Here is a 57,332-nt window from a genome sequence, read left to right as displayed (position 1 = left end):
AGCCCGGATACGCGGCCTTCTGCGCGCTCCAGATCCGTTCCCGTTCGTCCCCGGCGGCAACTCTGGCGACCAGCTCGACCTTGTCCGTACCGATCTCCGCTTGGACCTTCGGGTTGGCCAGCAGGTTGTAGTACCAGTCCGGATTGCTGGGCGCGCCGCCCTTGGAGGCGAACACGGCATAGCCGCCGTCCACCGTCTGGTACATCATCGGGCTCAGGCGAGGCTGGCCGCTCTTGGCACCGACCGTGTGCAACAGCAGCAGCGGAGCGCCTGCGAACTGACCCCCGACCTGCCCACCGTTGGCACGAAACTCAGCGATGATCTTGTCGTTCCAGTCACTCATGAATTCTCCCCGCGTCCGCGCACCGGCTCCGTCGACACATTCTGACAGTCCCGACGGTGAACGGCAGCGAACGCTTCCGGCGTTGGCGTCGTCGTCGGGCGACCGTTTCTACGTCAAGGACATGCCGGATAGCCTTCCACCGTGCGATACCTCAGCCGGTCGCTTCTCCTTGGCGCGTTGGGTGATGTCGGCAAGGGCGACAGTCGCCTCGGCGGGATGGCCGTGGCCGGTGGGTTGTGAGGTATGCAGGTGCCCGACGATCAGCAGGGTGCCGCCGGGCGGCCGTGCGCGGTGCTCGCGGTCCTACCCGGCTACCCGCCGCCACGTGAAGGGCTCGGTGGAGACGCTCACCGGTACGTTGGCCCGGGACGTCGGCGACGTGGACCCGCAGGGGCTCGGCTGCCCGCCGCGCTTCCCTGTTCAGTTCGCGGGAGTGGCGTGGTCGTACTCGGCGCGATTGGTGGCGACCTCGTCGATGTGCAGTTCGGCCCAGATCTTGAGGCCGCGCATCATCTGGTGCAGGGAGAGGCCCAGCTCGGTCAGCTCGTAGCTGACAGTGACGGGCACGGTCGGTGTCACGGTGCGGCTGACGAGACCGTCGCGTTCCAGGGAGCGCAGGGTCTGGGTAAGCATTTTCTGGCTGACGCCGGCCAGTAGACGCGACAGCTCCGAGTAGCGCATGGGGGTGGGCTCACCGGTGCAGTCGGGGCCGCTGCCGAGTGCGGAGAGGATCAGCGTGACCCATTTGCCGGAGATGCGTTCCAACATCTTGTGGCTCGGGCAAGCGGCTAGGAAGGCGTTGTAATTGCTCTTGTTTTGGTTCCGCTGCTGGGCCGCTGTCGGCGTTGCCATCATGCCCTCCTCGAACCTCGGGGCATGTTACGTCCCCTTGTAGTGCCTGCTCTCTCCCGGGAAGTTGCGCTCTCATGGTGGACCAGGCGTCGGTCAGGTGCCAGTGGGGTTGGTCACAGGACTACTCCGCCTCGCAGCTGTGTGCGGATGAGCGGGCCCCGCCGATGCGGTGCGCCACTCATCCGCACAGTCAGTGTTCAGGAGTGGGCTGCCGCCCATTGGTTGATGAGGTCGGTGGTCTGCGCGGCATTGCCATGCATTGCCAGGTTGTGTGCCGCGCTCTTGATGAGTACGGCGTCGACGCGGGGGGCGTGGATGGTCGCCGAGGACAGCCCGTCGACGCCGACGGCCAGGCGCACGCTCATGGAGCTGTGGCGCGGGTCGCCCGCGTGGGCCGCGGCAGGCGAGGGAGCTGAGGCGTTTATCCCGGCGGCGAGGGCGATTGCGGTCGCGACGGTGGTTAGCCAGAGACGCATCTTCTTCATCGGCTAATCCGATCCAGTTCGACGAGGTCCTCGGCGGACAGGGAAAGGCCCGCGCCCGCGACGTTGTCCCGCAGGTGGGCGACCTTCGAGGTGCCCGCGATCAGGAGAATGTTGGGCGATCTCTGCAGCAGCCAGGCAAGCGCGACGGACATGGGCGTGCTCTGCAGCCGCGCCGCCACCGCTGAGAGCGCCTCGGACTGCAGCGGTGAAAAGCCGCCCAGCGGAAAGAAGGGCACGTACGCGATGTTCTCGGCCGCGAGCCGGTCGATGAGCTTGTCATCGTAGCGGTGAGTGAGGTTGTACATGTTCTGCACGCCCACGATCGGCGCGATGGCCTGCGCCTCGGCGACCTGTTCGGCGGTGACGTTGCTGACGCCCAGGTGACGGATCAGGCCTTCCTGCTGCAGTTCGACGAGGGTGCCGAACGCCTCGGCCAGCGATCCGGGCTGGGGACCTTCGGCATTACCCATACGCATGTTCACCAGGTCGAGGGTCTCGACACCGAGGACCTCGAGGTCCTCGTGGACCTGCTTACGGAGGTCTTCGGGCCGCCGGGCGACGGGCCAACCGCCCTGAGTATCGCGGACAGCTCCGACCTTGGTGGCGATGAACAGCCCCTCCGGGTAGGGCTGCAGCGCCTCTCGGATCAGCTCGTTGGTCACTCGCGGTCCGTAGGCGCCGCTGGTGTCGATGTGGGTGATGCCGAGCTCGACCACCTCGCGCAGTACAGCCACAGCGCCGGCATGGTCGGCGGGGGGTCCCATGACCCAGGGGCCGGCCAGTTGCATGGCGCCGTAACCGAACCGGGTCACCGTCGAGTCCCCCAGCTTCCATCTACCTCCAGGCAGAGAAGCATTCGACATGTCATAGCTCCGTTCTCGTAAAGCCAGGTGATCCTGCTACCTGACCGGGTGCTTCTCCACGATGACAGGGTTGCTCTCTATCAGGAAGTAGGCACCTCAAGGTGCGTAAGTAACCTGCCCTAGCACTGATCGCGGCAGGCCAGGGTCGTGGATTGGTTCGAAAGCCAGTTGCACCTCTGGCCCCGCTGCCGGAGCGCCGAGACGCCGAGCGCGGTCTCGGTCACCCGACACCGGTGAGCGACGACATGGCGGACGCCCTCCTGCGCCGCCTGGCCCGCAATGACGGCATGGAGTTGTGGGTCGCCGGGGCTGGCGGACGGATCGTCAGTGCGGGGCGGTTGGAGCCGGTGCACGGGACCGACTTCGCCGGCATCTGGGGCGGCGCGACCCGTGAGGAGTGGCGTGGCCGTGGGATCTACCGCGCGTTGACCGCAGCGCGGGCCCGCTCAGCCCTCGACATGGGCAAGACACTCATGAACAGCGACTCGACCGAGTACTCATGCCCGATCCTCGAACGCTCCGGTCTGGTCAAGGTGTCGACGACGACGCCCTACAACTGGCAGCGGTGAGCGCCCTTCTCGCGGCCCCATCCGCACCCAAGCACAAAGCTACCGCCCCTCGTCGGAGTGCATTCTCCGCGAGGAGGCCGGGTCGGGCTTGCTGCAAGGTCAACGGCTTGGTGGCTCGGTTCGGCTGGCGCCGTTGCTGTATTTGGCTGCTGTGTTGCTGGCACGGCTTGGTCGGCCTCCCTGGTCCTTCCGAGGAACCGGCGGTGCAGCACGCAGGCCGGTGTCCAGGGCATGCCCTCGATAGCCTGAACGAGGTAGGACCCCAGGTAGAGAGCCAGCGACACGGGAGCATCCGCATACTCCGCTCGCATCTCGCTCTTCCGGGTCAGGCAGGGCCAGGGCAGGCCGCAGCCACCGCAGTTCCAGATAGGCATGACCGGGCCGTGGACGGTCATGCCTATCTGCCAGCAGACGGTGATCGCCCGTGCCTGCCTGCTGGTCGCGTATTCGACCTGCCAGATCGCGTTCTGGCCGCTGCCGGTGCCGTACCCGCTGGCGGCCCGGACAGCGCGGCAAGCACTAACCGCCTCTGACCAGGCATTCTTGACATATGGACCGTCCGTTGAACGTACCCCTGGAGGTATCAACATGTTCACCACAAAGTTCTGGAAGGCCACCGCCGAGCGGGCGGTGAAGAGCGCCGCGCAGGGTCTGCTGCTCTACTGGGGCGCTGACGTCGTGTTCAACGCCTGGCAGGCGGACTGGGCAGCGGCCGGCGGGATCGCGTCCGGTGCGGCGGTGCTGTCGGTGCTCACCTCACTGGTGAGTGCGAAGGTGTCGGGAGAGGGCGACTCGCCCAGCCTCGTCGGCGCCGAGCAGTAGCCTCATCCGGCTGCCAACGGTGCGTCCCCGCTGGCTTCGGTCGGCGGGGGCGTCTCACTCTCTGAGGTGGTCACCCGGACCAACCGTCAGGCGTCGAAGCGGAAGACAGCACGGTCGACTCGCACAGCAGGGTCGGCAGGTCGCCAAGGCTGGCGAACGCACGTCCGCCCCAGCTCGGGTCGGTGTCGTTGTGCTCAGTCGTACGAAGCACGGTCATGCCGACCGCTGCCGCGCCGGCCAGTTCGCCGTCCGCGCCGTCACCGACGAAGACGCACTCAGCCGGCGCGACGCCCAGGCGCTCAGCGGCGATGCGGTAGATCGCCGGGTCGGGCTTGGCAAGCCCGACTTCGCACGAGAAGACCGCGACGTCGAAGCGGCGGGCGAGCGGGCTCTGCGGCCATGCCTCGGCGGTCTCGGAGGTGGCGTTGCTGATGAGGGCCAGTGGATGCCCGCCGTCGCGCAGCACGTCGAGCACGTCCAGGGTGGCGGTCGAGACAGCGCCCAACACCCGGCGCGCGAGGGCACGGCGATGTTCACCGGCCCGTTCCACCTGTTCGTCGGTTGGCGTGCCGCCGAGGCGTCCGGCAAGAATGCGGACGGTCTCCTCCACGTCCCACCGGACCAGCCGGTCACGCCAGGTGGCGTGATAGGCGGCGACCAGCGCGGCCGGCGCCACCCCGACCACGAGCGCCATCTCGCCAACGACCCGGTCACGCTCGTCATCGGCACCGTGCACCAGGGTATGGAAGAGGTCGAAGATCACCGGCCGAGACATTTCAGCATCCTACTGAGGCCGTCACCGCCGTCGACCGCCTGCGATCCCGGGTTACGGCCTCTGAATCATGGAACTGAGGGGGTTGGTGCTGGTATCGGACCAGCAACCTCCCGATGTACGAGACATCGACCACCTGGTGCGGACGGCTACCGACCAGCGCGCAGCTCAGCAATAACCTGTACGGCCTCGGCGCGAACCTGCGCCGGGCAGCCCCAGTAGTCGTAGATGCCACCGCGCTCGCTGTTGTGACCACAGATGACGAACACGCCCGTGCCCAGCCGGCGCCAGCCAACGCAGTCGCCCTCGACACATCGCCGCCGACCAGCCCAATGGCTCACCTGATCTGCGAACTGGCACTGCTGCGGCCCTCAGGTTCTAGAGGCTCGGCGGTCGAGCTGCGACCAGTTCGATGTCCGGGTCGTGATCAACCGGCGAAGGGCCCGCGACGATCAGGGTGGCTCGGAGCCACGGCTGTTCTCGCAGCATGAAGGGCAGTTCCTCCCGCAGCCAACTCGCCACGTGTTCTCGCTGTTCGGAAGAGTCGCCGTCGCGATCGACCAACAGGCGCTCCTGTTCATCAAGATCGCCTTGTAGGTATATCGAGGCGTCCAGCCACGGGGCCACTTCCTCCCGGATGATGCCGGTGCCCTCGACCCAGACGAAGTCGACGTCGACGTCGACGGTGATCGATCCGGCTCGATCGTGACTGATCCAGGCGTCGGGACGGAAGTCCACCGGTTCCCCCCGGTGCAGGGGTCGCAGGATGTTCTCGGTGAGTACCGCGCCCCAGTCGAAATAGGCGTGGTTCCAGGCCACGTCGTCGGTGTGCACGGTGGCCGAGTTGGGTTCCGCCTGACGCAGCCTCCCAGCCAGGGTCGTCTTGCCTGCACCACCCCGGCCGTCGATGGCGATCACGCGCGGACGCCCGCTGACGTCTGGTGATGCGTCGCGTAACTGCCGGACGGCGTCGAACACGGTCACGACCTGCCAGCCAACGGCTTCGACCTCACCAGGATGTAGGCGCATCGACAACACGTACCCCCAACGCCTGCCGGTGATGCGACTCGCCCCGGCCATCCCGATGCTCCTATTGAGGTCAAGTGCCGCCCGCTCCCGTCCGCCGCCGATCCTGCTCGTCGCGATAGCCGGTAGCACGACGACTCTGGTGGCATCGCTCGTGGTGTTGGTTGTCGTAGCGCGGGAGCCCCGCCCCACATCGTCTGACGTCCACGGACGTCCACCACGGTTGCGACGCTTGTCATTCAGTCAGTCATTGAGACGTCGCTCCCGCGACCACCGTTCGGGGTGGGCCTGGTGGTTCCGTCCAGAAGCTCGATCAGTCTGCGGCGGGTGTCGGTGGTGTCGGGATGGTCGGGGCCCAGCACCCGTTCGCGAACCGGCAGCAGCGCGGCGAATTGCGCACGGGCGCCCTCGGCGTCGCCCGCTTTCCCCGTCCAAGAGGCAAGTTCGTGCTGGCTGCCCAGAGTGTCCGGGTGTTCCGGACCTTGAACGTGTTCGCGGACGGGGACGAGCGCGGCGAACATATCTCTTGCGGCGGCGGCGTCGCCGGCGGCACCGATCCAGAGGGCGAGACCATGGCGGGTGGCCAGGGTGTTGGGATGTTCCGGGCCCAGGACGTGCTCGCGGATGGGCAGCAGCGCGGCAAATTGATCGCGAGCAGCGGCGGCATCGCCCGCGTATCCGATCCAGCGCGCCAGGTGATGTTGGGCGTGCAGGCAATCCGGGTGCTCCGCACCGAGTGTCCGGCGGAAACTGTCGGCGACGCCGATGAGCAGGTCGCGGGCCGCCTTGGCGTCGCCCGACCAGCCGGTCCACTGGGCCAGCCGATGCCGGGTGGCCAGCGTGTCCGGGTGTTCGTCGCCCAGTACCCGTTCCCGGACCGGTAGCAGCGCGGCGAACTGATCGCGGGCAGCGGCTGCGTCGCCGGCCCAGCCGGTCCATTGGGCGAGCCCCTGCCACGACGCGAGGGTGGCCGGATGTTCTGGGCCGAGGATGCGCCTCTGGACGGGCAGCAGTGCCGCGTACTGATCACGGGCCGCCACGATGTCGCCGGTCTCTCCGGTCCAGCGGGCCAGCTGGTTGCGGGTGTCGAGGGTGTCCGGGTGGTCGGCGCCCAGCGCCCGTTCCTGAGCGGACAACAGCGCGGCGAACTGATCGCGGGCGGCCACCGGATCGCCGGCGAATCCGGTTGTGTATGCCAGGCGGTACCGGATGGTGAGGGTGTCGGGATGGTGTGCGCCCTGCTCCCGTTCCCGGATCGATCGCAGGGCGCTCAGGTGGTCGAGGGCTACGGCGTACAGCCCGGTGGCATTGAGGTGACGGGCGGCGTCTTCGGCAATGCGAGCGGCACGGATGATCAGGTCGGTGTCGGTGGTGCGGGCTGCCTGGTTCAGCAGGTGGAAGGCATGCGGGGCAGCGGCCTGCCACTGTGGCCACTGCCCGGAGTCGTCCGGGTCGCCGTCGGCGAATCCGGCCAGCAGTGTGACCGCCAGGCTCAACTGAGCCACCGGATCAGCGGCTGCGCGGATGAGCGGATGGATGCGCAGGCTCGCCGCGTCCTGCTCGCCGTCCTCGACTGTGATCAGGCCAAGTGTGGCCAGGGCGCGCAGCGACTCCTGCGTATAGCGGGGATTCAACGGTGATCCCAGCAGCCCGGCCGGAATCGGCGCGTCGGCGAAGGTTGCGAGGAGCCACATCAGCGACCGGGCTTCAGGCAGGCCACGACTGTCGAGCATGTCGAGCGACATTTCCCAGGTACGGCTTACGGCCTCGCCGATGGTGGACCCGCCGAGCTGATCGATCGCGGCCTGATAGGCCGCGAAGGTGGTCGCGATGCCGGGTAGCCGCAATTGCTGTGCGTCGGCCAAAGCTCGGCCGGCCAGACCGAGAGCCAGCGGCAGGCCGCCGAGACGCTGCGACAGCGCGACGGCCTCCCGTACGCCACCCGCGCGCTTCCCGGCACGTTCGAGCAGTACAGCCGCACCGTCGGTGGCGGACAGCATCGGGATCGGGTGCATTCGGCACCAGGAGGTGTTCCACACCTCGGGGTCGCCGTCGCGAGTTGTAATCAGTACAAAGCCCCGACTATTCGGTACCGGCCGGACCCACCCCCGAGCGGACGTGACCGGCTCACCGTCCAGTCCCAGCAACCGGGTGTCGTCGGCGTTGTCGATGACCAGCAGCCAGCGTCCGGGAACGGCGGACAGCAGCCTCCAGAGCAGATCCGGAGCGCCGGTGAGCCCGGACCAGGCTCGCTGAATGTCGTGATCGGAGGCGCCGAGATCGGCGACGAGCTGCCGCATGCCGGTCTGCAGGGCGGTGGCGTTCGCCGCCGAGACCCACCAGACCTTTCCCTTACGATCGGCGAATCGCCTGGCCACCAGCTGAGCCACAGTGCTCTTGCCCGCACCGCCCATGCCGTGCAGCACCCGTACCCGCGCCGCCGGCTGGTACCACCCGCGATTGAGCCTGGCGAGCTCGCCGACCAGTTCGTCACGGCCCCGCGTGAATGCGGCCGGCTCCGGCACGGCAAGCGAGATCATCCCTGGTGTTCCCAGGGGTGCCACGGTCGACGCTACGCCGCGGGCCGGCTGCTGTCGGCGCAGCGCCAAGGCGCCGAGAACAACCTGGGCCATCCCGAACGCCAACCCAGCTACCGCGATGAACCCACCGGTCCAACCCGCCTGCCCGTTGGCCTGAGCCCGGGTTGTGGTGAAGAGCCAGTACCCGCCCGTCGCCAGAAAGACCGCACCACTGACGAGAAAGATCCACCGCATCCATCGACGGGCTCGTGTCACGCGTGGATGGTAGCGGGCAGGCTGCCTGCGGTTCGGCACAGCGCGAGGACCCTTCTGTCGCTGGGCCAACGACTTCCATAACCAGCGACAGCCGGTCTGACGTAGCCGCCTGGACCTGCCCGAGGACCACCAGATCGATCTGTCCGGTCGCCTCGTTCATGGTCGAGGCCCGTTCAGCCAGTCCGCGAGGAGGGGGATCGTGTCCCCGAGGGTGTCGACACGGTGGTGAGCGCCGGTCAGTTCGTCGGCAGGGTGTGTGGTGCGGACGGCGACGACCGTCATGCCAGCGAGCCGGGCTGCTTCGATTCCGGCGGGAGCGTCCTCGATCACAAGGCAGTTCGCTGCTGGGGTGTCGAGAAGATGCGCCGCGCGCAGATAGCCCTCGGGGCTCGGCTTGCCGCGCCGGACCTGGCTGCTGTCGACCAGGACGGGAGGATCCGGCAGGCCGCCAGCGCGCAGCCGCCGCTTCACGGTCGGAGTTCGACCCGACGTGACCACACCCCACGGGTAACCATCGAGCAGGCTCAACACGGCGGCGGCGTCGGGGTAGACGGGGAAGGCGTCGCCTTCGGCGGCCATGATTTCTCGAACGAGCCGGTACTCGGCGTCAACGTCGAGGTGCGGGGCCACCACCGCGATGGTGTCGACGGGCCGGCGGCCGTGGGTATGGGACCAGACCAGGTCCGGGTCGAGGTGGCGCAGCGTCGCCCATCGACTCCAGATCCGCCGGTATGCCGGATAGGAGTCGACCAGCACGCCGTCGACATCGAACAACACCGCAGATGGAATGGACATCACGTCGCCTGGCTCTGCAGCAGGTCGACGGTGGCGGCGGCCTGACCGGCGATGTCGTGAAGCAGGCGGGCAGCGGGCAGGACGTCGTGGACGAGGCTCACGGACTGGCCCGTGTACAGGGCCATGGCTGACAGGTCGCCGGTCATCCCGGGCAACGGAATCAGGTCCTCGTATCGAGGTCGGCTCTTGCCAGACGCGTCGATGGCGACGACATCATCCTCGCCGGGCCGCAGTGGGGCGGGCGGCGAGCCGGCCGCCTGCCAACGCTGAAGGGTCGTGTTGCGTAGCGCGCGGTGCGTGGCGTTCGGCCATCCGCCGTCGAAGCAGAGGGTGTGTACGGTGTCCGCTCCGGTGGCCGCGATCAGGCGCTGCCGGTACACCTCGTGGGTGGCGGCTTCGGCAGCGGCCAGGAAGCGGGTGCCCAACATGGCGCCCTGGGCGCCGAGCGCGAGCACCGCCGCGACGCCACGCCCGTCCGCGATTCCTCCCGCAGCCACCACCGGCACCGGCCCGACCGCGTCGACGATCGCCGGCACCAGGGACATCGTGGTCGTACCGCCGCGGACGTGACCGCCCGCCTCCCAGCCTTGGGCCACGACGACGTCCACTCCCGCCGTCACAGCCTGCACGGCCTCGGCGATGTCGCCGATCGTGTGCAGGTGCAGCGCGCCGGCCCGGTGAATCCGGCCGTGCACCGGCGACGGGTCGCCCCAGAAGGTGGAAATGATCCCCAGCTTCTCCTCCAGGCACACGGTGAGCAGATCGTCCACCGGGAAGTCGAGAACCAGGTTTGCCCCGAACGGCCGGGTGGTGAGCTCCCGGGTACGCCGGATGCTCCGCCGTGCCTGATCGGGGGTCTGCCACGTCAACGCCAGCATGCCAAGACCACCTGCCTCGGACACCGCCGCCGCCAGTTCCGGTACCGCCGCGGAACCCACTGGCGCCTGAATGATTGGCAGATCGATGCCCAACCGGTCACACAAGGCAGTGCGCAATCGCCTCACGAAGCAGCCCCGATCGCTTCGGAAATCGAATCAGTACATCGGACGGTACTGTATCGAATATCGAAGCATCAAGAGGGGCGGCGCAGGCGATGACGGCACCCAGGCCGGGCAAGCCGGTACGCGGATCGAGTACCGGACGCCCCCTCATGGCCGCCCTCGACCTGTTCGGGCGTCGCTGGAACCTGCGCATCATCTGGGAGTTGCAGCATGGGCCGGTCGGCTTCCGCGCGCTCCAGCAGCGCTGCGACAACATGTCATCCAGCGTTCTGCGGCAGCGGCTGACCGAACTGATCGACGCCCACCTCGTCGCTCAGCAGGCGGACACGGCCTATGCGCTCACCGACCTCGGCCGCGGCGCCTACCAGGCATTGCGCCCGCTCGTTCGCTGGTCCGACGCATGGGCCTCGACGTTGAGCGTGGACGACAAGGCCTGAACCCGCGAAACGCCTGCCCTGGCGCTTCGGAAGCGAAATCGCTACCGTGCTTCTGAATCCGAAGCATCGGAGTCTGGTCATGGCTCGCATCCCACCAGTGGCGGTGGTGAACGCCTGCACCCGCTACGGGGAAGGCGGTAGCCCCACCACACTCGTGATCGACGATGCCATGCTCATCGACGACGAACGGCACGCGATCGCCCTGAGGGCCGGCACCTCCCACACCGCGTTCATCGACACCACCACAGCGGACGCACCCAGGGTGCGGTTCTTCACCAGCACCGGGGAGCTCCCGAACTGCGGGCACGGCACCATCGCCGCGCAGGCCGTCCTGCTGGACCGCAGCGGCGCCACGGAGCACCACGGCCGCCAGCGCAGCGGAGGACGCACCTTCGCCACGACCGCCGTCCGGCGCCATGACGGCATTGAGGTCTGGTTCGACCAGGGCGTCATCGCCTTGTCGGACCATGCCGACGCGACTGGCGGTGGCATCATCGCGGCCCTCGGCCTGCAACGGGCAGACATCGCCGCCGACCTACGGGTCGCCTCGCCCGGCATGCCACGACTCCTCGTTCCCGTCCGGGATCGCCGCACACTGCTGTCCATGCAGCCCGACTTCGATCGGCTGGCAACCGAGTGTCGGCTACTTGGGTATCTCGGCTGCTTCACCTACGCGCTGCCCCCGACCGCAAAAACGGGCGCAGCCCGGATGTTCGCCCCAGCGATCGGCGTCGACGAGGACATCGCGAACGCCAACAGTGTCGGCTGCCTCGTCGCTCATTTGCTCGACACATACGGCAACAGCGCGATCGAAATCCACCAGGGCGACACGCACCAGAGCCCATCGTCGGTCTTCGCCAGCGCGACACACACCGCAGACGGCATCGTCGCGAGAATCGGCGGACTGGTTGACCTCGGCGCGCCGTAGCACCACCGTCCATCTATGCGCACCAGCCGCCTTCACCCACGTCGACCTCCCTGACGGCTCCAGTTGGGCGCTGACAATCTTCACCGTCGACGAGGTCCGCCCCCTGCTGGCGACCTGGAAGGAGACCGGTGAAGGCGGCAGTTACTTCTGGGGCATTGACCAGCTGATCGTGCCGGAACCGGGCGTACCAAACAGAACACGGCTATCCGAGCACTCGTTCGCAGCGGGGAGATAGTCAGCGCCGGTGTCCGATGCGAGGATCTGGACTGAAGTTGCCCGCGCGTACCCACGGCGCGGATCGTGTCAGCGGCTGCCTGTGTTTACCCGGTGGCGTGGCCGGCGGGCGGCAGCGCAGGATGACCGGGTGGCACCAGCGGAGACAGTCCTGTCCGATCTTCGTGATGCGTGGAGTCCTGCGCTGGCCGGCAGGCTTCTGGGCCTTTACCTGCACGGCTCGCTGGTAGTCGGCGACTTCGCTCCGGACCGCAGTGACCTTGATCTACTCGCAGTGCTCGACGCCGACCCGGACGAGAACCTCCTCGACTTGCTCGCCAGACTGCACGCGAACCTTGACCGGCGACACCCGCAGTGGGCCGGCAGGATCGAGGTGGAGTACATGTCACTGGCTGCCGCGCGCGACGCGGCGCACGGCCGCGTCGGCCGCGACCATGTCATTGCCCGGGTCAGCCCCGGTGAATCGCTGCACCTGCTACCCGCCACCACCCACCGCGTCGTGGCCTGGGCTGCGGTCCGCGACCACGGCCGCAGACTGCTGGGACCCCCAGCCGACACACTGCTACCCGCCGTCGACCCCGACCTCGTCCGCTCGGCTCTGCTGGACCACGTCCGCGACTGGCCGACCTGGGTGACCCACATGACCACCCCCGGAGCCCAGGCCTACGCGGTGCTCACCCTCTGCCGCGCCTTCCAACGCCTCCAGAACGACAGGCAACTGTCCAAACGGCAAGCCGCCGACGAGACCGTCAGCGCCCGCCCCCGGTGGGCACACCTCATCATCTGGGCACGCGACTGGTGGTACAACTCCGGCCAAGACACCGATCACGGCAGCGCCATCGACGTCCCGGCATTCGTGAACGAACTCAGCGCCACCATCCTGGCCTCGGAACGGGCCCCACACACCGGCTGACGGTCGCCGACGGAACCGTCGACCCAACTCCTTGACCGCCGCCAGGTCGAGCAGGTCCAAAAAAGACGATCATCAGCATCCACATCGCTGAGATCCAAATCGATCAGATCACGCCGCATTCGCTCGGCAACCTGGTGTGGCGGGCCGTGGCTACACTGACGCCTCTAAATCCCCTGCTCGGCAACGGAAACGGAGGCGCGATGGCTAATCCGCTGTTGGACGCCGAGGATGCGCGGGAACGCCTGGAGGCATGGCAGGCCAATGCCGTGCGTCGGGCCGCCAACACGCAGGCCGCCGCTGCCGGCTTGCGCGCGCTGCGGGTCGCGGCCACCGACGCCCACGGGATCGTCGAGGTCACCGTCGACTCCACGGGGGCGATGGCCGACGTCCGGCTCTCCGCGCGGGTGCAGCGCATGAGCCTGGAGCAGACGCAGCAGGCGATCATGGGCGCCTATCGCAACGCGCGGGTCAAGCTCGCCGAGGCCGCCGCCGAGGTCGTGCGGGAGACGGTCGGCGCCGACTCGGCGACCGGCCGGGCCCTGCTGGCCGGATTCCGGACCGCCGACACCGAGGACGAAGAGGGGCGTTACTGATGCACGGGGGATTCGAGGTCGACGTCGAGGCGCTGCGCGCGCACGCCACGGCCATGTTGGCCATCCACGACCGCTTCGCCGCCGTCAAGGCCGCGAGCGGCACCATCTTCCAGGCCGACGATGCCTACGGGCAGCTCTGCCAGTTCTTACCGCCCATCCTGGAAGGACGCCACCGGGACCAGGACAAGGGCGTAGACATGCTCGCCGAGAACATCGCGCTGCTCGCCGCGGGAATCAAGAAAACCGCCGACGCCTACGAGCGGACCGAGGAGTCGACCACCGACGGCTTCAACTCCTTCCACTCCGCGACCTGAGCCGGCCCGGCGCCCTCTCATGACCAACCCACTGGTCGCCACGACCTCCGACATCCCCTCGACCAGCGCCGCGCACCGCGACGGCTGGACCGGCCTGCCGCTTGCCGACGACTACATGGGCATCAAGGACGCCATCGACTCCGGCAGCTGGATCGACGGCTCAATCGCGGGCTTGGGCGCCGCTCTCGACGGGGCGGCCATCGCCATCGACCCGTTCAGCACGCTCCTGTCGATGGGCATCGAGTGGGCCATCGAGCAGGTCGAGCCACTGAAGCAGGCACTCGACTGGCTCGCCGGTGATCCCCAGACCATCGAGACGCACGCCATGACCTGGGACAACATGGCAAATGAGCTGTTCTCCATCGCCGAGGACCTCAAGGCGCGGCTGGTCGGCGACCTCGACGGATGGCAGGGCACCGCCGCCGACGCCTACCGCGACATCCTGACCATCAACATCGACGTCGCCGGGATCTTCGCAGGCACGGCCGCCGGCATGGGTGCCGCGACCCGTGGCGCGGGAACCGTGGTGCAGATAGTGCGCGAGGTCGTGCGGGCCTTCATCGCCGACTGCATCGCCAAGGTCGTGGTGTGGCTGGCCGAGGTGGTCTTCTCTCTCGGCTTCGCCACACCGCTGGTCGCCTCCCAGCTCGCGGTCGCCGTCGTCCGCTGGACCGGCCGCATCTTCGGCTGGCTGATGGGCCTGATCGCCAGCCTCTCCGCCCTTCGCGCACTCCTCGACGTCTAGGCGGCCCTTGATGCGACAACTCATGGCGGCTCTGCGGACCACCGCCGTCCTGGTGGTCCTGTTCGCTGTGGCGGCTCTCCACAAGCACCCCTCAGGCCCCACCCCACCGCACGGCGGTGGCGGCGATGGCCCCAACCGTCCCAAGTTCAACCCGGGAATGATGCCCAAGCGCGTGGGACCAGCCCAGCAGCACGGCATCAAGCGCGCCGGGGAGGGCCGCCCGAAGGACGCCGACACATCCGAGCCCGAGGTACCCAAGAGGACCAACCCCTGGGACGACCCCGAGTTCGCCGACGCCAGGTACGACATGAAACGCTTCGGTGAGATGGGCGACGGGGCGATGGACAAGATCTGGGACGGCGACGGCATGGGCAGTGGCAACCACAAGCCCTCGTCCACCGAGCCCGGCAAGACGCTCTTCCCGCCCGGCACCACCAAGGAGCAGGTCGAGGGCTGGTTCAAGAGCATCGCCGCCAACCCCGACAGCCGCCCTCAGCAACGTTCCCACGGCGACGGCTGGCTCGTCACCGGCACCCGCGACGGCATCACCTTCGGCGTTACCCTGGACAAGGACGGCAGCATCTCCGGCGGCTTCCCGCTCAGCGGCGAGGGCGTCACCACCAACCCGAAGGCCTAGCCACCGAACCCACGGGAGACCCATGGAAGTCAACGATTTCTACCGGCGCAGCCACCAGATCACCGACCAGCTCGCACCCAGGATCAGCCCGAAGTACCGGCCGATCGTCCTGACCGCCGCCAGCGCCGGGGCCTGGGACCTGGCGATCCCGGAGCTCGTCGGCGCCCTGTCGGAGGAGGACGTCGTGATCACCACGGCGGAGAAGGACGCGCTGCGGGAGCTCATGGAGTTCCGCCGGGAGCCTCTGACCTACCTGGAGCAGATCCGGACCTCGGACTGACGGCCGAAGCGTAGAGCAGGCCCCTCGAACCCTGCACCGTGTCGACCAGCGGGCGTCCCAGACCATTTCGCGCGCCTCATCGATGCCTGCTGGCACCTCGGACGGCCCATGGGCACCGACACCGCCGCAAGTCAGCAACGCGAGAGCAGACGCATCGGTCGAGAAGTACGTGCCCACGAAGCCTGGCTCACCGGGGCCGCCGCACGAACCATGACCTCCGCCCCCGCTGGTACTCCCCCGCCGAGGTCGCCGTCCTGCTCGTCTTCGACATCTCCAAGGTCAAGATGAAGATCGCTACCGGCGAGCTGCGCTCTATCAAGGACGGCAAGTACGCGCCGCGTCCTCCCGAAGTAGGCCGACGACTACATCCGCGAGCAGGTCAAGCGGCAGGAGGCCGCCTGATGCCCGGACGCACCCTGGCCAACGGCGAAGGCTCGATCTTCCCCTACCGCAACGGCTTCGCCGCGTACGTCTGAGTCACCAAGCCGGACGGCAGGCGCACCCGGAAGTACGTCTCCGGCAAGACCCGCGAAGCAGTCATCCGAGGTCGTACGGCGTGCTGGTGCTCCTTCAGCTCTCGCTAGCGTTGACGGCTGGCAGGTCGAGGTAGGCCAGCAGCCGCAGGACTCCGGCAAGGTGTTGCAGGTCGTGCCAGAGCACCGGCACGTCGTCTGCCGGACGGCGCAGCAGTGCCTGTAGCTCTGCCACGTCGTCACTGCATTGCCCGACGTTGATCCCCGATTCCGGAACGTCTCTCAGCTCGAACGCGGTCTCCAGGTCGACGTTCCAGTAGAGATCGACACCGACGCCCGAAAGATCGATCTCCGCGCCGAACCGCTCCTCCACCATGTCCAGCAGCACGCCGCACACCCGGCGGAGGTCTTGGGCCCTCAACACGTCCGTCACGTTCACCGCCCCTCCCGGCAGCGCCACACACCCCGGCTGCTGTACAGGCAGCAAAAAGGCCACCTCCCGAACCCGGGAAGCGGCCTCTGAACTGCCAGAACTGAGAGTGGGCGATGCTGGTATCGAACCAGCGACCTCTTCGGTGTGAACGAAGCGCTCTCCCACTGAGCTAATCGCCCTCAGCGACACTGACTCTACCCGATCGTGGAACCGGACCGGAAATCCGGGGTCAGTGCGTCGCCAGGTACTGCATCGCCTCGGCGACCACGTCGATGCCGAGGCTGTACTTGAGGGACAGCCAGACAACAGTGGCCACGAAGACCAGGCCGACGGAGCCGAGCACGATTCGCACCAGCAGCGACTGTCTCGTTACCCAGCGTGTCCAGCCGTGGACGTGGCGACGGGTGAAGCCGAGCAGCCGTCGAGCCCAGTGGTATTCGACGGCCCAGATGCCCAGGCCGGCGATCACCAGCAGCCAGCCCGGCCCGGGGAGCGGGATGAGGGCGATGCCGATGGTCACCACGAGCGCCCCGGCGATGGCGATGAAGATCTTGAGTGCGATCCGCCCGGTGGGGTTGGCGCGGATGAGGTCGAGGGTCAGCGAGATCCGTTCACGCCAGCGAGGCCGACGCGGAGGATCCTGCACGGCGATTCCGCCACCACCAATGGCGGCGTCGTCACCGGCGGCGGCGTCGTCACCACGACCAGCACCGGCGCCGCCGCCACCGGACCGTCCGGCGTCGGACGCCGGCCGACCGGCCCGTTCGGGCTGCTCCATCGGCACTCCGTACCCCCGCTTTTCGGCTGCTCGGACCGCGACTTTCGGCGGGCCGGGTGCCGCCGCGGGATCCACTGAGGATTGCTTCGTCACCATTTCACCCCCCAGTGTCGCTCGGGCCCGTCACTGCAACGGCCGACTGGACGTTACCGGAGTAAGTCGACGACTGAGCCACCCGATACCGGGCGGGATCACGCACTGGGCAGAACCGGAAATCCTACATGAATGCTCACATTCACGCGGCGTTTCCGTCCCCCTTCCCACCACTGGGTGAAGTCAGCGTATGGCGGAGCGTAGCCAGAGGTAGCACCTGAGTATGGGAAAAGCGGGACACGCGCGTTCCGCAGCGGTGCCGGGGGGAGAACGTCCATGAGTGTCATCCGACCGACGACCGTAGAGGTCGAGACGTCGCTAAGGCTCGTCGCACCTGACGCCACCGCCTTGCCGGTGCGTGCCAGTCTGCGTTACGACCCTGCTGACCCGTATGCGGTCCATGTCCTGTTCCATGCCGAATCGGCAGGGGGCGAGGCGGTGAGTTGGTCGTTCGCTCGCGAACTTCTGGTCACCGGCCTGGACGAGCCGGCCGGCATCGGGGACGTTCGGGTCTGGCCCTGGGCCACACCGCGCGGCGACTTCGTCGCGCTGGCCCTCTCGTCACCGGACGGCAACGCCCTCTTCGAGGTGCCGCGCAGCGTCCTGGTGCGTTTCCTTCGACGGACCTACGTCGTCGTCCCGCGCGGCCGCGAGGCCGAGCACCTGGACGTCGACACGGCGGTGAACCGGCTGCTCGCCGGTCGCTGACCGCCCGAACGGGCAACATCGGCCACACCGGGGCCGCGCGGATCTGCCGAGTCCGCGCGGCCCCGGCACACACCCAGGGCGTGCCCGCCCCGGGTTGGCCGGTGCTCAGCCGTGCGTGGTGATGCCGCCGTCGACGGGGATGACCGCTCCGGTCAGGTACGCGCCGGCGCGCGACGAGAGGTAGATGGCCGTGCCGGCCATGTCCTCGGGGCGCCCGATGCGGCCGAGCGGCACCTGCTGCTCGATGGCGGCCCGGCTTGCCGGGTCGTCGAGCGCGAACGCCATCATCTTGCTCTCGAACGGGCCGGGCGCTATGGCGTTGACGGTGATCTGCTCCCCGGCGAGTTGGTGGGCGAGGCTGCGGGTGAGCATGTGCACGGCGGCCTTGGTGGCCGAGTACGCGTACACCTCCATCATCGGCACCCGGATGCCGTCGATCGACCCGATGTTGATCACTCGGGCCGGGTCGTCGGCGCTGGCGGCGGCGCGCAGCGCTGGCAGCAGCGCGGTGGTGAGCCGGAAGACGGCCTTGACGTTGACCGCCCAGAGCTTGTCGAACGCGGCCTCGGGGTAGTCCTCCAGTGGCGCGCCCCAGGTCGCTCCGGCGTTGTTGACCAGCACGTCGAGGCGGCCGAAGCGCTCGCGCACGGCGGCGGCCAACGACTCGGCGCCGGCGTCGTCGCTGAGGTCGGCGGGGATGGCCTCGCAGCGACCCTCGGCGGACAGGGTGGTGGCGACCGCCTCGCAGACGTCAGCCTTGCGGGACGAGATGATCACGTGTGCGCCGGCCCGGACGAAGCCCTGGGCGATCATCAGCCCGATCCCCCGCGATCCGCCGGTGACCAGGACCGTCTTACCTTCGACCGAGAACAGCTGCGTCATGCCCATCCCATCGCGAGTCGGCGGGTGCCGGCGGCCGGTCAGGTGACCGGCGGATACCGGGTGGACCGCGGACCGACGGCGCTACCGCCGGGTAACGTAGCCCGGCCGCCGGGACCGGGACAAGCCCGCGGCTTGCCGCGGATTCCGCTGCGAACGTCGATCGGGATGCGGTGACCTGCGGTTCGGGCTACCGTCGCAAGCGATGGTCTCCACCGATCCCTCCCCCGCGCCATCGATCGGAACGGCGTCTCCCGTCACCGACGAGATAGCCACGTTCGCGCTGGCCGATCTTGCCGGTGCCCCGGGCTGGCGTCGGCCGGTGATCGTCGAGCGGGAGCTTCTGCTTCTCACCACGCGTGGGCACGGCGACGCGGAACTCGACTTTCACCTGCTGCCGTGCCGGCCCGGCACACTGCTGCGGGTCCGCCCCGGCCAGGTGCTGCGCTGCGCCGGCCCCCAGTTCGACGCCACAGTGGTCGCCTGGGACGCCGAGGCGCTGCGCGGCTTCGACGTCGACCTGACCACGACCGCGACGTGGCGGCAGTTGGCAGGTGAGGACGAGGACGCGGTGATCAGCGAGGTGAGCCAGTTGGCGGTGGACTGTCGGCGGCACCCCGACAGCCCCACCGCCCGCGCGCTGCTCCGGCATCAACTGGCCGTGCTGCTGCTGCGGCTGGCCGTGGCCCGCGACGACCGGTCGCCCTCCCGACCCGAGGACGAGACGTTCCGCAGGTTCCGCCGCGAGGTGGAGCACGGCTACCCGCGGACCCGGCGGGTGGAGGATTATGCGGCCGAGCTCGGCTGCTCGGTGCGGACCCTGACCCGGGCCTGCCTGGCCGTCACTGGTCGCAGCGCCAAGCAGGTCATCGACGAGCGGGTCGCGTTGCAGGCCGGCCGGTTACTGGCCGCGACGGATCAGCCGATCGCCCAGATCGGCCGGCGGCTCGGCTTCTCCGAGCCCACGAACTTCGGCCGCTTCTTCACCCGCGAGGTCGGGGTCAGCCCCGGCGCGTTCCGGGCCGCCCGGGATCAACCGGTGGCCGGCCGGGTGGTCCGGCCTCGACCGCCGGCCGAGTCGACGGGCGTCAACAGCGGCTGGTTCCGCCCCGGCACCCTCGGCGAACCCGCCAACGGCGGGTACGCCACGAGACCCGGGCCGCCCGCCGGAGGGCTGGGCGGCACCGGCCGGGCATGATGGCAGGGTGCAGATCTCCGCGCGCGGCGACTACGCGGTACGGGCGGCGTTGAGCCTTGCCACCGCGTACCCCTCGCTGCTCTCCACCCAGGCCATCGCCGCGGAGCAGGACATGCCCCGCAAGTTCCTGGAGGCGGTCCTGGCGGATCTGCGCCGTGCCGGCATCGTCCGCGCCCAACGCGGCGCCGAGGGCGGCTACACCCTCGCCCGCCCACCCCGCGAGGTGACCGTCGGCGCGGTGCTGCGCGCCGTCGAGGGCCCCCTGGCCGGGGTACGCGGGCTGCGCCCCGAGGAGACCCGGTACGAGGGCTCGGCGGAGAACCTGCCCGGCCTGTGGGTGGCGGTCCGCGCCGCCGTGCGGCGGGTCGTCGACGAGGTGAGCCTCGCCGAGATCGTCAGCGGTCGACTGCCCGCTCACGTCCGCAAGCTCACCGCGCTGCCCGATGCGTGGGAGCCCCGCTGACGCCAGCAGCGGGTGCTGTCCTCAGCCGAAGAGCTTGCGCAGCCAGGCGAGTTGTTCGAGCTGCTGGTGCGCCTCGCCACCTTCGTGGTCGTTGAACTCGTACACGCGCACCTCCTTGTCGCCCCCGTAGCGGTGGTAGGCGGCGAAGCAGGTCGAGGGCGGGCAGGTCCGATCCATCATCGCGATGGAGAACAGCGCGGGCGCGGTCGCGCCGGATGCGAGCACGGCGCCGTCGACGTACGACAACGTACGGAACACCTGACTGCTCTGGTCACGGTGGAGCGCGAGATACTCGGCGACCTCGCCGTAGGGGCCTTCGGCGGCGACCCGGACGGCGCGCGGGAAGTCACACAGGAAGGGCACGTCGGGCATGGCCGCCGCCACGCCCGGAAACAGCGCGGCCACCGCCAGTGACAAGCCACCTCCCTGGCTGATGCCGGTGACGACGACCCGGTCGGGGTCGACGGCGGGATGCTCCTGGGCGGCCTGGGCGAACCGGACCGCGTCGGTGATCAGCCTGCGGTAGTAGAACTCCTCCGGGCTGGTCACCCCGCGAGTGAGGAAACCCGGAACGGTGCCTGCTGGGTAAGGGTGCGCATCGGCGGTGCCGCCGGGTGCGGCACTCCAGCCCTGGCCCCGGGTGTCCATGATGAGATGCGCGAAGCCCGCCGAGGCCCAGAAGAGTTTCTCGTGCGGCAGCCCACGGCCTCGGCCGTACCCGAGGTACTCGACCACGCACGCCAACGGCTCGGTGGCGTGCGCCGGCAGGTGCAGCCAGCCGTGCACCGGCTCGCCGCCGTAGCCGGGGACGGTGACCGAGAAGGTGTGGATCTGGGTGAGGTTGGTGTCGACGGGCTCGTACGTCGCCGCTGCGGCACTGGCGGCACCCAGCGTCCGACCCCAGAAGGCGTCCAGGTCCTCCGGAACAGTCAGGTCGGGTCGGTACGCCCAGCAGTCGGCGACGGTAAGATCGCTCAGAGCCACAGCTTGGCCTCCAGGACAGCAGGATTGTCAGTTGTCAGTGGGGTGGACCGTCGCCCGCGACGCGGAACCGCGGCCCGACGGCTCGCGCTCCGACCGCTCACCGTCCGGCGTTCGCCATCGCCGATGTGAACCACCCGGTGATGGTGCTGGGGTGGGTGATCGCCGTGCCCACCACCACCGTCCACGCCCCGGCCCGCAGCGCCTGCGCCGCGTGGGCCGGTGTGTGGATCCGACCCTCCGCGACCACCGGCACGTCGATCGACCTGGAGAGCCGGGCGACCAGGTCCAGGTCGGGGCCGGGCTGCTTGGTGGTGTACGCGGTGTAGCCGGCCAGTGTGGTGCCGACCAGGTCGGCACCCGCCGCCGCGGCGGCGACCCCCTCGTCGAGGGTGGAGCAGTCGGCCATCACCAGAGCCCCGGTCAGGTCGTGGACGGCGGCGATGGTGTCACCGAGGGTTCGGCCGTCGGGCCGGGGCCGCGCGGTGCCGTCCAGGGCCACGACGTGCGCGCCGGCCCGAGCCACCGACAGCGCGTGCTCCAGCGTGGGGGTGATGAAGACGTCGTCGTCCCCGTCCTTCCACAGACCGATCAGCGGCAGGTCGACCGCCCCCCGGATGGCCGCGATGTCCGCCAGGCCCTGGGCGCGAATGCCGGCGGCACCGCCCTGGGCGGCGGCGAGGGCCACCCGGCGCATCGTGTCCGGGCTGCGCATCGGCTCACCGGGGTACGCCTGGCAGGAGACGACGAGGCGGTGGCGGAGCTGTGCGATCAGCTTGTTCATGCGGTGCCCTCCCAGGCGAGTGCGGCGGCGCCGAGAAGTGGGGCGTCCGATCCGAGGGTCGTGGCCAGGACGGGCACGCCGTCCAGATTGGGCAACGTCTCCCGCCGCACGGCGCCCCGAAGTGCCTGCCACCAGGTGTCGCCGAGGCCGGCGACACCGCCGCCGATGACGACGACAGCGGGGTCGAGCATGTTGACCAGCCCGCCGACCGCCGAGCCGACGGCGGCCCCACCCAGCAGGACCACCTCCCGGGCTGTGGCGTCACCGTCCGCCGCGCGCTCGGCCACAGTGCGCAGGTCGCCGACCGGCTGACCGGTACGCCGCACGTACTCCTCGGTGAGAGCGGGCCCGGAGGCGATCGCCTCCAGGTGCCCCCGCCCGCCGCAGGTGCAGGGCAACTGGCCGGCGTACGGCGAGGGCTGGTGGCCGGCGTGGCCGGCGGCGGAGTGGGCGCCGGTCAGCACGGTGCCGTCGACGACGAACGAGGCGCCGATACCGGTGCCGACCGCGATGAAGAGCATCGTCTGGTGGCCGACCGCCACGCCGTGTCGCGCCTCACCGAGGGCGTGCGCGTGCACGTCGTTGATGGCTGAGACGGGCAGGTCCAGCAGTGCCCGCAGTCGGCCGCTCAGGTCCGTGCCGGCCCAACCGGCCAGGGCGTCGGTGGCCGACAGCACCCGACCCGTCCGGTGGTCGATCACCCCGGCGCTACCGACGCCGAGGGCACGGATGCGGGTTCCCGTCGCCCTCGCCCGCAGCCGACCGACTAGGTCGGCTGCGGTGTCGATGATGGCGGTCGCCCCGGCCCGGCCGGGGGTGGGGACGGTGATCTGGTCGATGACCTCGCCGTGGCGGGTCACGATGGCAGCGGCCGTCTTGGTGCCCCCGATGTCGAGCGCGGCCACCGCCACGTCGACGACCGGGGGCTCGGGTGCCTCGGACATGGCTAGAGCAGCCCCGCCAGCTCCAACTGGGCACGCACCCGGCTCGCCTCATCGGCGTCGAGCGGTCGCAGCGGAAGCGACACGGCGTTGCTGTCGATGACGCCGAGCAGGGCCAGTGCGGTCTTGAACGCGCCCACGCCCCGGGTCGCCCCTGCCGCCGTAGCCGGGTCGGCCGCGTCGACGATCCGGAACAACCGGGTCAGTCGGTCCTGCTCCGCGCGGGCGGTTTCCCAGTCGCCGGTCACGCAGGCCCGGTGAAGTCGCACGTAGCCCTCCGGGTCCACGTTGCCCAGGCCGGGGACGGAACCGGAGGCGCCGGCGAGCATCATCGCGTCGACCACCACCTCGTGGCCGGTCAACAGGCTGAAGCCGGCGTTCGGCGCGCGTTCCGCGATGGACAGCACCAGTTGGCGGAACGAGACGTCGTCACCGCTGGAGTCCTTGACGCCGGCGAGGACGCCCTCCGCGGCGAGTCGGCTCAGCAGGCCCGGCGACAGCTTGGTGTGCACGCAGACCGGAATGTCGTACGCCAGCAGCGGAAGTTCGACCGAAGCGGCGAGGGACCGGAAGTGCCGCTCGACCTCGTGGGGGCCGACAATGGCGTAGAAGGGGGCGGTGGCCACCAGGCCGTCGACACCCAGGCGCGTCGACGCGTCGGCCCGGTCGAGGACCCGGCGGGTGGTCGGCTCGATGCAGCCCGCGATGACGGGTACGGTCCCGCCGACGGTCTTCACGACGGTTTCGAGAGCCTGGTCCCGCTGACTGTCCGTGAGGAACACCGTCTCGCCGGAGCTGCCGAGGGCGAAGATGCCGTCGACGCCGGCGGTGAGCATCCGCTCGACGAGCCGCTCAAGGGAGGCGACGTCGACCGCCCCCTCCTCGGTCAGGGGGGTGACGACCGGCGGCACGACTCCGGCGAACCGCGGGGCTGGGGTGGTCACGCTGACTCCTCGACATGTAGGGGGGTGGTGCGGCCGGTCGATGCTCTGGCGAGTTCGACCAGCTCTGTGTTGCTGGATCCAGCAGGAACGGGGTGGTAGCACCGGAACTCGTGGGCACCGGCACCGCCGTCGCCCGACCGGACCGGCGGCATCTCGATGGCGCAGCCGTCGGTCGCCTTCCAGCACCGGGTGCGGAACGGGCATCCGGTCGGCGGTTTCGTGGCGAGTGGAACGGGGCCGACGAGCGGGATCGGGTCGAGTGGCGAAAGCAGCCCCGGCGTGGCGGAGAAGAGCGCCCGGGTGTACGGGTGCTGGGCGACCTCGGGGAGCCCGGCGGCGGGCGCCTGCTCCACGATCCGGCCGAGGTACATGGTGACCACGCGGTCACTGATCCGCTTGACCGTCTGGATGTCGTGCGAGACGAAGACCATGGCCAGGTCCAGACGCTCCTTGAGGTCCAGGAGCAGGTTGAGGATCTGCGCCCGGACCGACACGTCGAGCGCGCTGGTGGGCTCGTCGGCGATGACCAGCCCTGGCTCCAGGGCCAGGGCACGCGCGATGGACACCCGCTGGCGTTGGCCGCCGGAGAGCTGGCTCGGCAGCACGTCGGCGACCGACCGGGGCAGCCCGACCAGCGCCATCAGCTCCCTGACCCGCTCCTCGCGCTCCTTGCGGGTGCCGCGACGGTGCACGTCGAGCGGGTCGCGCAGGATGTCGCGGACCGGCATGCGCCGGTTCAGCGACGTGGCCGGATCCTGGAAGATCATGCCGACGCCGGCGCCGATGTGCAGTCGGCGTTCCGCCGCGCTCATCGACCAGACGTCCTTGCCGGAGAAGGCAACAGTGCCGCTCGTCGGCCGCTGGAGGCCCACCAGCACCTTGGCCATCGTGGACTTGCCGCAGCCGGACTCGCCGACGACACCGATCGTCTCGCCGGCACGCACGGTCAGGTCCGCGCCGGTGAGGGCATACACTCGCTCGCGACCGAACAGGCCGCCTCCTCGGGTGCGATGCACCACGTGCACGTCGCGCAGTTCGACGATCGACTGGTGTGGGACTGACGCGCTCATCGGGCCAGCTCCCCTTCCGTGACGGTGACGGCCGGGTGGTGGCAGGCGTACCGGTGGGCGAGGACGCCCTCCAGACGGGGCGTCTCATCCCGGCAGACCTCGGTGGCCATGGGGCAGCGGTCAGCGAACCGGCAGCCCGATGGGAAGTCGGCCGGCGACGGCACCACGCCGCGGATCTGGGTGAGCCGCTCCGCGCCGGCCTCGAGGGAGAGCACGGAACCGAGAAGACCTCGGGCGTAGTGGTGTGCCGGCGCGCCAACCACGTCGGCGGTGACACCGCTCTCGACGATCTGCCCGCCGTACATCACCACGACCCGGTCCGCGACGTCGCTGACCAGCGCGAGATCGTGACTGACCAGGATCAGCGCGAAGCCGAGCTGCCCGCGCAGCCGCAGCAGCAGCTCCATGACCTGCGCCTGGACCGTGACGTCCAGCGCGGTGGTCGGCTCGTCAGCGATGATCAGGCGCGGATCCCGCGACAGCGCCATGGCGATCACCACGCGCTGCCGCTGCCCACCGGAGAGTTCGTGCGGGTACGCGGACAGGGTGCGCTGCGCGTCCAGGCCCACCAGCTCCATCAGCTCCTGGGCCGACCGCGTGCCGCCACGGCTGATCATCTGGGCGAGCTGGGGGCCGATGCGCAGTGAGGGGTTCAGGGCCGAGAGGGCGTCCTGGTAGACCATCGCGATCTCGCGCCCCATCAGGGCACGGCGTCGTTTGGTGCTCACCGTCAGCAGGTCGGTGCCCGCGAAGCGGACCTCGCCGCGGACCCGGGCGCCCTGCGGCAGCAGGCCCATCACGGCGAGGGAGGTCAGCGACTTACCGGAGCCGGACTCCCCCACCAGGCCGAGGACCTCGCCGGGGCGGATGTCGAAGGTCAGGTCGTCGACGATGTCGACGCCGCTGTGGCGTCCCTCGAACCCGATCGACAGGTTCCGGACCTCCAGGACGGGCTCCCCGTCCGGGAGGGGGCGGGCGCGCTCGCGCAGCCGCTGCGCGGCCTCGGCCAGGCCGGGCAGTTGCACCACCTCACCGGAGCCGGGCTGCGCCTCCTCCTGCGCGTCCCCGATCTTCGTGGCGGTGGCACGCCGCGCCGCCGGGGCGGCCCAGGCGTCGGACATCCCTTCGGAGAGCACGTTCAGGGCGAGCACGGTGAGCAGGATCAGCAGGCCGGGGAAGAACGTGGCCCACCAGCCACCGATCTGCACCATCTCCTTGCCGAAGGCGATGACCGAGCCCCACGAGGAGGCGGCTTCCTGGGGTGCCAGCCCGCCACCGATGAACGAGAGCGACGCCTCGAACACGATGGCGTCGGCCACCATGACGGTGACGAAGACGAGGATCGGGGCGGCGCAGTTACGCAGGATGTGCCGCCAGAGGATGTGCGGTCGCCGCGCGCCGATGATCCGTTCGGCCGCGACGTAGTCCTCGCGGTACTGCGAGAGCACGTTGGCGCGCACGATGCGCGCGATCGAGGGCACGAAGACGAAACCGATCGCAACCACGAGGACCAGGAGGCTGTTCTTGCCGAACGAGATGATCAGCAGGGCGGAAAGCACGATGGCGGGGAAGGCCATGACGACGTCGAGGCACCGCATCACCACCTCGTCGACAGCGGGCCGGCTGGTTCCGGCCAGCGCGCCCAGGATCGCGCCGATCACCAGGGCGATGCCGGCGCTGCCAAAGCCCACGATCAACGAACGCCGGGTGCCGGCGACCAGCCGCGAGAACACGTCGCGTCCGAGCTTGTCAAGGCCGAACCAGTAGTCGCCGTTCGGGCCGGTCAGCGCGGGGCCGAGCCCGGCCTGCGCGGGGTCGTGTCGCAGGATCAGCGGCGCGAAGATGCCCACCACGACGATGAGCAGGACGAAGCTCAGTGCGATCCGAGCCGTGACGCTGAGCCGTTTGAAGGCGATGCCGGAGGCCGACAGCCTGGCGGTGAGTGTTCGACGCATCAGTGGGCTCCGCGCAGTCGAGGGTTGGCGAAGAGGTAGAGGATGTCGACCACCAGGTTCACGAGGACGAAGCAGATGGCGATCGTCAGCACGGTTCCCTGGGCGAGGGCGGTGTCGTTCTGCTGGACCGCGCTCATGATCTGGGTGCCCATGCCGGGCAGCGAGAAGATGGCCTCGATGACGACAGTGCCGCCCAGCAGGTAGCCGATTCGCAGGCCCAGCACGGTGAGCGGGTTGACCAGCGCGTTGCGCAGCACGTTGCGTCCGACCACCACGCGGGGCGGCAGCCCGGCGCCGATCGCCGTCCGCACGTAGTCCTTGTCGAGTTCCTCGACCATTGACGTCCGCACGATTCTGGCCAGTGAGCAGCCGACCGGCACGGCGAGGGCCAGCGCCGGCATGGCGAGGGACTGGAGCCAGAGGGAGAACGAGTCGCCGGGGTTGACGTACCCGCCGGTCGGGAAGACGGGGCGGCGGACCGACAGCTCCTGGATGAGCAGGAGAGCGAGCCAGAACGACGGCATGGCGATACCGGCCATCGATACGAACCGGATGACCTGGTCGGGCCAGCGGTCCCGGTACAGCGCGGCGGGGATGCCGAGGGCCAACGCGATGACCAGCGCGCCGACGATACCGAGGGCCGTCAGCTGGATGGTCAGCGGCAGCGCGGTGGCGATCTTGTCGGCGACCGGGACGGACGGCGGGAAGGTCACGCCGAGATCGCCCCGGAGCAGGTCGCCCAGGAAGTGCAGGTACCGCAGGGGCAGCGGGTCGTCGAGACCGTTGGCGGCCTTGAACGCGGCCACCTGCGCGGGGGTCGCCTGATCGCCCAGGACGGACAGCGCGGGATCGATCGGGGAGAACTGCATGATCACGAAGACGAAGATCGTGATGCCCAGCACCAGGGGTATCAGGGTCAGGAGTCGTCGCGCGACCAGGCTCAGAACGCTCAGCATGGTGTCTTTCTCTCGTCGAGGGCCGCCGGGACGTCCCGCCCAGCCCCAGGGACTGAGGGCCGGGCGGGACGCGGAGGGGCCAGGGTGGGGCCCCCGAGGTGGAGCTCAGCCCTTTCGGCTGGAGCCCAGGAAGTACAGGCCGGTGGTCGACGCACCCGAGAAGTCGGAGAGCTTCGCGGGGTCGTACGCGGTGACGACCTTGGTGTGCAGGATCGGGTACAGGGGGGCCTCGTCGGCCACCTTGTCCAGGGCCTGCTTCCACAGAGCCTTGCGGGCCGCCTCGTCGGAGGTCTGCGCCGCCTTGTCGAGCAGGTCGGCCATGGCCTTGCGGTCCGCGGCGCTCCACCGGTAACGCTGCCCCGGCCAGGTCTCGCCGTAGTAGAACCAGCGCATCAGCAGGTCGGTGTCGACGCCGAAGACGCTGGGGTCACCGGTGGCCATCAGCACCCGGAAGGTGTCCTTCGGAACGATGTCGCCGTAGATGGCCGAGGACGGCACCGTGTTGAGGCTGGCGGTGACGCCGATCTTCTTCCACTGCTCGATGACCAGCGGCGCGACATCCTTCACGACCGAGTTGTCAGTGGTGTCGAGCTGGAACGACAGGTTCGTGACACCGGCCTCCTGGAGCAGGCTCTTGGCCTTCTCCAGGTTGTAGTCGTAGACGGTGGCGGCCTTCTGGTAGTCCTTGTTGCCCTCGTCCAGGTAGCTCGTCGCCGGGCTGCCATAGCCGTTGAGGGCGGTCTTGATGACCTCGTCCTTGTTGATCGCGTAGTGCAGCGCCTGTCGCACCCGCTTGTCGTTGAACGGCGCCGCCGACGAGTTGAACATGAGGAAGACCTGGTTGAAGGCCTGCTTCACATCGACCGTGTACTTGTCCTTGAGCGAGTCGACGTTCAGGTACGGCACCGACTCGATGGCCTGGACCCGGCCGCCCTGCAGGTCAGACACCCGGGCGGAAGCCTCCGAGGTGGTGTTCCAGGTCATCGTCTCGACCTTGGCCGGACGCGGGCCGTTGTAGTTCGGATTCTTGCTGAGCTTGACACCCGACTCCTTGGACGCGCTGTCCAACTTGAACGGGCCGGAGCCGATCGGCGCCGTGTCGAAAGCCTTCGACGCGGCCGCGTCCGCGGTCTTCGCCTTCGGCAGGATCTTGACGACGGCGATCCGCTCCGCGAACAGGGCGAACGGGTACTTGAGCTTGAACTCGGCCGTCGTCGCGTCCTTTGCCGTCACCGAGTCGATGAACGACACGAACCCCTGCATCAGCGGCGGGGCCTTGGGGTCGGCCGGCTTCAGCACGCGGGTGAAGGACCAGGCGACGTCCTCGGCGGTGACGGGGGTGCCGTCGGAGAACTTGGCACCGTCACGCACCGCCACGGTGTAGGTGAGCCCGTCCGCGCTGGCCACCGGGTCTTCCTTGGCGAGTGCGCGGTATGGTTCCCGGGTAACCGGGTCAAGATCGATCAGACCCTCGAAGGTGTGCTGGTTGACCGCCGTCGCCACCGCCGACGAGGCGTTCGCCGGGTCGAACCCGCTAGAGAGGGTGAACGCGAGGGTGGTCTCGATCGACGTCTTCCCCCCGCTTCCCTCGACGGCGTTGGTCGAGGCCGGGCCGCCGCTGCAGGCGACCAGTCCGAGAGCGAGGGTTGCCGCGGTGGACGCGACGGCCAACGAACGGAACCGGCGCGGGGGGCGACGCCGACTCTCCCTTGGCTCAACGGTGGTGCTCACGTAGCTGCCTCCATAGGCTCTTCATGCGCTCGCTTACCGCTCGCGCTGAGGGATTCGAAGATAATGGGGTCTGACGTCAGACATCTGATGCCGATATGGTGAGAGTGTCAGATCCGTGAACGAAGGGCAAGTGGCAGATGACGACCATTGACGCGTCCCCGCTACGCGGTGCGGAGCGCCCAGGTCCCCGCCGGCAGGAGGTGGGGGCCAAGATCAAGGAGTACATCCTGCGCAACCGTCTCAAGCCGGGAGACATTCTGCCCACCGAGGCGGAGCTGTGTGAGGCGGTGGGCGCGAGCCGCTCAAGCGTCCGCGAGGCCGTCAAGATCCTCTCTGCCCTCGACATCGTCGAGGTGCGGCACGGCCACGGCACCTTCGTCGGCCGCATGTCCCTCGCCGCCCTCGTGGAGGGCCTGACCTTCCGCGGGCTGCTCAGCGGCGAGGAGGACCATCACGTGCTGGGGCAGGTCGTCGACGTCCGGCAGACCCTCGAACAAGGGCTCGCAGCCCAGGTCATCGCCGTTCTCGACAGCGAGCACCAGGCCGCTCTCTCCACCCTCGCCGACGAGATGGAGAGCCTGGCCGCCCAGGGCAAGGACTTCCTCGACGTCGACCGGGCCTTCCACGTGAAGCTGCTGGAACCCCTCGGCAACGACCTGATCCTCCAGCTGACCGAGGCGTTCTGGCAGGTACAGGCCATCGTCGCCCCCACACTGCGGACCGAGCCGGAGGACCGGGTGATCACCGCCCATCGTCATCGGGCGATCGTGAACGCGATCGCCGCCGGCGACGTGGCGGACCTGCAGGCCGCCATCGCCGAGCACTACGCGCCCATACGGGCGAGCATCGCCCGCGTCGTGCGGGCCTGAATCGACACGATCACCACCTACGGACTCCGGCAGAGGATCCGCGACCCACGCCATGTCGTCACGTGCCTGGGTCGTCATGACGGCCAGGGGTGACCGCACTGGTCGTGCCGCTGAGGGTTGAGCTGTTCGGAGAGTCGGACGGCAATGCCGGTCAGCGGCCACGGCCGGTCACCACGCCCGGCACCCCTCCGCTCGACGGCCATCGCCGTGGCGGCCGGCGCAAGGATCCGCGGATCTCCGGGAAGTCCAGCACGCTGTTGTCGCGGTGCGTGCCGTGACCGCGGCTCTCACACCGCCAACTGATAGACGCGCGCGGCGGCGCCTCCGAAGATCGCCTGGGAGGCTGCCTCGGTCAGCGGCGGCAACACCTGGTGCGGCGCAGCCCGGATCCGGCCGTAGCTACCCGCGAGCAGGCACACCGGCCAGTCCGCACCGAACATCAGGCGCTCCGGTCCGAATCGGACGATCGCTTCGCGGACGAACGGTCGCAGGTCGGGGAGTAGTCGACCTGGGCCGATCGTGGTTGCGCCTGCCACTGGGCCACGGTGAACGGGCGGCGGACCGACCGCATCCGGTCGTCGTCGAGCCAGGCGCAGGCGGGCGGATTTTCCCAGAGGTGATGGTGCGCATCGACGGTCAGCACGCGGGCGCCCGGTAGAGGCTGCACCCCTCTCACATACATCATATGTTTGTGGAGACCATAGCTCTGACATCAGATGTCTAACATGAGTCGATGCCTAAATCAATAGCCCGAATGAACTGTTATTTCACGGCCACACCGGACGGCTCTCCGCGCGGACGGCACCCACCGAACTCTTAGGTCCGCGCCATTGACAAAAATAAACATCCCACGTTAACTCCCGTGGCATAGAGGAGGCCCTATGCCTGTCACCGGCGGTATCCGGACGATCCTGCGCGCCGCAAGCGCGGCCCTTCTTGTGGCCGCGTCCCTGACATGCGTGTCTACCAGCTTCGCCGCAGCCGAAGCCGCGGCCGATCCCGAACTCGCGCTCTGGTACGACGAACCGGCTGCCAACTGGGAGAGCAACGCGCTGCCGCTGGGCAATGGCGCGCTCGGCGCCATGGTCTTCGGCGGCATCCAGACCGAACGCCTCCAGCTCAACGAGAAGACCCTGTGGACGGGCGGGCCTGGCACGACCGGATACAACCACGGCAACTGGACGTCACCACGGCCCGGCGCCCTGGCCGGGGTGCAAGCGCAGATCGACCGGGACACCCGGATGGCACCCGGCGCGGTCGCCACCGCGCTCGGCCAGCCGGCGACCGGATTCGGCTCGTACCAGAACCTGGCCGACATGTACCTCGACATGTCCGGCACACCCACCACTGTGAGCGGCTACCGGCGCGAACTGGACCTCGCTGAGGCCACCGCCCGCGTTGCGTACGCCCACGACGGGGTGACCTACCAGCGTGAGTACGTCGCCAGCTACCCCCGCAACGTGATCGTCGCCCGGCTGTCGGCCAGCCAGGCCGGGAAGATCTCCTTCGTCCTTCGCACCGTCTCGGCCCAGCCCGGCAGCACCATCACGGTGGCGAACGGCCGGATCACGGTCCGGGGCACGCTGCCCGGCAACGGGCTGATCCACGAGACCCAGTACCGGGTGGTGACCACCGGCGGCAGCCGGACCGACGGCACCGACCGGATCACGGTCGCCGGCGCCGACTCGGCTCTCGTCGTGCTGTCCGCCGCGACGTCGTACGCCGACGCCTACCCCACCTATCGCGGCGTCGACCCCCACACCAGGGTGACCCAGGCGGTCGACGGCGCGGCGAGCTCGACGTGGGCGGCGCTACGGGCGGCCCACCTGGTCGACTACCAGAGGCTCTTCGACCGCGTCCGGCTCGACGTGGGCGGGCAGATGCCGAACATCCCCACCGACGACCTGCGGTCGGCGTACACGGGTGCCGCCGGACGGGCCCAGGACCGCGCGTTGGAGTCGCTGTACTTCTCCTTCGGCCGGTATCTGCTCATCGCGTCGTCGCGCGGTGGCTCCCTGCCGGCCAACCTCCAGGGCGTCTGGAACAACTCCAACAGCCCGCCCTGGCAGGCCGACTACCACACCAACATCAACGTCCAGATGAACTACTGGCCGGCGGAGACCACCAATCTGGCCGAGACGGCCACGCCGCTGTTCGACTTCATCGACGCGCTGCGGGCGCCCGGCCGGGTGACCGCGCAGAACATCTACGGTACGACCGGCTGGGTCACCCACCTCAGCACCAACCCGTACGGCTTCACCGGCGTGCAGGACTGGGCCACCGCCTTCTGGTTCCCGGAGGCAGCGGCCTGGCTGTGCCAGCACCTCTACGAGCACTACCGCTTCACCCGTGACACCGCGTTCCTGCGGGATCAGGCGTACCCGGCGATGAAGGAGGCCGCCGAGTTCTGGAGGGCCAACCTGCGCGTCGATCCGCGCGACGGCAAGCTGGTCGTGACGCCCAGCTACTCGCCGGAGCAGGGCGACTTCTCGGCCGGCGCGGCGATGAGCGAGCAAATCGTGTGGGACCTGCTCACCAACACCATCGAGGCGAGCACCACGCTCGGCGTCGACGCCACCCTGCGCGCCCAGTGGCGGACCACGCTGAGCAAGCTCGACCCCGGCCTGCGGGTCGGGTCCTGGGGCCAGTTGCAGGAGTGGAAGGCGGACTGGGACAGCCCCACGAACGACCACCGGCACGTCTCGCACCTGTATGCCCTGCACCCGGGTCGGCAGATCTCGCCGCTGACCACCCCGGCCCTGGCCAACGCCGCCAAGGTATCCCTCACGGCGCGCGGCGACGGCGGCACCGGTTGGAGCAAGGCCTGGAAGATCAACTTCTGGGCTCGGCTGCTCGACGGCGACCACGCACACAAGATGCTCAGCGAACAACTCAAGAGCAGTACGCTCGCCAACCTGTTCGACACCCACCCGCCGTTCCAGATCGACGGCAACTTCGGTGCCACCGCCGGAGTCGCCGAGATGCTGTTGCAGAGCCAGAACGGTGTCGTCGACGTCCTTCCGGCGGTGCCGACGGCCTGGCCCACCGGCTCGGTCAGCGGCCTGAAGGCACGCGGCAACGTGACTGTGGACGCCGAGTGGCGCAACCGCCTGGCCAGCCGGATCACGCTCACCGCCGGCAGCAGCGGCACCCTCACCGTCCGGAACCCGATGCTGGCCACCACGTCGCTGGTGGACCTCACCACCAACCAGACCCTGCCGGTGACCCGCACGGGTGACCAGGTGACGTTCACGGCCGAGGCCGGGCACCGCTACCAGGCCGTCTCCACTGCCGCGACCGGCACGATCGCCGGTGTGGCGAGTGGCCGTTGCGTCGACGTACCGGGTGCGGCCACCGCCGACGGCACCGCCCTGATCCTCTGGGACTGCACCGGCGCGGCCAACCAGATCTGGACCCGCCAGGCCGACACCACCATCCGCAACCGCGGCAAGTGCCTCACCGCCGCCAGCACCACCAACGGCGCCGCCGCCGCCACCATCACCACCTGCGGCACCGCCACCAACCAACGCTGGACCTACGACACCACCGCCAAGACACTGCGCAACCAGGCCACCGGCACCTGCCTCGACGCCAACGGCGGTGGCACCACCAACAACACCGCCGTCATCCTCTGGCCCTGCACAACCGCCACCAACCAACAGTGGCGCATCGCCGCCGCCGACTACCAACCGCTGCTCGACGTCGGCTTCAGCGGCACCTTCACCTCCACCACCGGCTACACGCCGTCGACCGGTGAACTGGTCGACGGGCAGCTCACCCGGCTGGCCGGCAGCGAGACGATCAGCGGTCCGGCCGTCACGCTCACCGGAGGGGTCACCGGCATCGGGTTCACCCCACGAATCCCGGTGACCAGTACGAAGTACGTCAACAAGAGCCTGCTGGCCGAGGCTGTGGTACGCCGTCAGAGCGGCGCCACGATCACCTTCGACACGGTGCTCAGCCTCGCCGGTGGGGGCTACTACCGCTATGCCAGCGGCTCGCAGACCACCACGGAGTTCGGCATGTACGGGCCGGACGCCCCGTACTACGACACCCGGCAGAGCGGGCCGAACCTGTCCGACACGCAGGACATCCACGTGGCGTTGGCCTACGAGTACGTGAACGACTCGGCGGCCCGGCTGGTCGCGTACGTCAACGGCTGCCAGGTGGGCACCACCGTCACCGCTCCGGTCGCCGCGGCCAACGCGTCGCAGGGCCTGCTGACCTTCGGCAACGACGCCGGAACCCGCAACCGTGGCTGGCACGGCACCGTCGACGCCATCGCCCTCGCGACGATGACCGGCGCCGCCGGTCCGGTCGACTTCCAGCTCGACGCGCCGGTCTGCGGGGGCACGCCACCGCCGCCCGGCTGCGCCGGCAACCCCGGCAGCAGCGGCCCGGTCAGCCCGGCCACCGTCATCACCGTCGACCGGTGCGACACCCTCGACCGGATCCGGCAGAAGGCAGCCCACGTCACCCCGTCGGCCGCCCAGCTGGCGTGGCAGCAGCGGGAGCTGACGGCTTTCCTGCACTACGGCATGAACACCTTCACCGACGTCGAGTGGGGCAGCGGGAACGAGGACCCGGCCCAGTTCAACCCGACGACGGTCAACCCCGCTCAGTGGATCGACGTGCTCAAGCGCAACGGGTTCAAGCAGGTCATCCTCACCGTCAAGCACCACGACGGGTTCCTGCTCTACCCGTCGCGCTACAGCACCCACTCGGTGCGCAGCAGCCCCTGGTGGGGTCGGACCAACCAGAGCGACATCCTGCGCTCCACAGTCGACGCCGTCCGCGCGGCCGGTCTCGCCGTCGGTTTCTACCTCTCCCCCGCCGACGGCGCGGAGATCCCTGGCCGACGCGGCGGTGACCGGTTCGGCAACGGCAGCGCCAAGCGGGCGGTGACCATCCCGACGCTCGTCGCCGGCGACACCCGCACCCCGACCCAGACGTACGCGTACCAGGCCGACGACTACAACGCCTACTTCCTCAACCAGCTCTACGAGCTGCTCACGGAGTACGGGCCGATGGCCGAGGTGTGGTTCGACGGTGCCAACCCGTACACCGCTTACCCGCAGCCGTACCAGGTCGCCGACTGGTACCGGCTGATCCGGACCCTGCAACCGACCGCCACGATCGCGATCAACGGCCCGGACGTGCGCTGGGTCGGCTCCGAGTCCGGGGCGTTCCGCGCGGACGAGTGGAGCGCACTGCCGTTCCGGGGCACCGATCCCGGTGCGCTGAACCGCGACGACGACATGCTCGCCGTTGCCTCGTCGGGCGACCTGGGTTCCAGTGCGCTGATCGGCCGCAACCTGGGCACGATCACCTACCTGTCGTGGTACCCGGCCGAGGCGGACGTGTCCATCCGACCCGGCTGGTTCTGGCACTCCGGCCAGAACGGCTCGGTCAAGCAGCCGGCCGCGCTGATGCAGCTCTACGAGAACGCGGTGGGCCGCAACGCCAACCTGCTGCTCAACGTCCCACCAAACCGGGCCGGCGTGATCGACACGCCGGACGTCACAGCCCTCGACGGGTTCGGCACCGCGCAACGCTCACGGTACGGCCGGGAGCTGTTCGCCCGGGCGGGTGCGACCGGCACGCACGCCTCCCTCACCGACGCGGCACTGGGCACGTACTGGTCGCCCTCGGGTGGTGCCGTCACCGGCGCGGTCGAGCTGACCGCCTGCCGGGCCCGCACGTTCGACCGGATCCTGCTGCAGGAGTCGGTCGGCAACGGCCAGCGCATCGAGGCGTTCGCCGTGGACGCCTGGATCAACGGCGGCTGGCAGCAGGTCGCCGCCGCCGGAACTGTCGGCTACAAGCGGATCGTTCCGCTGTCCACCGCCGTGACGAGTGACCGGCTGCGGCTGCGGGTCACCGCCGCACGCGGCGTACCGCAGGTCGCGACGCTCACCGCGTACGCGACCGACAGCACCGCCAACCCGGCGTCCTACTGATTTCCCAACCCCTTCCCGAGAGGAACGGTTCATGCGTCTTCGGCGTATCAGCGTCACCGGAGCGGTGGGAGCACTTGCCGCAGCACTGTTGACCGTGCCCGCCACGCCGGCCTCGGCCGTACCGGGTGACCTACAGGTGATCCCGGCGCTGCGGCAGTGGACGGCGGGCACCGGCAGTTACACCTTCGGTGCCGCGACCCGCATCGTTGTCGACCCCGCGTACACCACCCAGCTCAACGACGACGCGGCCACCTTCGCGGCCGACCTGCGGGACCTGACCGGACGCACAGTGCCGGTCGCCACCGGGAGCGCCGCCGCCGGCGACATCCGGCTGACACTGGGCGGCAGCCAGCCCGCCGAGGGCTACACGATGACCGTCGGATCGAGCATCTCCATCCAGGGCTCGACCGACGCCGGCGCCTTCTACGGCACCCGGACGGTGCTGCAACTGCTCAAGCAGTCCACGAGCGTGCCCGCCGGCACCACCGCCGACGCTCCCACCAAGTCCGAACGCGGCCTGATGGTGGACGTGGGCCGCAAGTACTTCACAGTCGACTGGCTCCGCAGGCACGTCAAGGAACTCGCCTACCTGAAGATGAACCGGTTGCACCTGCACCTGTCCGACACGTTCGGCTTCCGGCTGGAGAGCACCACCCACCCGGAGGTGATGTCGCAGCAGTACTACACCAAGCAGGAGATCCGCGACCTGATCGCCCTCGCCGCCAGGTACCACATCGAGGTCATCCCCGAGATCGACATGCCGGGCCACATGAACGTCATCCTGGCCAACCATCCGGACCTTCAACTCACCGACACCAGCGGCAACCGCAACCCCTACTACCTCGACCTGTCCAAGCCGGGCGCGTACACCCTCACCCGGGACCTCATCACCGAGTTCCTGCCGCTTTTCCCCGGCCGGTACTGGCACATCGGCGCGGACGAGTACGTCGGCAACTACGCCGCCTACCCGCAACTGCTGACGTACGCCCGCGCCACGTACGGGCCGAACGCCATCGCGAAGGACGCCTACTACGGCTTCATCAACTGGGCCAACGACATCGTGCGCGCCGGTGGCAAGACGACGCGCATGTGGAACGACGGGATCGGCACCGACGGCACCATCCGGCCGGCATCGAACATCCACGTCGAGGTCTGGTACAACTACGGCATCACCCCGCAGGCCCTGGTGGACCGGGGGCACACCATCTCCAACCAGGCGTGGGATCCCACCTACTACGTCCCCGCCATCAGCAAGCCGAGCGTGACGTGGGCCTACGAGACCTGGACGCCGGAGCGGTTCCAAGGCAACAACACGGTGAACGATCCGTCGCGCAACCTGGGCACCGTGGTGCACGTCTGGTGCGACTACCCGGACGCGGAGACCGAGGACCAGATCGCCGCCGGGATCCGGACGATCCTGCGCGTCGTCGCCCAACAGACCTGGGGATCGCCAAAACCGGCGGCCACGTACACCGCCTTCAGCACCATCATCGACCGCATCGGACGGGCTCCCGGCGGCCCGGCCGTGGCGACAGGCAACCTGGCGCTCAACCGTCCGGCGACCGCGTCGTCCACCGAGACGGCGGCCTTCCCGGCGTCGGCGGCCGTGGACGGTGACCTGAGCACCCGCTGGTCGTCGGCCTACACCGACCCGAGCTGGATCCAGGTCGACCTCGGCAGCAGCCAGGAGTTGTCCCGGGTGGCACTGCGCTGGGAGGCCGCCTACGCGCGGGCGTACCAGATCCAGACCTCCACCAACGGCACCACCTGGACCACGGCGGTGACCGTCACCGCCGGTGACGGGGGCACGGACGAGCACATCCTCAACACCACCGCCAGGTACGTGCGCGTGCAGGGCACCCAGCGGGCCACCACCTACGGCTACTCGCTGCAGGAGTTCGAGGTGTACGGGCCGAAGCGGGGTGCCATCACCGGTATTTCCAGCGGGCGTTGCATCGACATTCCCGGCAGCAACACCACCGACGGCACGGCAGTGAACCTCTGGGACTGCAACAGCGGCGGCAACCAGACGTGGACCCACCGCAACGACGGCACCCTCACCGCCCTGGGTAAGTGCCTGGAGCCGGCGAACGGAAGCCTCACCGACGGCACCGCGATCGTGATCCGCACCTGTTCCACAGCCGCGTACCAGCGCTGGACCTACGACGCCGCTACCAGCAGCTACCGCACCGGTGGCAAGTGCCTCGACGCCAACGGCGGCGGGACCGCCAACGGCACCCGCGTCATCCTCTGGCCCTGCACCAACGGCGCCAACCAACGCTGGAGCACCCCCACCGCCTGAACCACCGATGGAGGCACGATGCAGCACGCCATGCCCCTGCCATCTTCGTCGACAGCACGGCCACGGCGGCTCGTCGTGCCCACCATCGTTCTGGGTCTGATCGCCGGTGCCGTCGCGACGGTCGGGGGCCATCCGGCCCCGGCCGGCGCGGCGGTCCCGGCGGACCCGACCTACACCGACGCCGCCGGACTGGTCTTCCCCGGTGTCCAGCCGGGCGCGGCGACGGCGTCGCTCTCCGGCGGCAGCTTCACCCTGGCCAACGCGGCGCTGTCGACCGCGTGGAGCGTGCAGGGCAGCACGGTGTCGCTGACCCGGTTCGACAACCGGGCGGCGAACGCCACAGTGCCGATGAGCCTGCGTGGGCTCTTCACCCTCACCCTGGCCGACGGCAGCACCATCACGACGGCGAACACGAGCGTCTCCGCCGGTCCGGTGGTCAGCGACCTGGCGGCGAACGCCGGGTCGGCACGGCTCGCGGAACGCTTCGCCGGCAAGGCGGTGACCACCACCTTCCGGTACGGCGGTGGCGCGCGGACCCTCGACGTGCAGTGGCAGGTGCGGCTGCGCGGCGGCGCCAACTCCGTGCAGCACAGCTTCACGGTGCGCTCGGTGGCCGGAACGTTCGACGTGACCTCGCTGCGCCTGGTGGAACTCAACCTGGCAAACGCACGGGTGCTCGGCAACGACGACGGCAGCCCGGTGGCGCACGGCACGACCGGCAGCGAGACGGTGTTCGTCGGCATCGAGAACCCGATGGCGAAGGCCACCGTGACCGGGTCGGCGGTCGACATTGCGGTGCCGCGCGCCGGGGACCTCACCGCCGGCTCGTCGTGGGTGTACACGGCATCCACCGGTGTCGCCCCGGTCGGGCAGCTACGCCGCTCGTTCCAGTACTACCTGCAACGCGAGCGGGCCCACGACCGCCGGACGTTCCTGCACTACCAGAGCTGGCTGGACCTCAAGCCACCGGGCGAGGTCATCAACAGCGCCGAGCTGACCCGGGCCATCAACCTGTTCGGCACCCAGCTGCGCAACCGCGGCGCCACCATCGACAGCTTCTGGGTCGACGACGGCTGGGACTATCTGCGTTCACCACGGGTCGACGAGGCGAACCTGAACGTGTGGTCGTTCGACCCGACACAGTTCCCCACCGGTTTCGCACCACAGAAGGCCGCAGCCGCGCAGTACGGCGCCTCGATGTCGGTGTGGATGTCGCCGTTCGGCGGTTACGGCACCAGCGCTGCCACCCGCCAGGCGATCAACGCGAGCAAACCGGCCGACCAACGGCTGGAGACCCACAGTGGCGGCCAGTTCAAGCTCGGCGGCGCCCGCTACTACGACCGGTTCCGGTCGGTCGCCTTCGACATGATGGACAACCAGGGGGTACGCGGCTTCAAGCTCGACGGCATCGGCGGTGGGCTCTACCAGTCCGGCCCGAACGCGAGTTACATCGCCGACTACGAGGCCCTGCTCGGGCTGACGGGGGATCTGCGCGCGCACCAGAAGGACGTGTTCGTCAACGCGACGGTCGGCACCTGGGGGTCACCATACTGGTTGTGGTTCACCGACTCGATCTGGCGTGACGGGCACGACGCGGGCCTGGTCGGCGCGGGCAGCGCACAGCAGCGCTACGTCAACTACCGCGACTCGGAGACGTTCCGCAACAACACCGTGCAGAACCCGCTGTTCCCGATCCCGAGCCTGATGAACCACGGGATCATCTTCTCCGACCGGACACCGCAGTTCACCGCCGACTACGACCTGACCAAGCCCAGCGTGCAGGCCGAGGTCTCGCAGGACATCCGCGCCTACTTCGCGCTCGGCCTGAGCCTTCAGGAGCTGTACGTCCGCAACACGCTCGTTGACGCGAACCGGCCGGGCGCTGCCTGGTTCTGGGACACCGTGGCGGCCAACGCCAGGTGGGCTCGCGCCAACCAAGGACTGCTCAGCGACGTGCACTGGGTCGGCGGTGACCCGGCGGCGGGCGCCGTCTACGGCACGGCCGCCTGGAACTCCTCGGCCGGGGCGTCGAAGGGGATGCTGATGCTACGCAACCCGTCGGCATCCGCGCAGAGCTTCACGGTCAACCCGCAGACGGTCTTCGAGCTGCCCGGCGGGACCCACCAGCGGTACAAGTTCACCGAGCGCGACGGGCACCGATCCGGCTTCGTGTCCGGTCCCGCAGCACCGGCGAGCATCACGCTGGCGCCGTTCGAGGTCGCCGTCTTCCAGGCCACGCCGACCGACGAGGCGATCGGCGGCGGAGACAGCCCCCAGCTGTCGCGCGCCCGCTGGACCGCGACGGCGGACAGCGTCGAGACGGTCGGCGAGAACGGCGCCGCCGCCAATGCCATCGACGGCAACCCCGCCACCATCTGGCACACCCGCTACGTCGGCGGTGTCGCCGCCATGCCGCACCAGATCACCATCGACCTCGGCGGCACCTTCCGCGTCGACAAACTCGATTACCTGCCCCGCCAGGACGGTGGCACCAACGGCACCATCGCCGACTACCAGATCCAGACCAGCACCGATGGCACAACCTGGACCCAGGTCACCGCCGGCACCTTCGGCTCCGGCAGCACCCTGAAGACAGCGGTCTTCGCGCCCACGACGGCCCGGCACGTACGCCTGCGCACCACCCGCGCCGCGAACGGGGCCGGCTACGCCTCCGCCGCCGAGATCAACCTGTACGGCTCGACGGCCTGACCGCCCTCACCGTCCCGGGGCGCCCCTATCGCCGCCCCGGGACGGCAGCACTCGTCGCCCTCAGCGGGCGAGGACGTGGGCGAGAATTGCCACACCGCCGACCGCCACCAAAGTCCCGGTAGCAGCCAGCAGTGCGGCACCGCCCGACTGACCCAGGTGGGTGGGCAGTCGGACGGTCCGGTACCGACGCCGAGCCAGGACGGCCACCGCCACGGCGAGCGGGGAGCAGGCCAGCACGAGCCCCGCCGCGAACGGATGACGCGGCACCAACTCCCGTCCGACGGCCACCAGCACGGTGGCCGTCGCCAACGCCGTACGAAGCCACGCCAGCAGGGTGCGTTCGGCCTGCGCTCCGCAGTCGGCGAGCACGGGTGGTTGCGTCACCTCAGCGCCACGACATCAGATCAGCACCACGACGACGATGGTCATGCAGGCCACGACCACCCCCACCGCCGACACGACCGCGACGGGGGTGGACGGCAACGGCAGCTGGAGCCGCAGCGCCCGTTCGTTGCGGCTCCAGCGGGGGAACGCCTCGACGGCCACCCCGACGGCGAGTACCGCCAGCACGGCTGCCGCCCACTGCGAGCCTTCCGTGCCGAATGCCTTGACCGCCGCGGCGGCCACCATGAGACCCAGCGCGGTCCGCAGCCACGCGAGGAACGTTCGCTCGTTGGCGAGGGTGAACCGCGGGTCCGGCTCCGTGCCCACCCCGTAGACCCGGCGTGGCCAGCGGCGGTCGGCTGGTCCGGTCGGCTCACTCGAGGTGACTGACTCGTCCGTCACCCGGTGACCGGCGTCGGGGGCTGCCACGGGGCGTCACCACACTCCTGCTGGACCCGGGCGAGCTCGTCGGTGAGCGTCGTCCGGATCCGCGCGTACGCCGGGTCGTCGTAGACGCTGCGCATCTCCCACGGGTCGGCGCGTAGGTCGAACAGCTCCCACTCCGGCTCCTGCGCCGTGGCGGAGGTGCCGGGCAGACCCAGCCCGTCGGCGTAGTAGTAGACCAGTTTGTGGTCGTGGGTGCGTACGCCGTAGTGCGCCCACACGTGGTGCTCGTCGTCGTCGTGCTCCCAGTAGCGGTAGTACACCGACTGCCGCCAGTCGTCGATGTCCTCGCCGCGCAGGAGTGGTCGCAGTGAGCGTCCCTGCATGCGAGGGTCGGCCGGCACGTCGGCGTAGTCGAGGAACGTCTGGGCGAAGTCGACGTTCATGGCGAGCTCGTTGGTGGTGGAGCCGGCCGGAATCTCCGCCGGGTAGCGGATCAGGAACGGCATCCGCAGCGACTCCTCGTACATGAACCGCTTGTCGTACCAGCCGTGGTCACCGAGGAAGAAGCCCTGGTCCGACGTGTAGACGACGATGGTGTCGTCGGTCAGCCCGTGCTCGTCGAGGTAGTCGAGCAGGCGGCCCACGTTGTCGTCGACGCTGGCGACGCAGCGCAGATAGTCCTTGATGTAGCGCTGGTAGGTCCAGAGCGCGGCCTCGTCGGGATCCAGGTGCGGTGGCAGCATCTCCTTGATGTCGTTGGCGGTGAGGTCCCGGTCCACGCGCATCCGGGCGGCCCGGGCGGCAGCGGCGTGGCCGGAGTGGTCGTCGTCGAACGAGCCCGGTACGGCCACGTCGTCGACGTACATGTCGCGATGTTTGTCGTCGGGCTCCCAGTTGCGGTGCGGCGCCTTGTGGTGCACGAGCAGGCAGAAAGGGCGCTGCTGGTCGCGCTGGTCGAGCCATTCGACGGCCAGGTCGGTGATGATGTTCGTGCAGTAGCCGGGGCGGACCTGCTCGGTGCCGTCCATGCCGATGAACACGGGATCGCGGTACCGGCCCTGGCCGGGCACGACCTCCCAGTAGTCGAACCCCCGGGGGTCGTGCTCCGGGCCGTGCCCGAGGTGCCACTTACCGACCAGGGCCGTCTGGTAACCGGCGCGGCGCAGCAGCTCCGGGAAGACGAGCTGCCGGTTGTCGAACTCGGTCGACAACGTCTGAACGCCGTTGACGTGGTTGTAGGTGCCGGTGAGGATGGTGGCCCGGCTGGGCGCGCAGAGCGAGTTGGTGCAGAAGCAGTTTTCCAGGAGTGCACCGCCGGCCGCGATACGGTCGATGTGTGGCGTCTCGTTGATCTTGCTTCCGTAGGCGCCCACCGCGTGCGCGGCGTGGTCGTCGGCCATGATGAAGACGATGTTGGGCCGCACGTGCTGATCCTTTCTCACGCGACTCGACTCAGGACGCGTACGCGGCGGCGTCGTAGTAGGTGCTCGGGTCGACCGCGTTCGGCAGCTTCCCGAGGTCCTTGAAGAGCCCGTTGAGACCGGTGAGCCAACCCGCGACGGTGCCGTCGGTGGACTTGGCGGCGAGCTCGGCGGACGGCAGGAACCGGGCGTTGGCGGCTTCGGCGCGCAACTGGTCGACCGGGGCCGACTTGAGGAACTTCGCGGTGACCTCGACCGCGCGATCCACGTTGGCCGCCCGCTCGTCGTTGGCGGCGCGCAGCACCGCGAGCACCTTCTTCACCAGGTCCGGCTTGCCGGTCACCACGTCGTTGCGGCCCACGTAGGCGGACGGGAAGCTGATGGCCGGGTAGAAGTCTTCGTTCTTGGCCAGCTCGGTCAGCTTCGGCACCCGCTTGCTGATGGTGCCGATGAGCGGGTACCAGATGCCGGCCGCGTCGATCTGACCCGACCCGAACGCGGTGACGACCGTGCTCGGGTCCATCGCGACCTTTTCGACGTCGTCGATGGAAAGGCCGGCGCGCTGCAGGGCCAGCCGCACGATCATGTCGCCGGAGGTGCCTTCCGGCACGCCGACCTTCTTACCCTTGAGCGCGGCCAGGGAGGTGATGCCCGGCTGGGCGATGACCCGGTCGGCGAAACCGAGCGAGTTGATGGCGATGACCCGGGCCTTGCCGGAGGCCGGCAACCACATCGCGCCAGGGCCCAGGTAGCCGAAGTCGAGATCGCCGGCGCCGAGTGCCTGCACCTGCAGGGGGCCGTTGGTGAAGACCTTCAGGTCCGGCTTGAGACCGTGTTCGGCCCACAGCTTCCTGTCGTCGGCGATCGCCATGAGGCTCGCGCCGGTGAAGTCGGCGATGTAGCCCAGCTTCACCGGCTCGGTGCCGGAGCCGCCGGATCCGGACTGGTCGTCGTCGCCGCAGGCGCTGAGGGCTGCGGCGGCGCCCAGGCCAGCGAGGCCGGTCAGCAGGGAGCGACGGGAGAGAGGGCTCATTGTGATGCACCTTCCTGAGGGGTCTGGTGGTAGACGGCGCGCCAGACCCGATTGCGGATCCGGGAGAACTCCGGTGACAGGCGAACCGCTTCGGTGCGGGGGTACGGCAGGTCGACGTCGATGACCTCGTGCACCCGGCCGGGCCGGGCAGCCATGACGACGACCCGGTTGGCGAGGTAGACGGCCTCGTCGACGTCGTGGGTGATGAACATGACGGTGCGTCGCTCGGAGCCCCAGGTGGCCAAAAGCTGATCCTGCATCTGCACCCGGGTGAGGGCGTCCAGGGCGCCGAAGGGTTCGTCCATGAGCAGGACACCGGGGTCGACGGCGTACGCGCGGGCGATGGCGCACCGCTGCCGCATGCCCCCGGACAGCATCCGGGGCAGCGCGTCCGCGAAGTCGGTGAGGCCCACCAGGTCGATGAAGTGCTGCGCCCGTCGCCGCCGCTCGGCCCGCCCGACCTTGGCGATCCGGAGACCGAACTCGACGTTCTCGCGCACGGTCAGCCAGGGGAACAGCGCGTACTGCTGGAAGATGACGCCCCGTTCCGGGCCGGGCCCCCGCACCGGACGCGCGTCGACGAGCACCTCACCGCCGGTGGGTTCGACCAGGCCGGCGGCGATGTTCATCAGTGTCGACTTGCCGCAGCCGGACGGCCCGACCACTGTGACGAACTCCCGGTCGGCGATGTCCAGGTCGACGTCGCGCAACGCGTGGAACGGCTTGCCCCCCACCTCGAACGTGCGGCTGGTGGAGCGGAAGGAGATTTTCTCGGTCATCGGCGTTCCTGCCATCCGGTGAGGCGCTTCTCCGCGGCGAGCAGGAGCCGATCCATGACCAGGCCGAGCACGCCGATGGTGATCAGGCCAACGAAGATGCTCGGCAGGTCGTAGTAGATCTGCGCCTGCTGCATCCGGTAGCCGAGGCCCTCCTGCGCGGCGATCAACTCGGCGGCGACCACTGTCGCCCAGGCCGCGCCGAGGCCGACGCGCATGCCGACCAGGATGAACGGGGTGGACGCGGGGACGATCACCCGGCGGAACACCACGGCGTCGTTGGCGCCGAGCACCCGGGCAGCGTTGATCATGGTTTTGTCGACGTTCACCACGCCCTGGAACGTCGACACGACGCAGGACAGGAACGCGGCGAGGAAGATGACGAAGATCTTCGGGGTCTCCCCGATGCCCATGAGCAGGATGGCCAGCGGGATGACGGCCAGGGGCGGGATCGTGCGGAAGAACTGCACGTAGGGCTCGATCAGCCCCCGCGCCGTCCCGTACCAGCCCATGAGGAAGCCGACCGGGATCGCGAGGGCACTGCCGAGCGCGAAGCCGATGAGCACCCGACGCAGGCTGGCGAGGCCGTCGTCGAGCAGGGTGCCGTCCCTGGCCAGCTCACCGGCGCGGACGGCGACCTCCTGCGGGCCGGGGAGGCCCGAGACCCCGATCTGTGCCAGCACGGTCCAGATGCCGATGCCCAGCACCACGGCGATCCCGTTCCAGACCAGCAGCGGCACGGCGCGGCGCGGCTGCGACGCCGCGGTGGGGGTTTCCGGCCCTCGGGGTGGGGACTGTCGTACGTCTATCGCCACGGTGGTGCTCCGTAGCCCAGCTCGGACATGGGGCCCCTCTCCGGTCGGCGGCACTGTAGGTAAGCGAATCTTTGGTGACCCGGCGAATCTTGTCAACCCTTCGGACTAAAAAGCCCGAGCTGGGGACGGTGCAATGTTTCATAAGATGTCAGACCTCTGACCCGCAGCCTAGGGCTGGCCGCGCCACGCGACAACGGCCGCCCGGCACGCCCGCTTATTGTCCGAGCCATTGACTAAATTGAACGGCTTGACCAGACTGCGGCTACCCGAGCCACCAGTCCCCCGGCGACCCGGGCGACGGACGAAGGAGTCCCATGTCGATTCCGCGCTCCCCCCACACCACTGGATCCCGACGCCGCCTCAGCGCGACGACGCTCGCCGTCGCGGTCGCCGCGTCGCTGCTCGCGCCGCTCACGTCCAGCACGCCCGCCACTGCCGCGCCGGTGAACCTGGCCCGCACCGGCACCGCCACCGCGTCGAGCGTCGAACTCGACCGCGCCGACTTCGTCGCCACACACGTCAACGACGGCGACAGCGGCACCCGGTGGTCGTCGAAGTACCAGGACGACAACTGGGTTCAGGTGCGGCTGGCGAGCGCCGCCCCGGTCGACCATGTGACGCTGACCTGGCCCAACGCGTGCGCCCGCGACTTCAGCCTGCTCACCTCGACCGACGGTGTCGCGTGGACCACGGTGACCCGCCTCCAGCGCGACACCTGCCCCCGCACCGACGTCGTAGCTGTCAACTCCGCCCAACCGGTGTCCTACGTACGGATGCAGGGCCACCAGCGGTGGGCGGGTTACGGCTACTCGATCTCCGAGTTCGAGATCTGGGACAGCACCGCGCCGGCACCGGCGCCCTCGCTGGGCCTGCTGCCCAAGCCGGTGTCGCTCACCGAGAACGGCGGCACGCCGTACACCCTGAGCCCCAACACCCCGATCGTCGCGGTCGGATCACCTGCCACCGCGCCCGCCACCTACCTCGCCGGCCTGCTCCGCCCCGCCACCGGGTACGCCCTGCCGGTGGTCACCCAGAGCACCGCGCCCGCACCCATCGTGGTCGAGGTGGGGGCCGGCAAGGGCCCGGTAGGGCACGCCGCCGAGGGGTACCGGCTCGTTGTCACCACCGGCACAGTCCGGATCAGCGCCGACACGGCCAGCGGCGCGCTCAACGGAGTGCAGACGCTGCGCCAACTTTTGCCCCAGTGGGTGGAGTCCGACTCCGTCGTGAGCACCGCGTGGACGGTGCCGGCGGTGACCATCACCGACTACCCCCGCTTCGCCCACCGCGCGATGATGCTCGACGTCGCCCGCAGCTTCTACCCGATGAACGAGATCAAGGCGTACATCGACAGCGCCGCGCAATACAAGATCAATCGCCTGCACCTGCACCTGACCGACGACCAGGGCTGGCGGATCGCCATCGACAACCCGGCGAGCAACCCGGCGGGCATCGACTACGGCCGGCTCACCTCAGTCAGCGGACGCACCGCCATGACCTACAACGACAGCGGCCAACTGATGGGCACCGAGCTCGGCGTCACCGGCTTCTACACCCGGGCCGACTACGCCGAGATCGTGCGCTACGCCGGTCTGAACGGCATGACTGTCATCCCGGAGATCGACATGCCGGGGCACACCAACGCGGCGCTGCACGCCATCCCCCAGCTGAACACGGCCGGCGCCCAGCCCAAGCCGGCGTCCGGCCAGCAGACCGCGCCGGCCAACGGCACCGGCAACGTCGGCTACTCGACGTTCGACTCGGCAAGCGCGACGACGTACGAGTTCGCCACGCAGGTGCTGACCCAGATCGCCGCCATGACGCCGGGGCCCTACCTGCACATCGGCGGCGACGAGGCGCACGTGACCAGCCACGCGAACTACACCACGATGGTCGACGCCTTCACCGCGACCGTCGCGTCGCTCGGCAAGACGGTTGTCGGCTGGAACGAGTACGCCGGCACGGCGCTACCCCGGAGCAACGCCGTGGTGCAGTACTGGAACGGCGACCGCACGGCGGTGGCCAACGCGGTGAACGGCCGCGGCGCGCGGGTCGTCCTCTCCCCCGCCGCCCACACGTACGTGCCGCAGAAGCAGGATCCCCGCCAACCGCTCGGCGGCACCTGGGCGTGCGGTGGACCGTGCGGGCTGGACCGGCACTACAACTGGGACCCGGGCACCTTCATCCCGAACATCGCCGAGACCAGCGTGCTCGGGGTCGAATCGGCGCTGTGGGGCGAGTTCATCCGCCGCGTCGGCCAGGCGCAGTACTACAGCTTCCCGCGCCTCGTCGCCACCGCCGAGGTGGGGTGGACGCCGCAGGCGCAGCGCGACTACGCCGACTTCACCACCCGCCTGTCCGTGGCCGGGGGGCGGTTGACAGTCGAGGGCGTCAACTTCTTCCCCACCGCCGACGTGGCGTGGCGCCAACAGGCGGTCGGCCGGTCCGCCGCGGCCGTCGTCGGCGCACCGGTCGGCGCCACCTGGACGGTCACCGCCCCCGGGTTCCGCGGCACTGACCTGGCCGCCACGGTCACCTGGAGCGACGGGCGGGTGGAGTCGTTGACGCCTACCGCGACGCGCGAGCCGAGCATCCCGGCGATGCAGATCAACAGCGCGTTCACCGTGGTGTCCCGGCGCACGTTCGGCACGGCGGGGACGTACACCGGGACGTTGTCGGTGCGCTCGGCCGGACTGGCCCCGGTCCACGCGGCGCTCAGCGTCACCGTTCGCGCCACCTGAGCGCCGGCCGGCGTCGCCACTGGGCGGCGCCGGCCACCGCGCCGTACGTTGCCGCGACGACACACGGGAGCAGGCGTCGGTCATGATGGTGCCGTGATCGAACGCCCGGATGCCATGCAACGCGTGCGGCTGGCGCACACGGAGGCCCTGCTGGCCCAGCTGCGCAGCGCCGGCCCGCTCAGTCGGGCCGACCTCATCCGGCTGACCGGGCTGTCGCGCACCACCCTGTTCGACATCATCGCCGATCTCATCGCCCGCGGTGTGGTCGTCGAGCGGGAACCCGCGCTGTCCGGCCACCGCGGCCGGGGGCGGCCGTCCACGACCGTCAGCCTCAACCCGTCCGCCGGCCGCATCGTCGGCATCGACCTCGGCCGGGCGACGATCACCGTCATCGTCGCCACCCTGGGGCACGACATCCTGGCCCGGGGCAGCCGCCCCGTCACGCTGGCGGCGGGGCCGGCCCGGCGGGCCAACGCCGCGATCAAGCTGATCGACGACCTCGTGCGGGAACACGACATCGACCTGCGCGCGCTGGAGGCGATAGGTCTCGGCCTGCCCGGCCTGGTGGCCGGCCGGGGTCGTCCGGCGGGCGGCGCCAGCCCTGCTCCGGCCGCCAAGCAGGTCCGCGCGCGGATCCAGGACCGGTACGGCGTCGCCGTCGTCACCGACAACAACTCGCGATTGGCGGCGCTCGCCGAGGGCACCTGGGGGGCGGCCCGCGACGTGCGGGACGCCATCTACGTGCGATGGAGTGACGGCGTCGGTGGCGGGCTCATCGTCGACAGCCGGCTCGCCCGCGGTGCGAACGGCGCGGCCGGCGAGATCGGCCACGTCAGCGTCGATCCCGACGGGGACCGGTGTCCGTGCGGTGGTCGCGGGTGCCTGGAACTGCTGATCCGTCCGTCGACGCTCATCGAGCGCTGCGCGGCCCGGGGCGTTACCGTCAGCGACCCGGCCGACCTGGTGGCGCGGGCCCGCGCAGGCGAGCCGACCGTCGAGGACGTGGTGCGGCACGCCGCGACGCTGCTCGGTCGCGTGCTGGCGGGCATGGTGGTGCAGGTGGACCCGGGCACGGTGGTCATCGGCGGCACCCTGGCCCACGCCGGCGAGGTGGTGCTCGGGCCGGTCCGGGCGGCGATCGCCGAGCTGGCGATGCCCCGACACATCCGCCACCCGGACGTAGTGCCGGCCCAGTTCGGCGACGAGGGCGGCGCCCTCGGCGCCGTCGCGGCCGCCCTGCGGCACAACCTGTCCGAACCCGCACCCGCTTTTCCGGCCTAGCGGCGGCGCCTACGCGGCCCCACGAAGAAGCGTGAGCAGCTGCTCGACACCGTCGGTCACCGCGTCCCGGCCGGCCGCTAGGTATCGGCGCGGGTCGCGGGAGTGGGGCACGGCGGCCCGGACCGCGTCGGTGAACGCCACGTTGAGGGCCGTACCGACGTTGATCTTCACCATGCCCCGGGCGACAGCGGCGCGGATCTGCTCCAGCGGCACCCCGGAGGAGCCGTGCAGGACCAGGGGCACCGGTACGGCGTCGCGGAGCGCGGCCACCAGGTCGAGATCCAGCGAGGCGGTCCGGTCGGCCATCGCGTGGGAGCTGCCCACCGCTACCGCCAGCGCGTCGACGCCGGTCTCGGCGACGTAGCGGGCGGCCTCGGCCGGGTCGGTGCGGACGCCGGCGGTGTGGGCGCTCGCCGGGGCGTCCGGTTTACCGCCGACGTAGCCGAGTTCGGCCTCCACCCACAGCCGGTGGTCGTGCGCCCACTCGGTCGCCTTGCGGGTGGTCGCCACGTTGGCGGCGTACGGCAGCGTGGACGCGTCGACCATCACCGAGCTGAATCCGGCGTCGGGCGCCTGCTCCAGCAGGGTGATGTCATCGACGTGGTCGAGGTGCAGCGACAGCGTGGCGCTGGACCGCCAGGCGACCTCGGCCGTCGCCGCCGCGATTGCCGACACGCCGCAGTGGTAGCGCGCGGCGTTCTGACTGATCTGCAGGATCGCGGGACGCCCGGCACGCTCCGCCGCGGCGGCGATCGCCTGGGCGTACTCGATCGTGATCACGTTGAACGCGAGCACGCCGGTACCGGCGGCCCGGGCCGCCGCTACCAGGTCGGCGGTGGGAACGAGGGCCATCGACGATCCTCAGGCAACCGGCGCGGTCAGGACGACGGCCCGGGTGAGCAGCCGGGGCTGGTCCGGGTGCAGGCCGCGACGCACGGCGAGTTCCACGGCGAGGCGCTGCGCGGTCGTGAGGTGCGCCATGGCGTCGATGTCCTCGTGCACCACGATCGCCCCGGTCGCGGCCAGGTCGTCGAGGAGGCCCGGCACCACCGGCCCGAAGATCCAGACCACCGACCGGTGGTCCACCACGCTGATCGGACCGTGCCGGAACTCCATCGCCGGGTACGACTCGGCCCACATCTGCGCCGCCTCGCGCACCTTGAGGGCCGCCTCGTGCGCCACCCCCACCGTCCAGCCGGTGCCGAGGAAGGTGAACTGGTCCCGACCGACCACTGTCGGGTCGAGCGGCGTGGCCAGCTGGGCCTGCGCCTGGTCGACGGCCGGGGTCAGGTCCTCGCCGAGACCGGCACGCCAGAGGGCGAGCGCGGTAGTGGCGAAGCGGGTCTGCACCACGGACCGCTCGTCGGCGAAGTCGAGGACGACGCAGTCGCTCACGAGCCGGGTCACCGGCCGGTCGGCGTCGGTGGTGAGCACCGTCGAGCGGCTGCCGGGCAGCAGCTGCTCGAGCAGTCGGATGACTTCGGTGGTGGTGCCGGAACGGGTGATGGCGACCACGCGGTCGTACCGTCGCCGGGTGGGGAACTCCGACGCGGCGAAGGCGTCGGTCTCGCCCTGGCCGGCCGACTCCCGCAGCGCCGCGAAACTCTGCGCCATGAAGTACGACGTGCCGCAGCCCACGACGGCGACCCGTTCGCCCGGCTGGGGCAGGGCCCGCGCCACGCCCGGTCGGTCGACCAGCTCCACGGCGCGACGCCATGTCTCGGGCTGGGAGGTTATCTCGGAGGCGACGTGCGACACGGTTCCTGCTCTCTGTCGGTGCGGTGCTCGTCCAGTTCGTCGACCGTGGTTCCGGGCAGCAGCCGGGAAGCCACGGCGTCGTCGTACTCGCCCGCCCACGGGCAGGCGACGGCAGCCGCCGAGACGGCCGCCCCTCGGGCGAGGATGTCCCGCCAGGGCGCACGAGTGAGGAGCCCGTACGCGAGCACCGCCGCGAGGGCGTCGCCGGCGCCGGTCGGGTTGCCGGCCACCCGTTCGGGCGCGCGGGCGTCGTAGGCGGCCCCGCCGCTGACCGCCACGAACCCGTCCGCGCCACGGGACACGACGCCCGCGTCGGCGCCGAGCCGGACGAGCCGGTGCGCCACCTCGACGGCGTCGTCGCGAGTACGCACCGGGCGGCCGAGCAGATCCGCCGCCTCGTGGGCGTTGGGTTTCACAAGCGTCGGTGCGGCGGTCAGCGCGTGGCGGAGCGCGGCGCCCTCGGTGTCCACGATGGTCTCGGCACCGCCGGCCCGCGCGATGGCGACGAGATCGCGGTACGCGGTCTCCGGCACGCCCGGTGGCCGGCTGCCGGACAGCACCACGACCCGGGCCGCCCGGACCCGCTGGGCGAACACGTCCCGGAACGACTCCCACTGGCCGGCGGTGACGTACGGGCCCGGTTCGTTGAGGACCGTCGCCGTGTCCCGCCCGAGAACGGTGACCGTGCGGCGGGTCTCCGCGTCGAGGCGGACGAACCGCGCCGGTACGCCGGCGGTCGCCAGTTCGGCCTCGATCTGCTCGCCGGCGGCACCGCCGGCCAGGCCGAGGACAATCGCCTCGGCGCCCAACTGCCGCAGCACCCGGGCGACGTTCAGGCCCTTGCCACCGGCGCGGGAGACCACGTCCGTCACCCGGTGGGAGGTGTCCGGCACCAGGTCGGGCACGGTGTAGGTGACGTCAAGTGCCGGATTGAGCGCCACCGAGATGATCAGGTCGCCGGGCGCCCCGGACTCCGGCGGACCGCCGCCGTCCAGGTCTCGTTTCATGTCCGCCTCTTCCGACGACGCCGGCCCATGAGTACGCATGATCTTTTATGACGCCTGAGCGCGAGAATCAATCAAGATGTTGCAGACCCTAGGATCTGGCACCGGCGACGTCAAGGTCGGTCCTGAGCGCTCGCGCGCCGTCACGGCCCCTGCTTGCACCCGCGTCGAGGAGGCGCGGCGTGTTTCGGCAGGCCCGAAGTGCCGCGTTCCGCTCCCGCCGAAAGTTGCACCAATTTGCACGGCCACCGTGACACCAATGGCCGGAGAGCCGGCGGGTGACCGTCGCGGAGAGCGAGGAAACGGGCTCTTGACGGGTGTCGATATCGCTCGTAAGTTCGTCCGACATCTGACGTAGGACAATCTCACGCTGTCCGAAGGACCACCCATGACCACACGACTCCCCCGCCGCGCGGTCGCGCTGGCGGGCGCCGCCGGTGCCCTCGCCGCCGTCGTTCCGCCCGGCCGCGCCGATGCTGCGATCGCCTCGACGTCCCTCCCGGTACTCGGCGTCTCCGACGACTGGAACGCCGTCCTCGCCCGTACGCCTCAGGTGCAGCTCGCACCCGGCGCCACGTACACCCTCACCGCGCCGGTCGCCCTGCCCGAGCACTGCCTCATCGTCGGCAACGGCGCGACTGTCACAGTCCCCGACGACCAGACCGGCGCTCTGTCCATCGTGGGCCGCAGCGGTGTCACCATCAGCGGCGTCCACTTCCTCGGACGCCAGGCCAGCCCGGTCGGCACCGCACCACAGTTCGCGCACGTCGCCGTCCGGATCAGCCGCAGCACCGGAGTACGCATCCTGGACTGCGACTTCACGAACTGGCGCGGTGCCGGCCTGGCGATCACCGGCTCGACGGCCGACGACTACTTCGGCTACCGGCTCAAGGTCGACGGCAACGCCTTTCACCGCTGCTACTTCGGCGTCTCGTTGGCCGACCGCAGTGAGTACTCGCAGGTGACAGCGAACAGCTTCACCTCGTGCCGACTCGCCATCTGGAACTCGTCGGGGAACTGGACGATCAACGGCAACGTCGTCGTCGGCTGCTACGGCGCCTACTACTCGTTCGCCCAGACCAGCCCGTACGGCGCGCTCGCCAGTGACAACTGGGGGCACGGCAGCCTGACCGGCAACACCGTCAACCACTCCAACGGCGGCGTCCCCGTGCGATGGAGCACCGCGCTGTCGTTCCCGATCGGCGCGACGGTCCGCGACCCGGGCCCCGGTGTGGTCGTCGACGGCGTCCTGCCGCCGACCTTCACCGGCAACACCCTCTGGTACAGCGACGTCCGCGCCACGAACCTGCTCGGCACCCGGTGGCTGCTGTCCGGGTGCACGCTCTCCAACCTCGCCGTCACCTGCGCCGGAAGCGTCCCGGTGCACCTGGTCGGCACGCAGTCCAACAGCGGCACCGCGCCCCTGTTGCAGGGCAACGTCAAGGATCTCCTACCGCTCTGAACGATCGGGGGTACACGACCGTGTTCTCGTCCCGCAAGCGGCTCCTTCCTCTCGTCCTCACCTCCCTGCTGGTCGGCGTGGGGCTCAGCGTCCCGTCGGCGGCCCGGGCGGCAAATCCGACACCCCAGGTCGCGCCGAGCGTCCGGGAGTGGGCCGGCGGCACCGGCGTCTGGACGCTCACCGCGTCATCCCGGATCCTGGTTGACCCCGCGTACGCCAGCCAGTTGTCGACGGCCGCGACGTCGCTGCGCGTCGACCTCGGCGCGATAAGCGGTGCCGACGTACCCGTCGTCTCGTCGGCGACACCGGGAACCGGTGATATCTTGCTCACCCTCAACGCTGGCGACCCCGGCATCGGCGACCAGGGTTACCTGCTGACCGCCGGGTCGGCCGTCGTGGTCCGCGCGAACGCGGCAGCCGGCGCGTACTACGGCACGCAGACCCTGCTGCAAGTGATCAAGCAGAGCGCGGCGAGGACGACGGTGCCGGCGGGGACCATCCGGGACTACCCGCAGTACCGGGACCGTGGGGTGATGCTCGACGTCGGCCGGCACTTCTACGAGATGGACTACCTGGAGAACCTGCTCCGTCGGATGGCGTGGCTACGCCTGAACACGCTGCGCCTGCACCTCACCGAGTGGAACGGCTTCCGGCTGCGCAGCGACAGGTATCCCGGGCTGGCGTCGGCGCAGTCCTACAGCAAGGCCGACCTGCGACGACTTCAGGACGTCGCCAAGCGGTACCACATCACGATCGTTCCCGAGATCGACCTGCCGGGCCACGCGACGGCCATGACGACGTACGACCCGACGATGCGGTTCTCCTGCTCGTCGATGGACTACGCGCCCTGGCCGGGCGGTGAGAGGGGCGGCTGGACGCTGAACCTCACCAAGGACAACGCCCGGACGTTCGTGATGAACCTGCTGTCGGAATTCGTGCCGCTGTTCGACGGTCAGTACTTCCACATCGGCGGCGACGAGTACCAGACCGACGCCGCCAAAAACTCGTGCCCCGAGCTGGTCAGCTACGCGCAGGCGCGGGCTTTCGCCTACCCCGGTGACGTCTTCACGGAGTTCATGAACCTGATGAACGACAAGGTGCGCTCGTACGGCAAGACGGCCCAGCTGTGGAACTGGTGGGAGACGAACGGTCAGCAGACCAGCATCAAGCCGGCGACGAACATCGTCCTCACGCCGTACACGGGGTCGCTGAACTACTTCTACAACCTGGGCCACACGGTGGTCGGCGTGCCGGAGAGCACCCTGTACGTGACACCCGGGCTCAACCTCTACGTGAACACCAAGAACGTCTACGAGAGCTGGGCGCCGGACCAGAACGCGAAGGTCAACGGCTACCAGATGGCCCGCTGGTCGGACGCCGTGGAGTACCAGACCGACGAGTGGTTCGACCAGTATGCGAAGCGGCCGACCGAGGTCGTGGCGGAGCGCCTGTGGGGCGGCCCGCGCTCGGGCACCGTGGAGGCGTTCTTCGCCCGCGTCGACGCGACCGGGGACGCCCCGGGCGTGCCGAGCGTGGTCCAGGTCAACGACACCCCCACGGGCACCGGTGACAACCAGTTCAGCTACTCGGGCACGTGGTCCTACGGCACCGGTGGCGCACAGCAGTTCCAGCGCGACGACCACTACAGCAGCACGCTCGACAGCGCCTACCAGGTGCGCTTCACCGGCAACGAGATCAAGCTCTTCGCCGCCCGCGCGGCGAACCACGGGCGGGCGGGCGTCTCGATCGACGGCGGCCCGGAGACTGTCGTCGACCTGTACTCCCCCACCCGGGTGGACCAGGCGATGGTCTTCACCAGCGGACCGCTCGCGCAGGGTTCGCACGTCCTGCGAGTGCGGGTGCTGAACAGCAAGAACGCCAGCTCCTCCGGTACGGCGGTCACGGCGGACAAGGTCGAGGTGTCCACCGCGGCGACGCCGGCGGCCGCCTTCGACCCGTCGACCGAGTACCGCGCGGTCAACCGCAACAGCGCCAAGGTGCTCGAGGTGCCGGCGGGCAGCGGGGACGGCGGCGGCGCCATCCAGTGGTCCAGCAACGGTGCGACGCACCAACGCTGGACGCTCGCCGACGCCGGCGGCGGCTACTACCGGATCGTCAACCGCAGCAGCGGCAAGGTGCTGGACGTGTCCGGCGGGTCCACCGCCGACGGGGCGAGCGTCGTGCAGTGGACGTCCCACGACGGCGCGAACCAACTGTGGAGCGTCATCCCGGTCGGCACGTACTTCACGATCATCAATCGGAACTCCGGCAAGGCGCTCACCGTCGCCAACGCCGCGACCAACGACGGCGCCGCAGTCGTCCAGTCGACCTACCGCGGAGGTACCGAACAGCAATGGACCCTCGCCCGATGACCCACCGACCGAGGTCACGATCCGCAGCAGCGGCCGCGTACTCGATCTCGCCGGAATGATCACCGACAACGACGTGGACGTCGTCCAGCGCACCGCGCCCGGCGCGACCCGCCAACAGTGGTCGCTGTCCTAGGACCGTCGTCGCAGGACGCCGCGGGGGGGGGCCGCCCCCCCCGGCGGGGCTTGCAAACGCGTAAGGGGGGAGGGCCCCGCCGCGGTAGGGCCAACTGTGGCGGGGTGCGGCACGTGGGCAGATAGGGAGAGGGG

52 protein-coding genes, 1 tRNA gene and 2 pseudogenes (1 of these 55 running past the window's edge) are annotated in these 57,332 nt (G+C 69.7%); 22 read left to right on the top strand and 33 right to left on the bottom strand.

Annotation, left to right across the window (positions count from 1 at the left end; translation table 11 throughout):
* The 4 genes from AB0B68_RS21420 to AB0B68_RS21405 all read right to left on the bottom strand — a co-directional run.
* On the bottom strand, nt 1-343 hold the 5' portion of the coding sequence (locus AB0B68_RS21420) for a nitroreductase family deazaflavin-dependent oxidoreductase (RefSeq protein ID WP_357262038.1). The gene continues 65 nt to the left of window position 1, outside the view; the window shows 343 of its 408 coding nt (coding positions 1-343); it begins with the start codon at nt 341-343; the stop codon falls past the left edge of the window.
* Between the two features lie 420 nt (nt 344-763).
* Nucleotides 764-1,195 (bottom strand): helix-turn-helix domain-containing protein, encoded by a 432-nt coding sequence (locus AB0B68_RS21415; RefSeq protein WP_357262035.1) that lies wholly within the window; start codon nt 1,193-1,195, stop codon nt 764-766.
* Between the two features lie 197 nt (nt 1,196-1,392).
* The gene (locus AB0B68_RS21410) at nt 1,393-1,680 is read right to left on the bottom strand and encodes a hypothetical protein (RefSeq protein WP_357262032.1); all 288 of its coding nucleotides are present in this window, start codon (nt 1,678-1,680) and stop codon (nt 1,393-1,395) included.
* Nucleotides 1,677-2,543 (bottom strand): oxidoreductase, encoded by an 867-nt coding sequence (locus tag AB0B68_RS21405; protein ID WP_357262029.1) that lies wholly within the window; start codon nt 2,541-2,543, stop codon nt 1,677-1,679. Before AB0B68_RS21405 ends, AB0B68_RS21410 begins: the two co-directional genes overlap by 4 nt.
* Before the next feature lie 233 nt (nt 2,544-2,776).
* Between AB0B68_RS21405 and AB0B68_RS21400 the strand changes: the two genes are divergently transcribed.
* A complete protein-coding gene (locus AB0B68_RS21400; RefSeq protein ID WP_357195836.1) occupies nt 2,777-3,112 on the top strand; it encodes a GNAT family N-acetyltransferase in 336 nt (111 codons plus the stop codon).
* A gap of 116 nt (nt 3,113-3,228) precedes the next feature.
* Here the strand turns inward: AB0B68_RS21400 and AB0B68_RS21395 are convergent.
* Nucleotides 3,229-3,507 (bottom strand): annotated as a pseudogene (locus AB0B68_RS21395) (hypothetical protein); the annotation flags it as partial.
* Nucleotides 3,508-3,700: 193 nt separating this feature from the next.
* Between AB0B68_RS21395 and AB0B68_RS21390 the strand changes: the two are divergent.
* A complete protein-coding gene (locus AB0B68_RS21390; protein ID WP_088990712.1) occupies nt 3,701-3,934 on the top strand; it encodes a holin in 234 nt (77 codons plus the stop codon).
* A 70-nt stretch (nt 3,935-4,004) separates the two neighbouring features.
* On the opposite strand, the gene AB0B68_RS21385 is transcribed toward AB0B68_RS21390, so the two are convergent.
* The 6 genes from AB0B68_RS21385 to AB0B68_RS21360 all read right to left on the bottom strand — a co-directional run bounded on the left by AB0B68_RS21385 (nt 4,005) and on the right by AB0B68_RS21360 (nt 10,326).
* Nucleotides 4,005-4,709, bottom strand: a complete 705-nt coding sequence (locus AB0B68_RS21385; RefSeq protein WP_357195833.1) for an HAD-IA family hydrolase — start codon at nt 4,707-4,709, stop codon at nt 4,005-4,007.
* A gap of 146 nt (nt 4,710-4,855) precedes the next feature.
* The gene (locus tag AB0B68_RS21380; RefSeq protein ID WP_357262026.1) at nt 4,856-5,047 is read right to left on the bottom strand and encodes a DUF6196 family protein; all 192 of its coding nucleotides are present in this window, start codon (nt 5,045-5,047) and stop codon (nt 4,856-4,858) included.
* 37 nt (nt 5,048-5,084) lie between these two features.
* Complete coding sequence (locus AB0B68_RS21375; protein WP_357262023.1) at nt 5,085-5,786, bottom strand: hypothetical protein; 702 nt, start codon at nt 5,784-5,786, stop codon at nt 5,085-5,087.
* A 185-nt stretch (nt 5,787-5,971) separates the two neighbouring features.
* The gene (locus tag AB0B68_RS21370) at nt 5,972-8,377 is read right to left on the bottom strand and encodes a tetratricopeptide repeat protein (RefSeq protein WP_357262020.1); all 2,406 of its coding nucleotides are present in this window, start codon (nt 8,375-8,377) and stop codon (nt 5,972-5,974) included.
* A gap of 306 nt (nt 8,378-8,683) precedes the next feature.
* Entirely contained in the window at nt 8,684-9,322 is a 639-nt protein-coding gene (locus tag AB0B68_RS21365; protein WP_357195822.1) for an HAD-IA family hydrolase, read from the bottom strand.
* Nucleotides 9,322-10,326, bottom strand: a complete 1,005-nt coding sequence (locus tag AB0B68_RS21360; protein WP_357262017.1) for a nitronate monooxygenase — start codon at nt 10,324-10,326, stop codon at nt 9,322-9,324. The genes AB0B68_RS21365 and AB0B68_RS21360 overlap by 1 nt, the downstream gene beginning before the upstream one ends.
* Nucleotides 10,327-10,472: 146 nt before the next feature.
* Here AB0B68_RS21360 and AB0B68_RS21355 point away from each other — a divergent pair, with 146 nt between their 5' ends.
* From AB0B68_RS21355 to AB0B68_RS21315, 9 genes and pseudogenes are all read left to right on the top strand, one after another.
* The gene (locus AB0B68_RS21355; RefSeq protein ID WP_357195816.1) at nt 10,473-10,760 is read left to right on the top strand and encodes a helix-turn-helix domain-containing protein; all 288 of its coding nucleotides are present in this window, start codon (nt 10,473-10,475) and stop codon (nt 10,758-10,760) included.
* Between the two features lie 97 nt (nt 10,761-10,857).
* Nucleotides 10,858-11,688, top strand: a complete 831-nt coding sequence (locus AB0B68_RS21350; protein WP_357262014.1) for a PhzF family phenazine biosynthesis isomerase — start codon at nt 10,858-10,860, stop codon at nt 11,686-11,688.
* Between the two features lie 364 nt (nt 11,689-12,052).
* Nucleotides 12,053-12,835: an aminoglycoside adenylyltransferase domain-containing protein gene (locus AB0B68_RS21345; RefSeq protein WP_357262011.1), complete on the top strand. Its 783-nt coding sequence runs from the start codon at nt 12,053-12,055 to the stop codon at nt 12,833-12,835.
* Between the two features lie 200 nt (nt 12,836-13,035).
* Nucleotides 13,036-13,428 carry a YbaB/EbfC family nucleoid-associated protein gene (locus AB0B68_RS21340; protein ID WP_357195809.1) on the top strand — a complete coding sequence of 131 codons (393 nt, stop codon included), beginning with the start codon at nt 13,036-13,038 and terminating at the stop codon, nt 13,426-13,428.
* Complete coding sequence (locus tag AB0B68_RS21335; protein ID WP_112585136.1) at nt 13,428-13,742, top strand: type VII secretion target; 315 nt, start codon at nt 13,428-13,430, stop codon at nt 13,740-13,742. Before AB0B68_RS21340 ends, AB0B68_RS21335 begins: the two co-directional genes overlap by 1 nt.
* Before the next feature lie 19 nt (nt 13,743-13,761).
* Nucleotides 13,762-14,487 (top strand): hypothetical protein, encoded by a 726-nt coding sequence (locus AB0B68_RS21330; protein WP_357195805.1) that lies wholly within the window; start codon nt 13,762-13,764, stop codon nt 14,485-14,487.
* A 10-nt stretch (nt 14,488-14,497) separates the two neighbouring features.
* On the top strand, nt 14,498-15,124 hold the full coding sequence (locus AB0B68_RS21325; protein ID WP_357195802.1) for an EndoU domain-containing protein: 627 nt from the start codon (nt 14,498-14,500) through the stop codon (nt 15,122-15,124).
* Nucleotides 15,125-15,146: 22 nt separating this feature from the next.
* Nucleotides 15,147-15,404: a hypothetical protein gene (locus tag AB0B68_RS21320; RefSeq protein ID WP_357195799.1), complete on the top strand. Its 258-nt coding sequence runs from the start codon at nt 15,147-15,149 to the stop codon at nt 15,402-15,404.
* Between the two features lie 182 nt (nt 15,405-15,586).
* Nucleotides 15,587-15,758: pseudogene (locus AB0B68_RS21315) on the top strand (DNA-binding protein).
* Nucleotides 15,759-15,974: 216 nt separating this feature from the next.
* On the opposite strand, the gene AB0B68_RS21310 reads toward AB0B68_RS21315, so the two are convergent.
* From AB0B68_RS21310 to AB0B68_RS21300, 3 genes are all read right to left on the bottom strand, one after another.
* Nucleotides 15,975-16,373 carry a hypothetical protein gene (locus tag AB0B68_RS21310; RefSeq protein WP_357262008.1) on the bottom strand — a complete coding sequence of 133 codons (399 nt, stop codon included), beginning with the start codon at nt 16,371-16,373 and terminating at the stop codon, nt 15,975-15,977.
* 44 nt (nt 16,374-16,417) lie between these two features.
* Nucleotides 16,418-16,489: transfer RNA gene (locus tag AB0B68_RS21305), tRNA-Val, on the bottom strand.
* Between the two features lie 50 nt (nt 16,490-16,539).
* Nucleotides 16,540-17,184: a PGPGW domain-containing protein gene (locus AB0B68_RS21300; RefSeq protein WP_357195033.1), complete on the bottom strand. Its 645-nt coding sequence runs from the start codon at nt 17,182-17,184 to the stop codon at nt 16,540-16,542.
* A 273-nt stretch (nt 17,185-17,457) separates the two neighbouring features.
* Between AB0B68_RS21300 and AB0B68_RS21295 the strand changes: the two genes are divergently transcribed.
* Nucleotides 17,458-17,889: an SsgA family sporulation/cell division regulator gene (locus AB0B68_RS21295; RefSeq protein WP_007457244.1), complete on the top strand. Its 432-nt coding sequence runs from the start codon at nt 17,458-17,460 to the stop codon at nt 17,887-17,889.
* Nucleotides 17,890-17,994: 105 nt separating this feature from the next.
* Here the strand turns inward: AB0B68_RS21295 and AB0B68_RS21290 are convergent, their stop codons facing one another.
* The gene (locus tag AB0B68_RS21290; RefSeq protein WP_357262005.1) at nt 17,995-18,771 is read right to left on the bottom strand and encodes a glucose 1-dehydrogenase; all 777 of its coding nucleotides are present in this window, start codon (nt 18,769-18,771) and stop codon (nt 17,995-17,997) included.
* A gap of 202 nt (nt 18,772-18,973) precedes the next feature.
* Here AB0B68_RS21290 and AB0B68_RS21285 point away from each other — a divergent pair, with 202 nt between their 5' ends.
* Together AB0B68_RS21285 and AB0B68_RS21280 are read left to right on the top strand one after the other, a co-directional pair.
* A complete protein-coding gene (locus tag AB0B68_RS21285; protein ID WP_357195027.1) occupies nt 18,974-19,966 on the top strand; it encodes an AraC family transcriptional regulator in 993 nt (330 codons plus the stop codon).
* Nucleotides 19,967-19,973: 7 nt separating this feature from the next.
* A complete protein-coding gene (locus AB0B68_RS21280) occupies nt 19,974-20,429 on the top strand; it encodes an Rrf2 family transcriptional regulator (protein WP_030333674.1) in 456 nt (151 codons plus the stop codon).
* Nucleotides 20,430-20,450: 21 nt separating this feature from the next.
* On the opposite strand, the gene AB0B68_RS21275 is transcribed toward AB0B68_RS21280, so the two are convergent.
* The 8 genes from AB0B68_RS21275 to AB0B68_RS21240 form a co-directional block, all read right to left on the bottom strand.
* Nucleotides 20,451-21,413: an acetylxylan esterase gene (locus tag AB0B68_RS21275; RefSeq protein WP_357262002.1), complete on the bottom strand. Its 963-nt coding sequence runs from the start codon at nt 21,411-21,413 to the stop codon at nt 20,451-20,453.
* 97 nt (nt 21,414-21,510) lie between these two features.
* The gene (locus AB0B68_RS21270) at nt 21,511-22,194 is read right to left on the bottom strand and encodes an N-acetylmannosamine-6-phosphate 2-epimerase (RefSeq protein WP_357261999.1); all 684 of its coding nucleotides are present in this window, start codon (nt 22,192-22,194) and stop codon (nt 21,511-21,513) included.
* The gene (locus tag AB0B68_RS21265) at nt 22,191-23,138 is read right to left on the bottom strand and encodes an ROK family protein (protein WP_357261996.1); all 948 of its coding nucleotides are present in this window, start codon (nt 23,136-23,138) and stop codon (nt 22,191-22,193) included. The genes AB0B68_RS21270 and AB0B68_RS21265 overlap by 4 nt, the downstream gene beginning before the upstream one ends.
* A gap of 2 nt (nt 23,139-23,140) precedes the next feature.
* Nucleotides 23,141-24,079 carry a dihydrodipicolinate synthase family protein gene (locus tag AB0B68_RS21260; RefSeq protein ID WP_357200323.1) on the bottom strand — a complete coding sequence of 313 codons (939 nt, stop codon included), beginning with the start codon at nt 24,077-24,079 and terminating at the stop codon, nt 23,141-23,143.
* Nucleotides 24,076-25,149, bottom strand: a complete 1,074-nt coding sequence (locus tag AB0B68_RS21255) for an ABC transporter ATP-binding protein (protein WP_357261993.1) — start codon at nt 25,147-25,149, stop codon at nt 24,076-24,078. Before AB0B68_RS21255 ends, AB0B68_RS21260 begins: the two co-directional genes overlap by 4 nt.
* The gene (locus AB0B68_RS21250) at nt 25,146-27,104 is read right to left on the bottom strand and encodes a dipeptide/oligopeptide/nickel ABC transporter permease/ATP-binding protein (protein WP_357261990.1); all 1,959 of its coding nucleotides are present in this window, start codon (nt 27,102-27,104) and stop codon (nt 25,146-25,148) included. Before AB0B68_RS21250 ends, AB0B68_RS21255 begins: the two co-directional genes overlap by 4 nt.
* Nucleotides 27,104-28,060 (bottom strand): ABC transporter permease, encoded by a 957-nt coding sequence (locus AB0B68_RS21245; protein ID WP_124859013.1) that lies wholly within the window; start codon nt 28,058-28,060, stop codon nt 27,104-27,106. The genes AB0B68_RS21250 and AB0B68_RS21245 overlap by 1 nt, the downstream gene beginning before the upstream one ends.
* A 105-nt stretch (nt 28,061-28,165) precedes the next feature.
* On the bottom strand, nt 28,166-29,791 hold the full coding sequence (locus tag AB0B68_RS21240) for an ABC transporter substrate-binding protein (RefSeq protein ID WP_357200314.1): 1,626 nt from the start codon (nt 29,789-29,791) through the stop codon (nt 28,166-28,168).
* A 137-nt stretch (nt 29,792-29,928) separates the two neighbouring features.
* On the opposite strand from AB0B68_RS21240, the gene AB0B68_RS21235 reads away from it, so the two are divergent.
* Nucleotides 29,929-30,660, top strand: a complete 732-nt coding sequence (locus tag AB0B68_RS21235) for a FadR/GntR family transcriptional regulator (protein WP_357200311.1) — start codon at nt 29,929-29,931, stop codon at nt 30,658-30,660.
* A 287-nt stretch (nt 30,661-30,947) separates the two neighbouring features.
* Here the strand turns inward: AB0B68_RS21235 and AB0B68_RS21230 are convergent, their stop codons facing one another.
* Nucleotides 30,948-31,196 carry an amidohydrolase family protein gene (locus tag AB0B68_RS21230; protein ID WP_357200308.1) on the bottom strand — a complete coding sequence of 83 codons (249 nt, stop codon included), beginning with the start codon at nt 31,194-31,196 and terminating at the stop codon, nt 30,948-30,950.
* 423 nt (nt 31,197-31,619) lie between these two features.
* On the opposite strand from AB0B68_RS21230, the gene AB0B68_RS21225 reads away from it, so the two are divergent.
* The 3 genes from AB0B68_RS21225 to AB0B68_RS21215 all read left to right on the top strand — a co-directional run bounded on the left by AB0B68_RS21225 (nt 31,620) and on the right by AB0B68_RS21215 (nt 41,631).
* The gene (locus AB0B68_RS21225; RefSeq protein ID WP_357261987.1) at nt 31,620-36,620 is read left to right on the top strand and encodes a glycoside hydrolase N-terminal domain-containing protein; all 5,001 of its coding nucleotides are present in this window, start codon (nt 31,620-31,622) and stop codon (nt 36,618-36,620) included.
* Nucleotides 36,621-36,651: 31 nt separating this feature from the next.
* Entirely contained in the window at nt 36,652-38,922 is a 2,271-nt protein-coding gene (locus AB0B68_RS21220; RefSeq protein ID WP_357261984.1) for a family 20 glycosylhydrolase, read from the top strand.
* 75 nt (nt 38,923-38,997) lie between these two features.
* The gene (locus AB0B68_RS21215; RefSeq protein WP_357261981.1) at nt 38,998-41,631 is read left to right on the top strand and encodes a discoidin domain-containing protein; all 2,634 of its coding nucleotides are present in this window, start codon (nt 38,998-39,000) and stop codon (nt 41,629-41,631) included.
* Between the two features lie 60 nt (nt 41,632-41,691).
* Here the strand turns inward: AB0B68_RS21215 and AB0B68_RS21210 are convergent, their stop codons facing one another.
* From AB0B68_RS21210 to AB0B68_RS21185, 6 genes are read right to left on the bottom strand one after another with little or no spacing between them, the layout of a single operon-like run.
* Nucleotides 41,692-42,015, bottom strand: a complete 324-nt coding sequence (locus tag AB0B68_RS21210) for a DUF202 domain-containing protein (RefSeq protein WP_357200293.1) — start codon at nt 42,013-42,015, stop codon at nt 41,692-41,694.
* Between the two features lie 15 nt (nt 42,016-42,030).
* Nucleotides 42,031-42,417, bottom strand: coding sequence for a DUF202 domain-containing protein (locus tag AB0B68_RS21205; protein ID WP_357200290.1), 387 nt, complete (start codon nt 42,415-42,417; stop codon nt 42,031-42,033).
* A complete protein-coding gene (locus AB0B68_RS21200) occupies nt 42,414-43,826 on the bottom strand; it encodes a sulfatase (protein WP_357261978.1) in 1,413 nt (470 codons plus the stop codon). Before AB0B68_RS21200 ends, AB0B68_RS21205 begins: the two co-directional genes overlap by 4 nt.
* 28 nt (nt 43,827-43,854) lie before the next feature.
* Entirely contained in the window at nt 43,855-44,856 is a 1,002-nt protein-coding gene (locus tag AB0B68_RS21195; RefSeq protein WP_357261975.1) for an aliphatic sulfonate ABC transporter substrate-binding protein, read from the bottom strand.
* A complete protein-coding gene (locus AB0B68_RS21190) occupies nt 44,853-45,635 on the bottom strand; it encodes an ABC transporter ATP-binding protein (protein WP_357261972.1) in 783 nt (260 codons plus the stop codon). Before AB0B68_RS21190 ends, AB0B68_RS21195 begins: the two co-directional genes overlap by 4 nt.
* Nucleotides 45,632-46,447, bottom strand: a complete 816-nt coding sequence (locus AB0B68_RS21185; protein ID WP_357200278.1) for an ABC transporter permease — start codon at nt 46,445-46,447, stop codon at nt 45,632-45,634. Before AB0B68_RS21185 ends, AB0B68_RS21190 begins: the two co-directional genes overlap by 4 nt.
* A gap of 314 nt (nt 46,448-46,761) precedes the next feature.
* On the opposite strand from AB0B68_RS21185, the gene AB0B68_RS21180 reads away from it, so the two are divergent.
* Both AB0B68_RS21180 and AB0B68_RS21175 read left to right on the top strand, forming a co-directional pair.
* On the top strand, nt 46,762-49,188 hold the full coding sequence (locus tag AB0B68_RS21180; RefSeq protein WP_357261969.1) for a family 20 glycosylhydrolase: 2,427 nt from the start codon (nt 46,762-46,764) through the stop codon (nt 49,186-49,188).
* A gap of 93 nt (nt 49,189-49,281) precedes the next feature.
* Nucleotides 49,282-50,469, top strand: a complete 1,188-nt coding sequence (locus tag AB0B68_RS21175; protein WP_357200272.1) for an ROK family transcriptional regulator — start codon at nt 49,282-49,284, stop codon at nt 50,467-50,469.
* 9 nt (nt 50,470-50,478) lie between these two features.
* Here AB0B68_RS21175 and AB0B68_RS21170 read toward each other — a convergent pair whose 3' ends face one another.
* From AB0B68_RS21170 to AB0B68_RS21160, 3 genes are read right to left on the bottom strand one after another with little or no spacing between them, the layout of a single operon-like run.
* Nucleotides 50,479-51,321, bottom strand: a complete 843-nt coding sequence (locus AB0B68_RS21170; protein ID WP_357261966.1) for a class II fructose-bisphosphate aldolase — start codon at nt 51,319-51,321, stop codon at nt 50,479-50,481.
* A 9-nt stretch (nt 51,322-51,330) separates the two neighbouring features.
* Nucleotides 51,331-52,227 (bottom strand): SIS domain-containing protein, encoded by an 897-nt coding sequence (locus AB0B68_RS21165; RefSeq protein ID WP_357200266.1) that lies wholly within the window; start codon nt 52,225-52,227, stop codon nt 51,331-51,333.
* Nucleotides 52,203-53,234, bottom strand: a complete 1,032-nt coding sequence (locus tag AB0B68_RS21160; RefSeq protein ID WP_357261963.1) for a 1-phosphofructokinase family hexose kinase — start codon at nt 53,232-53,234, stop codon at nt 52,203-52,205. Before AB0B68_RS21160 ends, AB0B68_RS21165 begins: the two co-directional genes overlap by 25 nt.
* A 385-nt stretch (nt 53,235-53,619) precedes the next feature.
* On the opposite strand from AB0B68_RS21160, the gene AB0B68_RS21155 reads away from it, so the two are divergent.
* Together AB0B68_RS21155 and AB0B68_RS21150 are read left to right on the top strand one after the other, a co-directional pair.
* On the top strand, nt 53,620-54,693 hold the full coding sequence (locus tag AB0B68_RS21155) for a right-handed parallel beta-helix repeat-containing protein (RefSeq protein WP_357208124.1): 1,074 nt from the start codon (nt 53,620-53,622) through the stop codon (nt 54,691-54,693).
* Between the two features lie 20 nt (nt 54,694-54,713).
* The gene (locus AB0B68_RS21150) at nt 54,714-57,065 is read left to right on the top strand and encodes a family 20 glycosylhydrolase (protein WP_357261960.1); all 2,352 of its coding nucleotides are present in this window, start codon (nt 54,714-54,716) and stop codon (nt 57,063-57,065) included.
* Nucleotides 57,066-57,332 lie beyond the last annotated feature (267 nt).

It is taken from the genome of Micromonospora sp. NPDC049049 (assembly GCF_040649115.1).
Taxonomy (GTDB): Bacteria; Actinomycetota; Actinomycetes; order Mycobacteriales; family Micromonosporaceae; genus Micromonospora.
This window is presented reverse-complemented; position numbering and strand designations above follow the sequence as displayed.

What these genes read in the sequence shown, in the direction of transcription:
- AB0B68_RS21415 (WP_357262035.1), bottom strand. Translation starts at nt 1,195, where the DNA reads ATGGCAACGCCGACAGCGGCCCAGCAGCGGAACCAAAACAAGAGCAAT.
- AB0B68_RS21410 (WP_357262032.1), bottom strand. Translation starts at nt 1,680, where the DNA reads ATGAAGAAGATGCGTCTCTGGCTAACCACCGTCGCGACCGCAATCGCC.
- AB0B68_RS21405 (WP_357262029.1), bottom strand. Translation starts at nt 2,543, where the DNA reads ATGTCGAATGCTTCTCTGCCTGGAGGTAGATGGAAGCTGGGGGACTCG.
- AB0B68_RS21390 (WP_088990712.1), top strand. Translation starts at nt 3,701, where the DNA reads ATGTTCACCACAAAGTTCTGGAAGGCCACCGCCGAGCGGGCGGTGAAG.
- AB0B68_RS21385 (WP_357195833.1), bottom strand. Translation starts at nt 4,709, where the DNA reads ATGTCTCGGCCGGTGATCTTCGACCTCTTCCATACCCTGGTGCACGGT.
- AB0B68_RS21375 (WP_357262023.1), bottom strand. Translation starts at nt 5,786, where the DNA reads ATGGCCGGGGCGAGTCGCATCACCGGCAGGCGTTGGGGGTACGTGTTG.
- AB0B68_RS21365 (WP_357195822.1), bottom strand. Translation starts at nt 9,322, where the DNA reads ATGTCCATTCCATCTGCGGTGTTGTTCGATGTCGACGGCGTGCTGGTC.
- AB0B68_RS21355 (WP_357195816.1), top strand. Translation starts at nt 10,473, where the DNA reads ATGGCCGCCCTCGACCTGTTCGGGCGTCGCTGGAACCTGCGCATCATC.
- AB0B68_RS21340 (WP_357195809.1), top strand. Translation starts at nt 13,036, where the DNA reads ATGGCTAATCCGCTGTTGGACGCCGAGGATGCGCGGGAACGCCTGGAG.
- AB0B68_RS21335 (WP_112585136.1), top strand. Translation starts at nt 13,428, where the DNA reads ATGCACGGGGGATTCGAGGTCGACGTCGAGGCGCTGCGCGCGCACGCC.
- AB0B68_RS21330 (WP_357195805.1), top strand. Translation starts at nt 13,762, where the DNA reads ATGACCAACCCACTGGTCGCCACGACCTCCGACATCCCCTCGACCAGC.
- AB0B68_RS21325 (WP_357195802.1), top strand. Translation starts at nt 14,498, where the DNA reads ATGCGACAACTCATGGCGGCTCTGCGGACCACCGCCGTCCTGGTGGTC.
- AB0B68_RS21320 (WP_357195799.1), top strand. Translation starts at nt 15,147, where the DNA reads ATGGAAGTCAACGATTTCTACCGGCGCAGCCACCAGATCACCGACCAG.
- AB0B68_RS21300 (WP_357195033.1), bottom strand. Translation starts at nt 17,184, where the DNA reads ATGGTGACGAAGCAATCCTCAGTGGATCCCGCGGCGGCACCCGGCCCG.
- AB0B68_RS21295 (WP_007457244.1), top strand. Translation starts at nt 17,458, where the DNA reads ATGAGTGTCATCCGACCGACGACCGTAGAGGTCGAGACGTCGCTAAGG.
- AB0B68_RS21290 (WP_357262005.1), bottom strand. Translation starts at nt 18,771, where the DNA reads ATGACGCAGCTGTTCTCGGTCGAAGGTAAGACGGTCCTGGTCACCGGC.
- AB0B68_RS21285 (WP_357195027.1), top strand. Translation starts at nt 18,974, where the DNA reads ATGGTCTCCACCGATCCCTCCCCCGCGCCATCGATCGGAACGGCGTCT.
- AB0B68_RS21270 (WP_357261999.1), bottom strand. Translation starts at nt 22,194, where the DNA reads ATGAACAAGCTGATCGCACAGCTCCGCCACCGCCTCGTCGTCTCCTGC.
- AB0B68_RS21265 (WP_357261996.1), bottom strand. Translation starts at nt 23,138, where the DNA reads ATGTCCGAGGCACCCGAGCCCCCGGTCGTCGACGTGGCGGTGGCCGCG.
- AB0B68_RS21255 (WP_357261993.1), bottom strand. Translation starts at nt 25,149, where the DNA reads ATGAGCGCGTCAGTCCCACACCAGTCGATCGTCGAACTGCGCGACGTG.
- AB0B68_RS21250 (WP_357261990.1), bottom strand. Translation starts at nt 27,104, where the DNA reads ATGCGTCGAACACTCACCGCCAGGCTGTCGGCCTCCGGCATCGCCTTC.
- AB0B68_RS21245 (WP_124859013.1), bottom strand. Translation starts at nt 28,060, where the DNA reads ATGCTGAGCGTTCTGAGCCTGGTCGCGCGACGACTCCTGACCCTGATA.
- AB0B68_RS21235 (WP_357200311.1), top strand. Translation starts at nt 29,929, where the DNA reads ATGACGACCATTGACGCGTCCCCGCTACGCGGTGCGGAGCGCCCAGGT.
- AB0B68_RS21220 (WP_357261984.1), top strand. Translation starts at nt 36,652, where the DNA reads ATGCGTCTTCGGCGTATCAGCGTCACCGGAGCGGTGGGAGCACTTGCC.
- AB0B68_RS21195 (WP_357261975.1), bottom strand. Translation starts at nt 44,856, where the DNA reads ATGAGCCCTCTCTCCCGTCGCTCCCTGCTGACCGGCCTCGCTGGCCTG.
- AB0B68_RS21190 (WP_357261972.1), bottom strand. Translation starts at nt 45,635, where the DNA reads ATGACCGAGAAAATCTCCTTCCGCTCCACCAGCCGCACGTTCGAGGTG.
- AB0B68_RS21180 (WP_357261969.1), top strand. Translation starts at nt 46,762, where the DNA reads ATGTCGATTCCGCGCTCCCCCCACACCACTGGATCCCGACGCCGCCTC.
- AB0B68_RS21170 (WP_357261966.1), bottom strand. Translation starts at nt 51,321, where the DNA reads ATGGCCCTCGTTCCCACCGCCGACCTGGTAGCGGCGGCCCGGGCCGCC.
- AB0B68_RS21160 (WP_357261963.1), bottom strand. Translation starts at nt 53,234, where the DNA reads ATGAAACGAGACCTGGACGGCGGCGGTCCGCCGGAGTCCGGGGCGCCC.
- AB0B68_RS21155 (WP_357208124.1), top strand. Translation starts at nt 53,620, where the DNA reads ATGACCACACGACTCCCCCGCCGCGCGGTCGCGCTGGCGGGCGCCGCC.